The 56,643-nt window shown below is 63.8% G+C and carries 54 protein-coding genes and 1 tRNA gene (2 of these 55 only partly in view); 27 read left to right on the forward strand and 28 right to left on the reverse strand.

Annotated elements, in window-relative coordinates:
• The 7 genes from SZ63_RS09875 to msrB form a co-directional block, all read right to left on the reverse strand.
• A protein-coding gene (locus SZ63_RS09875) for a DUF2156 domain-containing protein (RefSeq protein WP_048184844.1) crosses the window boundary here: on the reverse strand, positions 1–466 show its 5' portion. 449 nt of this gene lie to the left of the window's left edge; 466 of the gene's 915 nt are visible here — the first part of the coding sequence; it begins with the start codon at positions 464–466; its stop codon lies off the left edge, out of view.
• A 2-nt stretch (positions 467–468) separates the two neighbouring features.
• Positions 469–900, reverse strand: coding sequence for a GNAT family N-acetyltransferase (locus tag SZ63_RS09880; protein WP_048184846.1), 432 nt, complete (start codon positions 898–900; stop codon positions 469–471).
• A 90-nt stretch (positions 901–990) separates the two neighbouring features.
• Complete coding sequence (gene hypE, locus SZ63_RS09885; RefSeq protein WP_048184849.1) at positions 991–1,986, reverse strand: hydrogenase expression/formation protein HypE; 996 nt, start codon at positions 1,984–1,986, stop codon at positions 991–993.
• Positions 1,983–2,324 (reverse strand): hydrogenase maturation nickel metallochaperone HypA/HybF, encoded by a 342-nt coding sequence (locus SZ63_RS09890; protein WP_048184851.1) that lies wholly within the window; start codon positions 2,322–2,324, stop codon positions 1,983–1,985. The genes hypE and SZ63_RS09890 overlap by 4 nt, the downstream gene beginning before the upstream one ends.
• Positions 2,324–2,548, reverse strand: a complete 225-nt coding sequence (locus SZ63_RS09895; RefSeq protein ID WP_011843868.1) for a HypC/HybG/HupF family hydrogenase formation chaperone — start codon at positions 2,546–2,548, stop codon at positions 2,324–2,326. Before SZ63_RS09895 ends, SZ63_RS09890 begins: the two co-directional genes overlap by 1 nt.
• A gap of 1,145 nt (positions 2,549–3,693) precedes the next feature.
• Positions 3,694–4,317 (reverse strand): class I SAM-dependent methyltransferase, encoded by a 624-nt coding sequence (locus SZ63_RS09900; protein WP_048184854.1) that lies wholly within the window; start codon positions 4,315–4,317, stop codon positions 3,694–3,696.
• A gap of 30 nt (positions 4,318–4,347) precedes the next feature.
• Positions 4,348–4,833, reverse strand: coding sequence for a peptide-methionine (R)-S-oxide reductase MsrB (gene msrB / locus SZ63_RS09905; protein ID WP_048184856.1), 486 nt, complete (start codon positions 4,831–4,833; stop codon positions 4,348–4,350).
• A 148-nt stretch (positions 4,834–4,981) separates the two neighbouring features.
• On the opposite strand from msrB, the gene SZ63_RS09910 reads away from it, so the two are divergent.
• Together SZ63_RS09910 and SZ63_RS09915 are read left to right on the forward strand one after the other, a co-directional pair.
• Complete coding sequence (locus tag SZ63_RS09910; RefSeq protein WP_048184859.1) at positions 4,982–5,449, forward strand: FxLYD domain-containing protein; 468 nt, start codon at positions 4,982–4,984, stop codon at positions 5,447–5,449.
• 52 nt (positions 5,450–5,501) lie between these two features.
• Complete coding sequence (locus SZ63_RS09915; protein WP_048184861.1) at positions 5,502–6,170, forward strand: flavodoxin family protein; 669 nt, start codon at positions 5,502–5,504, stop codon at positions 6,168–6,170.
• Here SZ63_RS09915 and SZ63_RS09920 read toward each other — a convergent pair.
• A complete protein-coding gene (locus SZ63_RS09920) occupies positions 6,167–9,547 on the reverse strand; it encodes a HEAT repeat domain-containing protein (protein WP_048184865.1) in 3,381 nt (1,126 codons plus the stop codon). The two genes, SZ63_RS09915 and SZ63_RS09920, sit on opposite strands and share 4 nt — an antisense overlap.
• Positions 9,548–9,764: 217 nt before the next feature.
• Between SZ63_RS09920 and SZ63_RS09925 the strand changes: the two genes are divergently transcribed.
• The gene (locus SZ63_RS09925; RefSeq protein WP_048184867.1) at positions 9,765–10,817 is read left to right on the forward strand and encodes a hypothetical protein; all 1,053 of its coding nucleotides are present in this window, start codon (positions 9,765–9,767) and stop codon (positions 10,815–10,817) included.
• A 6-nt stretch (positions 10,818–10,823) separates the two neighbouring features.
• Here SZ63_RS09925 and SZ63_RS09930 read toward each other — a convergent pair whose 3' ends face one another.
• From SZ63_RS09930 to SZ63_RS13000, 4 genes are all read right to left on the reverse strand, one after another.
• Positions 10,824–11,978: a glycosyltransferase family 4 protein gene (locus SZ63_RS09930; RefSeq protein ID WP_048184870.1), complete on the reverse strand. Its 1,155-nt coding sequence runs from the start codon at positions 11,976–11,978 to the stop codon at positions 10,824–10,826.
• A 182-nt stretch (positions 11,979–12,160) separates the two neighbouring features.
• Entirely contained in the window at positions 12,161–12,652 is a 492-nt protein-coding gene (locus SZ63_RS09935; RefSeq protein WP_082122747.1) for a Mut7-C RNAse domain-containing protein, read from the reverse strand.
• Positions 12,633–13,646, reverse strand: coding sequence for an AmmeMemoRadiSam system radical SAM enzyme (gene amrS / locus SZ63_RS09940; RefSeq protein ID WP_048184874.1), 1,014 nt, complete (start codon positions 13,644–13,646; stop codon positions 12,633–12,635). The genes SZ63_RS09935 and amrS overlap by 20 nt, the downstream gene beginning before the upstream one ends.
• A gap of 44 nt (positions 13,647–13,690) precedes the next feature.
• Positions 13,691–13,849 carry a hypothetical protein gene (locus SZ63_RS13000; RefSeq protein ID WP_156168469.1) on the reverse strand — a complete coding sequence of 53 codons (159 nt, stop codon included), beginning with the start codon at positions 13,847–13,849 and terminating at the stop codon, positions 13,691–13,693.
• A gap of 40 nt (positions 13,850–13,889) precedes the next feature.
• On the opposite strand from SZ63_RS13000, the gene pyrH reads away from it, so the two are divergent.
• The 3 genes from pyrH (at position 13,890) to nth (ending at position 15,387) form a co-directional block, all read left to right on the forward strand.
• Entirely contained in the window at positions 13,890–14,594 is a 705-nt protein-coding gene (gene pyrH / locus SZ63_RS09945) for a UMP kinase (protein ID WP_048184876.1), read from the forward strand.
• 55 nt (positions 14,595–14,649) lie between these two features.
• Positions 14,650–14,724, forward strand: a tRNA-Pro gene (locus SZ63_RS09950).
• 6 nt (positions 14,725–14,730) lie between these two features.
• Positions 14,731–15,387, forward strand: a complete 657-nt coding sequence (gene nth / locus SZ63_RS09955; RefSeq protein ID WP_048184878.1) for an endonuclease III — start codon at positions 14,731–14,733, stop codon at positions 15,385–15,387.
• Positions 15,388–16,117: 730 nt separating this feature from the next.
• Here nth and SZ63_RS09960 read toward each other — a convergent pair.
• The 3 genes from SZ63_RS09960 to SZ63_RS09970 form a co-directional block, all read right to left on the reverse strand.
• On the reverse strand, positions 16,118–17,302 hold the full coding sequence (locus tag SZ63_RS09960; RefSeq protein ID WP_048184880.1) for an inorganic phosphate transporter: 1,185 nt from the start codon (positions 17,300–17,302) through the stop codon (positions 16,118–16,120).
• A 5-nt stretch (positions 17,303–17,307) separates the two neighbouring features.
• On the reverse strand, positions 17,308–17,937 hold the full coding sequence (locus tag SZ63_RS09965) for a DUF47 domain-containing protein (protein WP_048184998.1): 630 nt from the start codon (positions 17,935–17,937) through the stop codon (positions 17,308–17,310).
• A gap of 157 nt (positions 17,938–18,094) precedes the next feature.
• Positions 18,095–18,403, reverse strand: coding sequence for a DUF1894 domain-containing protein (locus SZ63_RS09970; RefSeq protein ID WP_048184882.1), 309 nt, complete (start codon positions 18,401–18,403; stop codon positions 18,095–18,097).
• Between the two features lie 86 nt (positions 18,404–18,489).
• On the opposite strand from SZ63_RS09970, the gene SZ63_RS09975 reads away from it, so the two are divergent.
• The 3 genes from SZ63_RS09975 to SZ63_RS09985 all read left to right on the forward strand — a co-directional run bounded on the left by SZ63_RS09975 (position 18,490) and on the right by SZ63_RS09985 (position 22,358).
• On the forward strand, positions 18,490–19,032 hold the full coding sequence (locus SZ63_RS09975) for a nitroreductase family protein (RefSeq protein ID WP_082122748.1): 543 nt from the start codon (positions 18,490–18,492) through the stop codon (positions 19,030–19,032).
• A 75-nt stretch (positions 19,033–19,107) separates the two neighbouring features.
• Complete coding sequence (locus SZ63_RS09980) at positions 19,108–19,662, forward strand: hypothetical protein (protein WP_156168471.1); 555 nt, start codon at positions 19,108–19,110, stop codon at positions 19,660–19,662.
• A 56-nt stretch (positions 19,663–19,718) separates the two neighbouring features.
• A complete protein-coding gene (locus tag SZ63_RS09985; RefSeq protein WP_048184889.1) occupies positions 19,719–22,358 on the forward strand; it encodes an aminotransferase class V-fold PLP-dependent enzyme in 2,640 nt (879 codons plus the stop codon).
• Between the two features lie 566 nt (positions 22,359–22,924).
• On the opposite strand, the gene fdhD is transcribed toward SZ63_RS09985, so the two are convergent.
• From fdhD to fdhF, 4 genes are all read right to left on the reverse strand, one after another.
• Positions 22,925–23,656 (reverse strand): formate dehydrogenase accessory sulfurtransferase FdhD, encoded by a 732-nt coding sequence (fdhD, locus tag SZ63_RS09990; protein ID WP_048184891.1) that lies wholly within the window; start codon positions 23,654–23,656, stop codon positions 22,925–22,927.
• 123 nt (positions 23,657–23,779) lie between these two features.
• Positions 23,780–24,250, reverse strand: coding sequence for a glyoxalase/bleomycin resistance/dioxygenase family protein (locus tag SZ63_RS09995; RefSeq protein WP_241481315.1), 471 nt, complete (start codon positions 24,248–24,250; stop codon positions 23,780–23,782).
• 404 nt (positions 24,251–24,654) lie between these two features.
• Positions 24,655–25,893 carry a Coenzyme F420 hydrogenase/dehydrogenase, beta subunit C-terminal domain gene (locus SZ63_RS10000; RefSeq protein ID WP_048184893.1) on the reverse strand — a complete coding sequence of 413 codons (1,239 nt, stop codon included), beginning with the start codon at positions 25,891–25,893 and terminating at the stop codon, positions 24,655–24,657.
• Positions 25,894–27,960 carry a formate dehydrogenase subunit alpha gene (gene fdhF / locus SZ63_RS10005; protein WP_048184895.1) on the reverse strand — a complete coding sequence of 689 codons (2,067 nt, stop codon included), beginning with the start codon at positions 27,958–27,960 and terminating at the stop codon, positions 25,894–25,896.
• 323 nt (positions 27,961–28,283) lie between these two features.
• Here fdhF and SZ63_RS10010 point away from each other — a divergent pair, with 323 nt between their 5' ends.
• Genes SZ63_RS10010 through SZ63_RS10025 form a run of 4 tightly spaced genes read left to right on the forward strand, consistent with a single transcriptional unit; the run spans position 28,284 to position 32,086 of the window.
• A complete protein-coding gene (locus SZ63_RS10010; protein WP_048185002.1) occupies positions 28,284–28,925 on the forward strand; it encodes an FmdE family protein in 642 nt (213 codons plus the stop codon).
• Between the two features lie 57 nt (positions 28,926–28,982).
• Positions 28,983–29,801, forward strand: coding sequence for a tRNA (N6-threonylcarbamoyladenosine(37)-N6)-methyltransferase TrmO (tsaA, locus tag SZ63_RS10015; RefSeq protein WP_048184897.1), 819 nt, complete (start codon positions 28,983–28,985; stop codon positions 29,799–29,801).
• Between the two features lie 16 nt (positions 29,802–29,817).
• The gene (locus SZ63_RS10020) at positions 29,818–31,617 is read left to right on the forward strand and encodes a molybdopterin-binding protein (RefSeq protein WP_048184899.1); all 1,800 of its coding nucleotides are present in this window, start codon (positions 29,818–29,820) and stop codon (positions 31,615–31,617) included.
• A 52-nt stretch (positions 31,618–31,669) separates the two neighbouring features.
• Positions 31,670–32,086, forward strand: coding sequence for a nuclear transport factor 2 family protein (locus tag SZ63_RS10025; RefSeq protein WP_048184901.1), 417 nt, complete (start codon positions 31,670–31,672; stop codon positions 32,084–32,086).
• A 42-nt stretch (positions 32,087–32,128) separates the two neighbouring features.
• Here SZ63_RS10025 and SZ63_RS10030 read toward each other — a convergent pair whose 3' ends face one another.
• Both SZ63_RS10030 and SZ63_RS10035 read right to left on the reverse strand, forming a co-directional pair.
• Positions 32,129–32,980 (reverse strand): META domain-containing protein, encoded by an 852-nt coding sequence (locus tag SZ63_RS10030; RefSeq protein WP_048184906.1) that lies wholly within the window; start codon positions 32,978–32,980, stop codon positions 32,129–32,131.
• Between the two features lie 216 nt (positions 32,981–33,196).
• Positions 33,197–34,774 (reverse strand): META domain-containing protein, encoded by a 1,578-nt coding sequence (locus SZ63_RS10035; RefSeq protein WP_048184910.1) that lies wholly within the window; start codon positions 34,772–34,774, stop codon positions 33,197–33,199.
• Between the two features lie 250 nt (positions 34,775–35,024).
• On the opposite strand from SZ63_RS10035, the gene gpmA reads away from it, so the two are divergent.
• A complete protein-coding gene (gene gpmA, locus SZ63_RS10040; protein WP_241481317.1) occupies positions 35,025–35,774 on the forward strand; it encodes a 2,3-diphosphoglycerate-dependent phosphoglycerate mutase in 750 nt (249 codons plus the stop codon).
• 161 nt (positions 35,775–35,935) lie between these two features.
• Entirely contained in the window at positions 35,936–36,133 is a 198-nt protein-coding gene (locus SZ63_RS10045; protein WP_048184917.1) for a hypothetical protein, read from the forward strand.
• On the opposite strand, the gene malQ is transcribed toward SZ63_RS10045, so the two are convergent.
• Positions 36,134–37,633 (reverse strand): 4-alpha-glucanotransferase, encoded by a 1,500-nt coding sequence (gene malQ / locus SZ63_RS10050; RefSeq protein ID WP_082122749.1) that lies wholly within the window; start codon positions 37,631–37,633, stop codon positions 36,134–36,136.
• A gap of 115 nt (positions 37,634–37,748) precedes the next feature.
• Between malQ and SZ63_RS10055 the strand changes: the two genes are divergently transcribed.
• A complete protein-coding gene (locus tag SZ63_RS10055) occupies positions 37,749–37,967 on the forward strand; it encodes a DUF2795 domain-containing protein (RefSeq protein ID WP_052959129.1) in 219 nt (72 codons plus the stop codon).
• A 29-nt stretch (positions 37,968–37,996) separates the two neighbouring features.
• On the opposite strand, the gene SZ63_RS10060 is transcribed toward SZ63_RS10055, so the two are convergent.
• Positions 37,997–38,770 carry a TIGR04255 family protein gene (locus SZ63_RS10060; protein WP_048184919.1) on the reverse strand — a complete coding sequence of 258 codons (774 nt, stop codon included), beginning with the start codon at positions 38,768–38,770 and terminating at the stop codon, positions 37,997–37,999.
• A gap of 115 nt (positions 38,771–38,885) precedes the next feature.
• Here SZ63_RS10060 and SZ63_RS10065 point away from each other — a divergent pair, with 115 nt between their 5' ends.
• The gene (locus SZ63_RS10065) at positions 38,886–39,452 is read left to right on the forward strand and encodes a diacylglycerol/polyprenol kinase family protein (protein ID WP_048184923.1); all 567 of its coding nucleotides are present in this window, start codon (positions 38,886–38,888) and stop codon (positions 39,450–39,452) included.
• Between the two features lie 618 nt (positions 39,453–40,070).
• Here SZ63_RS10065 and SZ63_RS10070 read toward each other — a convergent pair.
• From SZ63_RS10070 to SZ63_RS10090, 5 genes are all read right to left on the reverse strand, one after another.
• Positions 40,071–40,439, reverse strand: coding sequence for a hypothetical protein (locus tag SZ63_RS10070; protein WP_048184926.1), 369 nt, complete (start codon positions 40,437–40,439; stop codon positions 40,071–40,073).
• 266 nt (positions 40,440–40,705) lie between these two features.
• Positions 40,706–41,659 carry a methyltransferase domain-containing protein gene (locus tag SZ63_RS10075; protein WP_048184927.1) on the reverse strand — a complete coding sequence of 318 codons (954 nt, stop codon included), beginning with the start codon at positions 41,657–41,659 and terminating at the stop codon, positions 40,706–40,708.
• 555 nt (positions 41,660–42,214) lie between these two features.
• A complete protein-coding gene (dnaJ, locus tag SZ63_RS10080) occupies positions 42,215–43,360 on the reverse strand; it encodes a molecular chaperone DnaJ (RefSeq protein WP_048184929.1) in 1,146 nt (381 codons plus the stop codon).
• A 5-nt stretch (positions 43,361–43,365) separates the two neighbouring features.
• On the reverse strand, positions 43,366–45,195 hold the full coding sequence (gene dnaK, locus SZ63_RS10085; protein ID WP_048184931.1) for a molecular chaperone DnaK: 1,830 nt from the start codon (positions 45,193–45,195) through the stop codon (positions 43,366–43,368).
• 4 nt (positions 45,196–45,199) lie between these two features.
• Positions 45,200–45,709, reverse strand: a complete 510-nt coding sequence (locus tag SZ63_RS10090; RefSeq protein WP_048184934.1) for a nucleotide exchange factor GrpE — start codon at positions 45,707–45,709, stop codon at positions 45,200–45,202.
• A gap of 301 nt (positions 45,710–46,010) precedes the next feature.
• Between SZ63_RS10090 and purH the strand changes: the two genes are divergently transcribed.
• From purH to SZ63_RS10140, 10 genes are all read left to right on the forward strand, one after another.
• A complete protein-coding gene (gene purH, locus SZ63_RS10095) occupies positions 46,011–47,495 on the forward strand; it encodes a bifunctional phosphoribosylaminoimidazolecarboxamide formyltransferase/IMP cyclohydrolase (protein ID WP_048184937.1) in 1,485 nt (494 codons plus the stop codon).
• A 34-nt stretch (positions 47,496–47,529) separates the two neighbouring features.
• Positions 47,530–47,973 carry a GNAT family N-acetyltransferase gene (locus tag SZ63_RS10100; RefSeq protein ID WP_048184940.1) on the forward strand — a complete coding sequence of 148 codons (444 nt, stop codon included), beginning with the start codon at positions 47,530–47,532 and terminating at the stop codon, positions 47,971–47,973.
• A gap of 89 nt (positions 47,974–48,062) precedes the next feature.
• The gene (locus SZ63_RS10105; RefSeq protein ID WP_048184943.1) at positions 48,063–48,755 is read left to right on the forward strand and encodes a DUF4013 domain-containing protein; all 693 of its coding nucleotides are present in this window, start codon (positions 48,063–48,065) and stop codon (positions 48,753–48,755) included.
• 745 nt (positions 48,756–49,500) lie between these two features.
• Complete coding sequence (locus tag SZ63_RS10110) at positions 49,501–50,166, forward strand: DUF4013 domain-containing protein (RefSeq protein WP_241481318.1); 666 nt, start codon at positions 49,501–49,503, stop codon at positions 50,164–50,166.
• A gap of 260 nt (positions 50,167–50,426) precedes the next feature.
• Entirely contained in the window at positions 50,427–51,110 is a 684-nt protein-coding gene (locus tag SZ63_RS10115) for a DUF4013 domain-containing protein (protein WP_048184949.1), read from the forward strand.
• Positions 51,111–51,294: 184 nt separating this feature from the next.
• Positions 51,295–51,972, forward strand: a complete 678-nt coding sequence (locus SZ63_RS10120; protein WP_048184952.1) for a DUF4013 domain-containing protein — start codon at positions 51,295–51,297, stop codon at positions 51,970–51,972.
• A gap of 242 nt (positions 51,973–52,214) precedes the next feature.
• A complete protein-coding gene (locus SZ63_RS10125) occupies positions 52,215–53,726 on the forward strand; it encodes a 2-isopropylmalate synthase (protein WP_048184956.1) in 1,512 nt (503 codons plus the stop codon).
• Positions 53,698–55,374 carry a biosynthetic-type acetolactate synthase large subunit gene (gene ilvB, locus SZ63_RS10130; RefSeq protein WP_048184958.1) on the forward strand — a complete coding sequence of 559 codons (1,677 nt, stop codon included), beginning with the start codon at positions 53,698–53,700 and terminating at the stop codon, positions 55,372–55,374. Before SZ63_RS10125 ends, ilvB begins: the two co-directional genes overlap by 29 nt.
• A complete protein-coding gene (gene ilvN / locus SZ63_RS10135; protein ID WP_048184960.1) occupies positions 55,371–55,874 on the forward strand; it encodes an acetolactate synthase small subunit in 504 nt (167 codons plus the stop codon). Before ilvB ends, ilvN begins: the two co-directional genes overlap by 4 nt.
• Positions 55,875–56,080: 206 nt before the next feature.
• Positions 56,081–56,643: the 5' portion of a sodium:solute symporter family protein gene (locus tag SZ63_RS10140; RefSeq protein ID WP_048184962.1), read on the forward strand. Its footprint extends 1,024 nt past the window's final position; 563 of the gene's 1,587 nt are visible here — the first part of the coding sequence; it begins with the start codon at positions 56,081–56,083; the stop codon falls past the right edge of the window.

Genomic DNA, 56,643 nt, shown 5'->3' on the forward strand with positions numbered 1-56,643 from the left:
TATACTGGTATTCCCGCCCGAACCGGTTGACCTGGCGGCGGATGGTGGCGTAGCCCTTCCCGGCGAGTTCGGCGAGGCCTTCGGTCCGGTAGATGTAGTCGAAGAAGTCCCGGTTCTCGTGCAGCGGGAGGTCGGGGTAGCGCTCCCGGAGCCAGGCTTCGTTTTCCGGGTCGAGGACCCGCAACGGTATGTCACTGCCCTCCCGGAGCGCAAGATCGATGACGTCGTCGAGGAGATCCGGGTTTCTCGGGCCGATCGGCATGCGAAACGCCGTTACGCCGTCGATGGTGCTCGAGAGGACGATCGAGTCTTCGATCTCTACGAACCGGTAGTCGGCGTAATGGTTCCAGCAGACCATGTTCGCGAACGTGTTGTCGCTGTGCACCTGGGGAAACTGCCGGTAATGCCTGGAGAAGAGGTCGCGATCGTCCAGGCTCACGGGCTTGAAGTCGGTCAGTTTCAGCATGCTTACCTCCTATCCGGGTACCATCGCATGGGTGTGTGCCCTTCCATCCTCCGAAAACCGAGTGCGGTGTAGAACGGCTCGGTCCCGGGTTCGGCGACGAGGGCGACCCAGGCGACTCCTGCAGACGTACAGTAATCGAGCAGCGCAGATAAGATCATCGTTCCGATGCCCCGGCCGCGGTAGCGCGGCAGGACGACCAGATCCTGGACGTAGCCGTCCGAGATCCCGTCCGAGATCACCCTGCCCATGCCGACCGCTTCGCCGGTCGCCCGGTCGACGGCGACGGCGAAGGCGAAACTTCCCGCGATGAGGGCGGCGAGATCGGCAGGGTCCCATCTCTCGTTCCACCAGCCGCCCGCCCGGTAGAGGTCGGCGATCGTCTCGACGTCCCAGACGTTCACCAGACGCACCTCGATGCCCGCCTCCTCCGTCATCGGTTCATGCCTCTCCATAAGGGTGCTCACGGCGTTTATCGTATATGACAGGCGCGGGTCCGGGCGATGCAAAAAAGTGTTGTCGTCCTTTCAGCAGACACGCGGGACCGGGTCGCCGACCGGCGGTTCGATGAACCGCTCTCCGCCGATGGCGGTGCGCATGACCACGTGCGAGCCTTCGACGACTTCGCCGACGATCGCGGCGTCACGCCCGTAGGGGTGCGAGCGGAGCGCCGCGAGGACGGTCTCTGCATCATGGGGCGCGACGCCCATGACGACCTTGCCTTCGTTCGCCACCTCGAGGGGGTCGAGGCCGAGCATGCCGGCGGCGCTCCGGACGCTTGCCCGGAAGGGGAGGTCCGCTTCCTCGATGACGATGCCGACGCCGCTCTTCCTCGCCATCTCGTTGATGGCGTTCGCAAACCCGCCTCTCGTCGGGTCTTTCATGGCGTGGATGTCTCCGGCGGCGAGCGCCTTCTCGACGAGCGGCCAGAGGGGGGCGACGTCGGACCTGATCTGGCCGCCGAAGTCGAACCCCTCGCGGTGGGCCATGATGGCGATACCGTGGTCGCCGATGGTGCCGCTGACGATGATTTTATCCCCGACGGAAAGGCCGTTGTCCCGCACCACCCGCTCGGCGACGCCGATGCCGGCGGTGTTGACGACGATGGTATCGAGCGCGCTCCGCTCGAGCACCTTGGTGTCGCCCGTGACGAGGTTTGCCCCGCACTCCCCGAGTGCTGCGTCCATCGATGCCACGATCCGCTCGAGGTCGGCGACCTCGAAGCCTTCGGGGATGACCATGCCGCACGAGAGCGCGATCGGCCGCCCGCCCATCATCGCGAGGTCGTTGATGGTCCCGCAGACAGCGATGCGCCCGATATCCCCGCCGGGGAAGAAGATCGGCGAGACTACGTGGTTGTCGGTCGTGAAAACGATGTTCTGGCCGTTTAAGGGGATGACTGCGCCGTCGTCCAGCGATTCGAGCCCGATCCCACCGGCGTTGTTGTGCTCGAGGTTGGTGATGACGCGCAGGAGCTCGCCCATCACCTCGCCGCCGGCACCGTGCATGAGGTTGACTTTCATTCTTCGTCCACTTCTATCTCGATGTTGGTGACTACGATTTCCATTCCTGCAACGATCTCCGGGAGTTTCCCGCACCGGGGACAGACGAACCGCTCGTCCCCCTCATACCCGCAGGAGCAGCGGGTGCGGGCCTCGACCTTCCTGCACGAGAGTTGTGCTCCCGAAAAGAGCGGGTCGTCCTCGATGATGACGTTGAAGAGGAACTCCACCTGTTCGGGGTTCACCATCGCCAGTTTGCCGACGTCCACACTGACGCACTTCACCTCTTTTGCGTCGTTCTCGATCGCAGCCCGGCGGGCGGTCGTGTAGATGTCGTAGGCGATGCTGTACTCGTGCATTACTCCTCCATCGCGGCGTAGACCTGCCTGAAGACCTCGCGGGTCTCGAGCCCCTCCTCTCTGCTGAGGCGCTGGATGGCGAATCCGACGTGGACGAGCACGAACTCTCCGACCTTCACGTCGACGAGATCGAGCCTGACCTCCTGCTGCAGGTCGCCGAAGTCGACGACGCCGATGTTGCCCTCTTTTATCTCGAGTACCTCAGCGGGCATTGCAATACACATGACCTCTCTTCCTCTTCTGTTATTTTGTTCCGTTGTCAAAAAAGGTTGACCATACTGCACAGAGGAACCCGGGTGCAGCCGTTGTGGCCGGCGCTGCTCCCGTCCCCTCCGTATTCAGGTACCTATAGATCGGTTTGGGGGGTAAAAAAGATATGTCTGTCTCCAGTTCCGGCCCCTGGAGGGGTGGAGGACTGGGCCGACCGTGATGCGCCGGCCCCGGTGCCGCCGACCCGCGGGCGTTGCGGTGTTTGTGCCCGGGAGCGTAATGTTATGGGAGTACTGTATCTGCTTATTCCCGCCTGTCCCCGTGCAGTGGACCGTGGTGGCCTGCGCACCGCCGGTGCTAGATCCTGAATCGAAACTTTTCGGTTTTCCTCAAGTTCCGGCCCTTCGGCCAGCCGCCAGTCCAAGACCTTCGGCCTTCTTCTGCTCCTGCCCTTCGGCCAGCCGCCAGTCCAAGACCTTCGGCCTTCTTCTGCTCCTGCCCTTCGGCCAGTCGCCAGTCCAAGACCTTCGGCCTTCTTCTGCTCCTGCCCTTCGGCCAGTCGCCAGTCCAAGACCTTCGGCCTTCTTCTGCTCCTGCCCTTCGGCCAATCGCACCTCGCACCTAGCGGTGCTTGAGCTTCGTTCCTACTGGAACGTCGCTTATCGCCACGCACTGCCCCCGCCCCCCCGGGGCGGGGTGCGACGGGCCATGGGGCCGGAGCATGAGCACCGAAGAACGATGTTCCATCAGGAACGGAGTTCGAGCACCGCAGGTGCGAAGGTGCGAATGAGGAGGCCGGAGGCCGGGCGGGGTGGGGGTTACAGATCTTTTGGATGGGTAGAGACAGGGGAGGGGGGATGCCCCCTCGCACCTGTCGGTGCTCAAGCTCGCTACGCTCGCACTTCCCACCTGACGGTGGTCGAGCTCCGGGCGTTCGCACCTAACGGTGCTCACGCTCCTGCCCTCCGGCCAGTCGCGTTCCGCCCATCGCACTCCCCGTCAGCCCCTCCCCCCGAGGCGATATCCCCACGGTCCAGTGCATCGGGGCAGGAGGGAAAAATGGATCTTGTCTATCTCAACCGCTTACTGAAGACTTGCAGATGTAATGTATGCCAACCTGTCAGACTGGGATTCGGCCGTCCAGAGCGCAGAACCTTCTCTACCCCTCCCGGCGAAACACCCCCTCCACCTCCGCCCGGGGGAGATCCCTGCCCCTGACCCGCATCCGCCAGCGGTGCGTCCGGACCGAGACCGCCGCGAGCGGTGCGAAGAGGTCCGCCGTCTCGGCCTCGGTGAAGTAGTGGGTGATGATCCCGTCGCCTCGCCGGAACGTCCACGGCTCCGTCTCCGTCCCCTTCCCGGCGCGCATGTCCTCGACGGAGAAACCCCTGAAGAAGAGCGTTCCGCCGGGCCCGAGCACCCGGACGGCCTCGGAGGCTATGGTTGTCCTGCCCTGTGCGGGGAGGTGGCCGGCGACGTGAACCAGGATGACCGCGTCGAACGCCCCGGACTGGAACGGCAGATGCCGGGCGTCGGCGACGGCGAGACCGGTCTCCGCCATCCCCGGGCGCCGCCGGGCAAGGGCGACGGCCTCGCGAGAGATGTCGACCGCGGTCACGCGCGAGGATCGCCGGGCGAGGGCCGCAAGGGTCTTGCCGTTCCCGCAGCCGACCTCGAGGACGGCGGCATCGGCGGGAAGGTCCGGGAGCGGCGCGGCGGCTCCGCCCCAGAGGTTTCCCCGCCTCCGGTAGTCCTCGTCCCAGGGGGATGGATGGACAGTCACTGATCAGAGGTCGGCGCCGCCGGGGAATAATCATTCGCGCCGGCCGAGATCCTCCCTGCGCACGAACCGGAGCGACGCCGAGTTCATGCAGTAGCGCTGGTGGGTCGGCGGCGGCCCGTCGTCGAAGACGTGGCCCAGGTGGGCGTCGCATCGCCGACAGAGCACCTCCGTCCGGCTCATGAAGAACCGGGTATCGAGATCGGTTCCGACGTTCAATTCCGAGACGGGTTTCCAGAAACTCGGCCAGCCCGTGCCCGACTCGAACTTCGTCTCCGAGGAGAAGAGGTGGTTGCCGCAGCAGACGCAGACGTACAGCCCGTCCTCCTTGCAGTCCCAGTACTTCCCGGTGAACGCCGGTTCCGTCCCCTCCTTCCGGGCAACGGAGAACTGCTCCGGCGTCAACTGGCGCCGCCACTCCTCGTCGGACTTGACGACCTTCTCGACCTCTTCGACCTCTCCGGTCACGGCGTTGCAGACGTTCACCGTTTCGACGGTTTCTACGGCTTCCCTGCTCATCGGTCACCCTCCGGTTCCTCCCGGCCCTTGACCGGAGAGCAGATAAATCGTTCCCCGCCGCTGCCCGGGTGACGGTCCGCAGCCGGCGGACACATCGTCCCGGATGCGTTTTCGCATCCGTTATATATCCGCCGGTCGATGAACCATCATGGAGAAACACTCTCTTCCTGGAAGGATCTTTGCAACCCTTATCCTCCTCGGCTGCCTCTTCGGCGCTGCCGTCACGGCAGGCTGCATGGGGACTTCCGCGGAGCCGGAACCACAGGTTCCGACATCGGAGGCGACACTTGGCGCTCACACCATTTACTCGCCCGCCGGGCCGAAGCCATCGTTCTCGGCCAGCGTCACCACGCCCGAGAGGCATATGCGCACCGACGGTTCCTGTTACTGGATCGTGACCGGGAAGGTGACCAACGACGGTGACGGACCCGCGAGAAACGCCGTCATCCGGTTCATGCTCGTCGACGACGAAAGCAATATGATTCGGGCGACCGAGACCATTCTCGCCCCCCGGTTCCAGGCGGGCGAGACGAAGATATTCACCATCGACGCGTTCCCCGGCGACTGTGACCGGCAGTACCACGCCGAGATCGACGTCACGCACGATATCCCGTAAGGCCGGGGACGAACGTTGTCCGGATACGGGTTCAGAGACGAGAGGAGAAGAGATGAAGATACTTGGGATCAATGGAAGCCCCCGCGCCTCAAGGAGCCAGACGCTCCGGCTCGTTCAGGCCGTCCTCGACGGGGCGGAGAGCGCCGGGGCCGATGTGGAGCTCGTGGACGTCTGCAAGCTCCGGATCGAGTACTGCAACGGATGTCTGGTCTGCTGCGAGCGGGGTGAATGCGTCAAGAAAGACGATTTCGCCGAGTTATACCTGAAGATGCTTGATTCCGACGGGATTATCCTCGGGTCGCCCAACTACATCGACTCGGTCACCGCCCAGATAAAGACCCTGCTCGACCGGATGGCGGACGCCATCCACTGCCAGATGTTCCTCGGGAAGTACGGATGCGCCGTATCCACGGCGGGCGGGTCAGGAGCGGACGAGGTCGTGGCGTACCTGAATCGGGTTCTGCAGACCCTGGGCGCGAACACCGTGGGCGGTATCGGCGTGGTTCTCGGCGGAGACCCGGAGACGATCGTGCCTGCGGAGGGGAGAGCCTACGAACTCGGCAGGAAACTCGCAAAAGCCATCGAGAAGAAGGAGACCTATCCCGATCAGGAGGAACTCCACGCCGCGATGCTCGAGCGGATGCGTCTTCTGGTCACGGCAAACAAAGATCGCTGGCACCACGAGTACGACTACTGGAAGGAAGCCGGGCGGATACCCTAGGTTTCCCCCGTCTCCTTCACGCGGATCTCCGCGATGATCCGCTGCAGTCCTTCCCGGGCCTCCGACTGCGCCTCCTCCCCGATTGCCAGATCGAGAGCCGGGATAATCGCCCCGCCCATGCGGATCAGGCCCCATTCGGCCCGCTTTCTGACCACAAGCGCGTCGTCCTTGAGTGCCCGGACGAGCGGGGCGACGGCGTCCTCTCCCCCGATCCGGTTGATGGCCCGGACGGCGTTTGCCCGCACTTCGATCAGCGGATCGGCGAGCGTTTCCGCCAGTACCGGCAGCGCGCCGGCGCCGACCCGTTCCACCTCGGCCCACCTCCCCTGTGCCATGAGGTAGAGTGTAAGCTCCGCGCGGTTCTCCGGGTTCCAGCCGCCCGCTTCCAGCGCTTCGGCGACCCCCGCCCGGAACGTCTCGTCCCCCGAGCGGAGTGCGCCGACCAGGTGGCGGCGTATCGTATCGCCGGGATCTTTGAGGGCCTCGAGTGCGGCGTACCTGACCCGGTCGTCCACGTCGTTCAAGGCCTGGATGAGCGGTTCGAGGGCGCGAAGGTCCCCGATGTAGCCGAGCGAGCGGGCGGCGGCAACCTTGACCGCCTCGTCCCTGTCCTGCAGCGCCAGCGTCAGCGGTTCTATCGCCTGTTTGCTCCCCATGTACCCGAGCGCCTCCGCTACGGCTGCCCGGACCACACTGTCGCGTTCGCTCTTCAGGGCTCCGCTCAGGGCTTCGATGGCCCGTGTGTCTCCGATATTGCCCAGGTTCCGGGCAGCAACCAGCCGGACAAACCGGTCGGTGTCGTTCAGGGCGTCCATGAGCGGTCCGAGTGCCGCTTCCCGCATCTCCCCGAGAACCCCGGCGGCGGCGACCTGCAGCTCCCGGTCTTCGTCCTTGAGTGCCATGAGCAACCCTTCGGCGGCGGGAAGTCCCATCCTGATCAGCCGGGTGGCGGCGGACGCCTGCACCTCCAGGGATCCGTCCTTGAGGGCGGCGATGAGTGCACCAATCTCCTCCTGTCCGGCGGAACTCCCCTCCGCGGGGCCATTCTTTGCGCGCCTTCTCAGGAGCGCGCCAGCCGCTCTTTCCCTGACCTCCTTCTCCTCGTCGCGCAGGGCGTATTCCAGGGCTCCGTTCGCACTCTCCGCTTCGATCCTTCCGAGCGCGTCGATTGCTGCAAGGCGTCCGTCTTTTCCTCCTTCGCGCAGCACCTTCGAGAGCGGTTCGACCGCGGAATGCCCGAACTCCCCGAGAACCCGGGCGACAACCGCGGCGACCTCGCGGGCAGGGTCCTCAAGGTGCCCGACGAGGAGCGGTATCGACCGGGGGTTTCCGATGATCCCGATCGATCTCGCCGCCGTAGACCGGACCGCCGGCACGGGGCTGTCAAGCGCTGCTTCCAGCGGTTCAAGCGCATCAGGGTCGAACGCTGCAACGGCTTCGGCTGCAACGGACCTGACTCCGGGGTAGTCGTCGCCGAAGAGGCGTATGAGCGCTTCGAGCGCACGCGTGTCCCCGATCTGTCCGAGCGCGGCGGCAGCGGCACTGCGGACATCCTGCCCGGCGTCGCCGGTGAGCAGGATCAGCGCGTCGACGCCGTTCTCGTCGCCGATATTGCCGAGCCCCTCCGCGGCGGCGATCCGGACAGCGTCGTGCGGGTCAGAGAGCGCGGCGATGAGGAACTCGACCGCCGCCGCCCCCAGACTCCGCAGCGCCGCAATCGCCGCAGCCCGGATCTCTGCGTCGTCGCTCTGCAGGGCGCTGAGGTACCGTTCGAGCGATGTCTTCCCCTGTGCCTCCTCCGGCGGTTCCGGTGGTGCTACGGGGGTTTCCGGCAGCACCACCCGGGCCGGCTTCGCGGGAGCAGGACTCTCCTCTTTTGTGCGCTCCTCCTCATCGGTCTCCTGCTCGACGCCTGCGGCCGGGACGATCTCGTCCAGTGAAACCGGTTTCCTCGGTTTCGGCCGGATCTTTTCTCCGGTCCGCGCCTCTTCGGCCTCCGGCCTCTCCTCCAGGAGTTTCTCGACCTCTTCAGCATCCTCCGGTTTCCGGGCGACGGTTTTCTCCTCCCCGCCGGTGACCGGCTGCACCGCTTCCGCCCGTGCCGCCGGGGGAGGCCCGCGACGAGCCGGCCGGTCGGGTGGCCGGGACGTCGGCCCGAAGTGATCTTCGATCCGCTTCCTGGCGGCAAGCCCCTCTCTGAGTTCCCGGTCGTAATCGGAAGACACCGTCTCTACCGGCCTTGCCCGGAAGTTCTCCTCGTTGTGCGACCTGATGTAATCCAGCGCGGCGGCTGCCTGCTCGCGGATCTCGGGGCTGTCGGAATTCATCGCCGCGTGCAGGGCGTCGAGCGCGGGTTGTCCCAGTTGCCGCAGCGTCTCGCTCGCGCCGGTGCGGACACCCGAGTATTCGACACCCAGCGCCCGGATGAGCGGCGGGATGGCCGCCCTCCCCATCCGGACGAGTTCGTTCCACTGCTCCTTTGCGATCAGGTATCCTGCTCGTTCGGGATCGCTCCCCGGAATCCAGCCCAGCCGGTCCAGCGCCCAGGCCGCCTCCATCCGCACCGGGTGGCAGGGATCGTCGAGGGCTCCGACCAGGGCGGGTTTCCCCCGGTCGCTGCCTATCTCCCCGAGCGCCTCGGCAGCACGTACGCGGATGTCCACCTGCGGGTCTTCCATCGCCCTGACGAGTGCCGGGACTGCCCGGGAGTCACGGGTCTTCCCGAGCGTTCGTGCCGATTCGCTCCGTATCCGGGGCTCCTTGCTGCCGAGGCCCTTGACGAGGATCGGGATGGCTGCCGCCTGGAGTTTTGCGAGTTCCGCCCAGTCTTCCAGGAGGAAGTAATACCACACCTTCTCGGAGAGGTCTTCGGGCACCCATCGCAGTGCGGCAAGCCCGACGGCGGCCTCTCTCCGGACCGAGTGGTTTGTGTCGCGGAATGCTTCGGCGAGCGGTGGAATTGCCTTTTTGCCCGTTCCCCGGATGGCTATCACGGCTGCACGCCTGACCGCCGGCTGTTTGTGATGCAGCGCGAACTGCAGCGTCTCGGAGAGCGAATCGCCCTCCTCCGCGACTGCACGGGTGATGGCTGCCTGCAGGCCCGGGCTTGCCCGGAGGATCAGGGCGAGGAGCAGGGGAATGCAAGGAGCGCCGGCCGAAGCCAGCGCCCCGAGCATGCGTGCCCGCGAGACCCGGTTGGCATTCTCGAGCCTCTCGAGAAGGTCGGGGACGGCGGAGAGCCCGAGGGCAGAGAGAGCTCGCGCTGCATCGGCGCGGTTTCCGGATTCTTCACCGTCCAGAACCGCAATCAGACCGGGACAATCCTTCGTCTGCCGTAACCCCTCGATATTCGTCCGGAATTTATCAAAGAATGCCATGTCCTCGTATCGGTGGAGTGCGCGTCCGGGGTGCCGCCTGGCCGGATCTCCGTATATTTAGATTATATTCGTTATCTGTTACCAATAAATGTTCCATTTCGTTTCCTGCGGTGGATCGCGATTTCAAACGGGTTTGATTCATCATATTCCGGCTTTTTTGTCTCCTGCCCGGCCGATGCGAATCTTTATCGGTGCATGACCGGTATACGGGGACCTTATGGTTCAGCTGGATATCACCAGACTGCCGGGCATCGTGCAGGAACTCGCGCCGGATATGGAGGAACTCGCAGGCCGGATCTACTCCTGGTACGTCGAACCCGGACACCTGGTCTTCCCCGACGCGATACGCGAGTGGGTGCGGGAGAAGTACGGCGATATCGAGACGCAGCAGATCGTGAGGGTGACCAATAACCAGACCGGCGAGAGCACGCTTTTCAACTCCGTCCGGGCACGCCGCCCGGTGCTGACGCCCCGTGCCGAGGAGACGCGGGATCTCCGGGCTCTCTCGGGGGAGGGTCCGTTCGCAAACCCCCTCGAGGAGACGCCGGCCGATACGTTCGGGAGGATCGACGGCGATCACTGGGTTACGGCGAGCAATATCGCCAAGTACGATTACCTCCACGCCGTCATCATCGCGAAAGAGGACGACCCCTACGTCACCGGCGAACCGCAGGTCGCCGATATGATCAGCGTGGCCGTCCGCTGGTGCCAGGATGCGCACCGCGCGGACCCACGGGCCATCTACCCCTTCATCCTCTGGAACTTCCTCTGGCGTGCCGGGGCGAGCATCGTGCACAACCATGCCCAGGTGCTGCTCACTCACCTTCCGTATGCCGCTCCGGCACGGCTTGAGCGGGTCCGGGAGGAGTACCGGTGCCGCTACGGGAGCGAGTACTACGACGACCTCTTCACTGTCCATACCGCCGTCGGCCTCGGGCTCGTCTACAAAAACGCCCGCGTCATGGCGCACCTCACCCCGAGAAAGGAGCACGAGGTCGCGATCGTCACGGAGTCGCCGCACGATCTCGCGGGGGCGCTCGCAAAGGTGCTCGAGTGTTACCGCAATATCGGGGTGCAGAGTTACAACGCGGCGGTGTACATGCCCCCGCTCGGGGAGGAGGGGCATTACGTCGCGTGGGTAGTGGACCGGGGAGATCTCCATTCCCGGACGTCGGACATCGGGGGGATGGAGGTCTATGCCGGGACGCCAATCGTCTCGTCCGACCCGTTCCGCCTGATGGAGCACCTTACGGCCGCCATGCTGCCGTGACCGGGGTCAGCAGGGGATCGTGTCGTGCTTCGCGAGTTTCCTGTAGACGCCTTCCATCCGCCCGGCGACACGGCTCCACGGGAACTCTTTCTTCACTTTGTCGAGTCCTTCCCGGCCCATGGCGAGCGCTTTTTCGGGTGAATCGGCCACCCGGGAGAGTCCGCGGGCGATCGAGTCCGGGTGCGGCCGCACCTTGACCCCGTCGGTCCCGTGCTCGATGTTCTCCGAGAGCCCGCCGACGTCGGAGGCGACGACGCACCGGCCGGCGCTCCATGCTTCGAGGAGCACAAGCCCGAACGGCTCGTTCCTGCTCGGGATGGCGACGATGTCGCTTGCGTTGAGGAGCGATACGTAGTCAGCATCGGCCAGCCGCCCGAGGAATCTGACGGGGAGCGACCGGGCCCGGATCTCGAGCCCCCGGCGCATCTGCCCGTCGCCGACGAACGCAAACTGGCCGTCGGCGTGCTCCCGGAGGAGTGCGGGGGCTGCGTCCACCAGCATGTCGGGCCCTTTCTGCCATGCAAGCCGCCCGACGAAGAGGATCAACGGGGAGTCCGGGTCGAATCCGTAATTTCGTTTCACCGCTTCCGGATCGACGTCTGCCCGGTAGTGATCCGGGACGATGCCGTTATGGACGACGTCGATCTTCCAGTCCGGGATCTCGTAGAGGCTCATGGCCTCCTGCCGGAGGGTCGAGGAGACCGCGGTGATATGCTTTGCAATCGATGCGCCGCAGCGTTCGATCCCGGATATCTCCGTGAACGGCCACCCGCTGCTGAACGTATTCCCGTTCCGGCCGAACTCCGTCGAGTGGTAGGTGAAGACGGTCTCCCTGTCCCGGAGGCGCTCGAGCGCGTCGACCACGTGCCAGTCGTGGAAGTGCAGGAGGTCGAACGAGGGTGCGTCGAACTCGTGGAATCGATCGAGCATCTTTCTGCTCATATCGGAGCAGTACCGGACGATGTTCTCTCCCGACGGCCGGCAGTAGTGATACCGCACTCCGTTGATCTCGGTGTCCTTCCCTTCTCCCCGGGTGAAAAAATGCACCTCGTGGTTGTGTGCCAGCGTCTCGGCAAGGTTTGTCGCCGCGCTCGCGAGCCCGCCGACCCGTTCCGCATACAGCGACTCCCAGCAGAAAAATGCGATCTTCAGACTCTCCATGATATTCCTCGTATCGGGCAAATCGTTTCCGCCGGCCTTCGGGTCCGCTTCCGATACGCCAGGATCCGTATCGGGCCGGCCGGCCTGCCGCCTGCGCGCTTCATACCGTCTCTGAGATGATATATCTTTGGATTCTCTAAAACGGCCCGAAACGAGATGTTTTCGGGTTCCGGTGCGCCCGGTCAGGAAGAGAAAGATTCTTTCAGGCGCCGCTCGAGGCTGGTGCCGTGCGAACCCATCCAGTAGAGTTTCCGGCACATGGGGCACCACGAAAACTCCTTCCCCCGGGTCGACCGCGGGGCGTAGCGTGCCTCCCTGATCTCCCGCAGGGTGGCCGGCCGGAGGCGGGTGTTGCAGAGCGAACAGCGGCTCATCCGGATCTCGGGCTCGATCAGCCCGAGGTCGGCGATCTGCCGTATCTGGGCCATAACCTCTTCGGACGCGATGTAGACCGCCTGCTCCCCGCCCCGCCGTGCGAGTTCGCGGTCGCGGGTCAGGAGGAGCCGGTCGTCCCGGACGGCGATCTCGAGGAGGAGGGTGTCTTCCCGGGAACTCCCCCGGGAGAGGCTGTTCGCGCTCATGGTGTCGTAGCCCATGAACCGGAGGTAGCGGGTGAGCGTCCCGAGCATCCGGTCGGTCAGGAATCTCCGGCGTTCACCTGATCTGTGAGACATATTCGATGTGCCCGCCGCATTCGGTGCAGTTATGCCCCTCGAGCCCCCGTATCCGGACGGCGTAGCCCGACCGCTCGATGACGACGCTGCCGCAGGAGGGGCAGTAGGTGTTCTCGTAGGGGTGGCCGCCGACGTTGCCGAGATACGGGTAGTGAATCCCGAGTTCTTTCGCACGCTCGTAGATCTTCTCAAGCGTTCTGATCTCGGTCGGCCTCGCGTCCAGCATCCTGTAGTCGGGGTGGAACCGGGTGAAGTGCATCGGGGTATCGGGGCCGAGGTTCTCGAGCACCCACCGGATAAGCGTCTCCATCTCTTCCATCGAGTCGTTCTGCCCGGGGATGACCAGCGTGACCGTCTCGACGTGCATCCCGAGCTCCTTTGCATGCGCCGTCGCGTCGAGGACCGGCTGCAGCCGCCCCCCGCAGACTTTCCGGTAGAAGGTGTCGGAGAACGATTTGATGTCGACGCGGAAGGCGTTGAGCATTCCCGCGAGCTCGTTGAGCCCCTCTTCGGTGATGTATCCGTTCGTGACGTAGACCGTCCCGAGCCTCTCTTTTCGCGCGAGCGTTCCCATCGCGAGCGGGTACTCGTGCCAGATGGCGGGCTCGTTGTATGTCCAGGCGATGCTCGCACAGCCCGACCGGATCGCCCGTTCCACGCCCTGCTCCGGGCTGATATCCCTGAGCGATTCCATCTCCAGCGTCTGCTGGGAGATTTGCCAGTTCTGGCAGTGCGCGCAGTGGAAGTTGCACCCGATGGTCCCGAGCGAGTAGGAGAGGGTTCCGGGCAGGAAGTGGAAGAGCGGCTTCTTCTCGATGGGGTCGACCGCTTCGGCGATGACCTTGCCGAAGGTGGCGGCATAGAGCGTGCCGCCGCGGTTGATCCGGACGCCGCAGACCCCCTGTCTCCCTTCCTTGATGGTGCACCGGTGTGCGCAGAGGGAGCAGCGGACGGTGTCGTCCTCCAGTTTCTGGTAGAGTCGCGCCTCGTGCATACGATCACCGCGGGAGGGGAACCATGATAGTTATTGCGGGCGGGCTACCGGCTGCCCCGCTCCTCGTCTTCTTCATCATCGTACTCGACGACCAGCGCCCCACGATAGCCGCAACGCTTGCACCGGTAGATACAGCCGGTATATCCCCCGGTAACCGCCCAGACATCCGTAGAGTTGCACGCAGGGCAGTGCAGCATCTTCACAACAGGTATATGAGGATATTGAGGATAATAATAGGGTGGGATGAAGAAGATCGTAATTTCTCTGGGCGGCTCGGTTCTGGTTCCTTCGCTTGAATCGAACAACATCGATCGATATGTTTCTGTTCTGAAGAAGATCTCCGGAAAGTGCCGGATTTTCGTCGTCGTCGGCGGCGGCGGGGAGGCACGCCGGTACATCGGGGTCGCCCGCAGTCTCGGCGCCGGGGAGGCGGCGGCGGACGAGCTCGGCATCATGGTGACCCGGCTGAATGCGCGTCTTCTCATCGCCGGACTCGGAGATGCGGCCTACCCGCGCGTTGCGGAGAACTATACGGAGGCGCAGGAGTTCGCAGAGGCCGGCAAGATCGTCGTCATGGGCGGCATCACCCCGGCGCAGACGACCGATGCGGTCTCCGCGGTTCTCGCCGAGAGCGTCGGTGCCGACCTCCTCATCAACGCCACGTCGGTCAACGGAATCTACAGCGCCGACCCGAAGAAGGATGCCGGTGCGGTGAGGCACGAGCGTCTCACGCCGCTGGAGCTCCTGGAGATCATCACCGGGAGCCGGATGGATGCGGGTGCGAACACGGTGCTCGACATCGTGGCCGGAAAAGTGATCGAGCGGTCCGGCATCCCGCTCCTGGTGCTCGACGGCCGCGACCCGGAGAATCTCTACCGGGCGATCGTGGAGGGTGCGTTCGTCGGCACCGTCGTCTGCGAAGAGGGTTCGACCCCTCTGCCGTCCTGAATATCTTCTTCATCGGCAACTATTTTTGCCTGGATTCCCAACGTATGCAGGTACAGGGGCAGTAGGGTAGCCTGGTCCATCCTAGAGCGTTTGGGACGCTTTGACGGCAGTTCGAATCTGCCCTGCCCCATCAGTCATGAACCGCAAGGCCGCCTGTGAGGTCTACCGCCGTCTTCTTCTACAGTATCCCATCGTCGACGGCAGGCGCCATTTTCTCGAGTTCCATAACTCATTCGAGACGCTGATCCTCACGATCCTCTCGGCGCAGACGACCGACCGCGCCGTGAACGCCGTTCGCGACGACCTCTTCTCCCGCTACCCGACGCCGGAGGCGCTCGCCCGCGCGGAGCCGGAGGAGGTGGAGCCGCTCATCCGGACGATCGGGTTCCACCGCACGAAGGCGCGCCATATCGTGGGGGCGGCAAGGAAGCTCGTCGCCGAGTTCGGCGGCGAGGTCCCGCGGACGATGGAGGAACTGCGGACGCTGCCCGGCGTCGGGAGGAAGACGGCAAACATCGTCCTCTCCCACGCGTTCGACATCAACGTCGGCATCGCGGTCGACACCCACGTCCGCCGGGTCTCGAAGAGGCTGGGGTTCACCGGGAGCACGAACCCCGATATCATCGAGCGCGATCTCGTGGCCCTCTTCCCCGAGGAGGTCTGGCGGGACATCAACTACCTCCTGATCCGCCACGGGCGCGCCGTCTGTACGGCAAAGAACCCGAAGCACGAGGAGTGCGTCGTCGCGGACCTCTGCCGGTATTACCGGGAACTGCGGGGTGGGGAGGAATAGGGCGGACGGGGCTGGCTCGCGGTTGTGCGGGACGCAACTGGTTGCAGGGTCGATCTGTGGCGCTTTGAACTGTTATTTTCCGGGACTCCCGCAAATCTCATCTACGGATTTCAGGTGGGGCTGTGAAGCTCGGATCTGACATGCCTCCGCTCTAGCTCTAATGTAACATCGCAACTCGAAGCCGGATGCTACCTCTATTTTCGAAAATGCGTCATAATTACGAGGAGGCCGGTACACAGGACCATGGGGATATCGCCATTGGGGGAGGGGCTGACGGGGAGGGGGGTGCAGCCCCCCTCCCCTGTCTCTACCTTGTACGTGGACATCTGTGACCCCACCCCACCCCGCCCGGCCTTCGGCCTCCTCACCCGCACCTTCGGTGCCTCAACTCCACTCCTCGCACCTAACGGTGCTCACGCACACTGCGTTCGCGCCTCGAAGCCTGATGGCTTCTCAAACTCCCGTCTCGCACCTTCGGTGCTCACGCTCCAGTTCTAGCGAACTGTCGCGTCCTGCGGACGGTCGTTCCTAGCGGAGTGTCGTTCCCCGCCCCACGGGGCGGGGGCAGTGCGTGGTGATATCCCTTAAAAAGCCGTGCATGGGGACGGGCTCCTTATGATGCGTTTTCGAAGGTTGAACCTGAAATCCGTAGATGGGCTTATGCGATCGTCAACTATCACAAAGTTCGATTAAAAGGAAGTGCGGGTGGCCGGGCAGAGAACCGATTTATTCAAAAACCCCCGCCGACCAGCGCCCGCGCGGCAAGATAACACCCGCCGGCCACGATCGCCGCAGCCGGGATCGTCAGGATCCACGCGACGAGGATCTCCCGGACGACCCCCCACTTGACCGCCGAGTAGCCGCGGGTCGCGCCGACGCCCATGATCGCGCCGGTCGCCGCGTGGGTCGTCGAGACCGGGACGCCGAACGCGGTCATCAGCGAGAGGACGCTCCCGGCTGCGGTCGATGCGGCAAATCCCTGGTAGGGCCGGATCCGCGTGATCCGGTTGGCCATCTTGTCGATGACGCGCCATCCGCCGAGGAGGGTTCCGAGCGATATGGCGAGCGAAGATGTGAGGATGACCCAGAGCGGGACGGAGAACTCGGCGATCAGGCCGCCGGCAAGGAGCATCGCGGTGATGATGCCCATCGCGTTCTGGGCGTCGTTGCTGCCGTGGCCGATGGCCTGCAGCGAGCCCGAAAAGATCTGGAGGTTTTTGAAGACGCGCGATAAGCGCCGGGGAGGATGGTTGCGGAAGATCCAGGTGACGAGGGTGCCGAGGGCGAACGCGGAGAGGAATCCGAGCGTGGGGGAGATGACGATGAAGATCACGACCGCGAGGATGCCGCCGATCTTCAAAAAGCCGGTTGCGATGGCGAGCGGAATTGCCACCGTCACCCCGATGAGCCCGCCGAGGAGGAGGTTCCACGGCTTGAAGTCGCCTCTCCGGTGCGCAACAACGCCCGTGACGACCGCGCCGAAGAATGCGCCCACGAGCCCGTAGTAGACGGTCTGCTCGATGAGCACGAGCGGCGGCCAGAGGATCGCCCCCGTTCCCGCGGCCGCAATCCCGGCACCGAGCAGCCCCCCGATCAGGGCATGGCTGCTCGAGACCGGGATCCCGAAGAACGAGGTCGCGAGAACCCAGAGCACCGCGCCGGCCATGCCCATGAGGATCAGCGTCGGCGTGAGGGATACGGGATCGACGATCCCCCTGCCGATGGTCGCCGCAATCGCCGTGGTGAAGAGGAGGGGGCCGAGGAGGTTGAAGACCCCGGCAAGGAGCACCGCCTGCAGGGGCGTTAAGGCCTTGGTCGCGACGATGGTGGCGATCGAGTTTGCGGCATCGTTCAAACCGTTTGCAAAATTAAAGAGTAAGGCCAGAAGAATGCCGAGAACGATGATCGGGTCCATAGCGGTCAGGAGTGTCTGATGGCTATGTCGCTCAAGACATTCGCGACGTCTTCGCACTTGTCGGTCGCCATCTCAAGGTTCTCGTAGATATCCTTGAGTTTGATGATGGTGATGGCATCCTTCGTTTTGAAGAGATCCATGATGGCGTGGCCGAGGACGTTGTCCGCGACGTTCTCCAGACGATTCACCTCGATGCACCGCTCCTCGATCAGCCCCGGATTCTTGATCGTCCGGATACCGGTCACGGCCTTCTCGATCTCGATGACACTCAGCCGGATCAGTTTTGCAAGTTCGATCATCGAGTCGTCGGTCTCGGTGATGCCGTAACTGTACATCTGTTGTGCGGTGCCGTCGATGTAGTCGAGGATGTCGTCGAGCGCCGATGCAAGGCGGGAGATCTCTTCCGGCTCGAGCGGCGTGATGAACGTCCGGTTCAGCTGCTCGTAGATCTCATGCGAGATCTCGTCTCCCTGATGCTCGATCCGCTTCATCCGGTGGCATTGCTCTTTCACGTTCTCGAAGTTTTCAACGAGTTCGACGAGCAGATCGGCTGCGGAGACGACCGTCTGGGCCATCCTGTCGAAAAGATCAAAAAAAACCTTATCCTGGGGGATTACCCATTCCTTAATGCCCACAATGATCATTATAGCGTTTTTCAGTCAGGGACTATATAGCGATCGGTCAGGCTCTGCGGGTACGATACATTGGAACCGATGTAAATGCAAAGCCCCGTAGCGGGCGCATCCGTCGTCCCTGCGGGATGCCCCGGTGCATTGCGGGTCGGAGTCGCCCTTACCCGGAGACCCTGGGGAGACTGCTTCGGATGAAGTCGAGGTCGCCCTCCTTTGCCGGGACCTCGTAGAGCATGGTTCCGGGACCGGTGCAGCGTTTCGTGAACGGCAACAGGATCCTTCCCTTCTTGACCTGGAGCCCGACAAGCATCGGAGACTTCAGGAGCACCCGGGTATCCCTGAAGACGAAGTCCGGCGGCATCTCATAGTATTCTTTGCAGTGCTTTCGCACGTAATCGTTCACGTCGTCGGGCGTTGCGTCCAGGAGGAGGACTTTTCCACCGAGGTTGTTGACGCAGCAGGATGGCATCACTGGTTGTTCGTAGTTATACGAATAAATACCTTGCGCCGCCCTCAAGGACAACCATATATAGAGGTCGGTACGATGCGGGCACCATGGCCACCACAGGACTCTCCATGAAAGGCTTCGATGGTTTCCTTGCTCTCGCGCGGAATCGTTACAGCGTCCAATCGTTCAAGAAAGATCCCGTCGAGGACGAAAAACTCGGTGCGGTGCTCGATGCCGTCCGCCTGGCGCCGACGGCGGCCAACCGACAGCCTTTCCGGTTCATCGTCATTCACACCGCCGGAAAGGAGGACGAACTCGGCCGCATCTATGGGATACCGTTCTTCCGGGAGGCGCCGATTCTCATCTGCGCCTGCACGGTGCCGTCGGAGGCGTGGACACGCTCCGACGGGAAGAATTATAGCGATGTGGACGTGGCAATCGCCATCGACCACCTGACGCTCGCGGCCGCGAGCCTTGGCCTCGGAACCCACTGGGTCGCCGCCTTCGATACCGGCGCGGCGCGCGAGGCGCTGGGGATTCCCGGGGACGCCGAGCCCGTTGCGTTCACCCCGCTCGGCTACCCCGCCGACCGGCCGCAGGAAAAGCAGCGCAAGGGGGTATCGGAACTGGTGCATTACGAGCACTGGTGACCGGAAGTAGCCGATCCCGGCCTCTACCGTGCCGGGGAGGGGCAAGGTTATCGTCCAGCATGCGTATACTCCGGTATGAAGCCGTGCGGGATGCCGGGCCGTGCGCCCGGGGTTCGCCTTCTCCTCCTGGCGGCTCTGTCCGCGCTCCTCATCATGCCCTGTGCCGTCTCGGGCTCGACGCCCCCGCTGCTCCCCGATCTTACCGTCTCGGTCTCGAACGATACCCTCTCCCCGGACGTAGATCTCGTGATCTCCGCTGTCTGGAGCCGGGATGCGAGTTTCTACCGGCCGCCGGAGAGCGTTGGCATCCGGATTTACAGCATCGATTCCGGCTCGCTCGTTGCAGGGTCTACCCTTCCTGTGGACGGACGCCCGGCCCACGACGGCAGCACCCGGCACTACCGGGGAGCGATCGCAGCCTCGGAACTCCCGGCGGGGAGGCTCCTGCTTGTCGTGACCGACCCGGTATCAGGTGCCGAGGCCCGCGTCCCGGTCGATGTCGTCGAACCAGGTCCGGAGTATCCCGGCGTTCAGATGCAGCGGTATGCCGGGACCGTCTTCCTCGCGGTTGCAGCGGTCCTGCTGGTCGTCCTCGGCGCCGCTTTCGCCCTGATGTTGAGGCGGCCGTAGGGCGGGGGCACCCCGGCCGGTTCACTTAATGCCTGCAGCCGCCAACCATTCTTAAAGTGAAGCGCGAACCGGCAGTGAAGAAAGTCCTCTACTGGTGCGACCGGTGCAACGTCCCCCTTATCGGGCGCACCTGCGCCTGCGGAGCGAGAGTCAGGGAGATACCGCTCCTGCAGCCGCACGACGTCCGGCCCGCCCTCGCGGCGGACATGGCCCTCATCCGGCGTCTTCTGACCGAACGGTTCGGCGACGTCCCGTTGCCCCGCGTCGTGCTCCTGAACAAGACCGGCGGCGTCGACCGGGCGGATCTCGTGATCGTCCATGGCGACCGGCTCGGCTGGCTCACGTTCGACCCGATCGCACGGAAGTTCAGCCTCGATATCGCTCCCGAAGCGCTCCCGCACATCCTGCCGCACGTGACGCGCGGCATCGTCGACCTGGAGGCCGAGCCCGCGGTGAGCGCCCATAAGGGCCGCATCGGCGGGAAACAGTTCCCGCTCGCGGCTCCCGTGCCGGACGGGACGGTCATCGTCTCCTACAAGAACCGGTTCGGCACGGGCGTCGTCAGGGACGGGCAGGTCCGGGTGAAGGAACTCGTCTCTGTCGAGCCTCGCAGCCGGCCCGACCCGGGGTGGGACGAGGTGATCGAGAAGAACCGTTACCACTTAAAAAACCTCGAACGGAACGCCGTCCGGACCATCAAGAAACACATGAACGACCGGCCGTGCGTGAACGTCTCGTTCTCCGGCGGCAAGGACAGCACCGCCGTCCTCCATCTCGCGCGGAAGGCGGGGGTGGAGAATGCGTTCTTCATCGATACCGGGCTCGAACTCCCGGAGACGGTGGAGTTCGCGGCGTCGCAGGGCGTCGAGATCATCAGAAAAGGCGGCGACTTCTTCCAGGCGGTCGAGAAGGCGGGGCCGCCGGGGAAGGATCATCGCTGGTGCTGCAAACTCCTGAAACTCCAGCCCTTGAAGATCTATCTCGCCGGGCTCGGCCCCTGCGTCACCATCCAGGGAAACCGGTGGTATGAGTCCTGGAACCGTGCCGATCTCGATGAGACGAGCCAGAACCCGGCAAACCCCCTGCAGTTGAACGTCTCGCCGATCCGGAACTGGCGGGCGCTTGAGGTCTTCCTCTACCTCTGGTGGCGCGAGGTTCCGATGAACCCGCTCTACGAGATGGGGCTCGAGCGGGTGGGCTGCTACCTCTGCCCGGCGGTGCTCGAGAGCGAGTACGAAGGGCTCCGGGAGATGCACCCGGACCTGACGGATCGCTGGGACGAATTCCTTATCCGTTGGGCGGAGAAGAACGGGTTGCCGGACGCCTACCACCGGTGGGGACTCTGGCGGTGGCGGGCGCTGCCCCCGAAGATGCGCGAGGTCTGCAGGGACCGGGGGATCGCCGTCAACGACGACTTCACCCTCTGCGAAGCCCCGGTCAGGAAGGTGGAGAAGGTGACAACCATGAAGAGTACGGGTACGCCCGAGCCGGCACCGCCGGCAGAGACCGAGTCCGTCGCGGACGGGATCCGCAAGGACTTCCCGATCCTCGGCGATATCGTCTATCTCGACAACGCGGCGACGACCTTCTCGCCGGAGCCGGTGGTGGAGGCGCTCGTCGAGTTCGAGCACCGCTACCGGGCGAACGTCGGCCGGGGCGTCCACCGGCTGACCCGGATCGCGACGCAGCGCTACTGGCACGCCCACGAGAAGGTGGCCCGGTTCATCGGCGGCGAGGCGGGGGTGACGGTCTTTACGAGGAACGCTACCGACGCGATCAACATGGTCGCGCAGGGGCTCTCCTGGAATCCGGGCGACCGCGTGGTGACCACCATCCTCGAGCACCACTCGAACCTCCTCCCCTGGAGGGCGCTTGCACAGCAGGGGGTCGCGCTCGACGTGATCGGGATCGACGCCGATTACTCGCTCGACCTTGCCGCGCTCGAGAAGACCCTGGCCGGTGGCGGCGTCCGGCTCGTCGCCGTCACCCACGCCTCGAACGTCCTCGGCGTGACGACGCCGGTTCGCGAGATCGCGGCGCTCTGCCGGGAGCACGGCGCCCTCCTCCTGGTGGACGGGGCGCAGTCGCTGCCGCACATGCCGGTGAACGTCGCGGATCTCGGCTGCGATATCCTCTGCTTTGCGGGGCACAAGATGTTCGGCCCGACCGGGACCGGCGTCCTCTGGATGCGGGATCTCCTCATCGAGCCGCCGATGCTCGGCGGCGGCATGGTCGCGAGCGTGAGCTCCGATGGCTACGTCCCGGCGGAGGGTTACCAGCGCTACGAGGCCGGGACGCCGAACGTCGGCGGCGGGATCGCGCTCGGCGTCGCCGTGGACTACCTCTCGGGGATCGGGATGGAGAAGATCCACCGGCACGAGGAGCGCCTGACCGCCCGGTTGATCGAGGGGCTCTCCGCGATTGAGGGGGTCGCGGTCTACGCCGGCCGGAAGCCCGGATCACGGATCGGGGTCGTCTCGTTCACCATCGACGGCGTCCACCCGCAGGAGGCGGCGCAGATGCTCGATGAGGATGCGGATATCCTGGTGCGCTCGGGGCACCACTGCTGCCAGCCGCTGATGGAGCACCTGAATCTCCCGGAAGGGACGGTGCGGGCGAGCATGGCGGCCTTCACGACGGAGCAGGAGATCGACCTCCTGATTGCGGCCGTCGACGAGATCGGCCGGGGACGGTGAGGGGTTTTCTCAAACCTCTGGCCCGTCCGGATCTCGGCGTCTATTTTTGAGTCTTCATATCTCCGGTTGTTGCCGCTCGCATTGCGATGAGAATCCGGAGAAGAACGGTATACGGTTTTTCCACCGGCTTCGCACCTTCGGTGCTCACGCTCCGGTTCTTACGAACCATCGCGCTCCGAACCATCGCTTATCGCCATGACTGCCCCCGCCCCTTGGGTGGGGTGTGGGATACAGGTGTCCTTGTCCGGTAGAGACAGGGGAGGGGGAACGAGTTCCCCCTCCCCGTCAGCCCCTCCGCCAATGGCGATACTCCCACGGTCCACAGCACGGGGGAGAACCCGGAGAAGAACGGTGTACGGCTTTCCACCGACTATCGCCACGCACTGCCCCCGCCCTGAGGGGCGGGGTGCGACGGGTCGTAGAGCCGGAGCATGAGCACCACAGGTGCGGGTGAGGAGGCCGAAGGCCGGGCGGGGTGGGGGATGAAGGGGTGGAGTGCAACGGCCAGGGCTTGATAAGCCATCAGGCCCCGGGTAAAAACGTGAGCACCGGAGTTACGAGCCCCCTCACCCCTCCATCCCAGTTATCCTCTCCGGGTGCGTATACACCGCCATCTCCGGCGTTCCCGCGAACCCGACGATGCAGAGCCCGGTCTCCCCCGCAACCTCCACGGCAAGCGCGGTCGGGGCTCCGGTGGAGACGAGCACCGGGATGCCGGCGATCAGGCACTTCCTGACCATCTCGGAGGTGATCGTCCCGGTGCAGACCGCTGCCATCTCCGAGAAGTCGAGGGATTCCCGCAACCCCCGGCCGATCACCCTATCGAGGGCGTTGTGCCGGTCGAGGTCTTCTGCCCGGGCGACAGCGCGGCCTCCGCTGGCGAGGGCAACCGCTTCGAGCGGGCCGGGTGCGGTGAGGGCGGCAACGGCGGCCCCGATCTCCGGGACGGAGACCGTGAGGCCCGAGTCGATCGCGGGCAGTTTCCGGGTGTCGATGTAGGAGACGGCTCCCCCGCACCCGGAGAGGATGGTCTTCTTCACGCTGACCCGCTTGAAGACGTTCTTCGTGATGACGCTGATCCGGTTCTCCTCGATCCTGACCGACTCGATCTCGTCGGCGCTCCTGATGATCTCTTCCGTATAGAGGTAGCCGGTGATGAAGTCCTCAAATCCGCCGGGGCTCAAGGTAACGGTCGTCAGGTGCCGGCCGTTGACGAAGACCGCCACGGGCGTCTCTTCGGCGGCATCGCGGGCGAGACTTTCGCCGCCGATACGGGTACAGGTAATTCTCTTGAACATCTTCCTCACTTCACGTCGCCGCACGCTCCCGGCAACACCGGGTGCCGCCCCGTGTGGGGCCGGTCATGCCATAAGACATGCACGGGAGAGGGCTATACTATACCGGTCCGGTGGCCGCGCTCTCTACATGCACTGCCGGACGAACTCCTCGGGCATCGAGGTGCGCCGTGCGGTCTCTTCGATCGAGAACCCTCTGCCGAGGAACCTTCGTACCACGCTCTCCATGGGTTCCCCGACCTCGATGATGTGCGTATCGGGGTCGTAGAACCTGACGGCCCGCTGCCCCCAGGGCTGCTCTATCGGTCCGTGGACGTAGTTCACGGAGTCCGTGCCTTCGAGTCTTTCCATGAAGGCGTCCAGGTCGTCCTCTTCGAAGTAGAGTTCGGCGTTCTTCCCCGGAACGATATCGCTCTCGGCGACGCCGATGAGGTCCGAGAAGTGCGACCGAAGGTGGATCGCAAAACCACCCTCGAAGATCACGTTCTCGCCGAGATCGTGGAGAACCCGTTGATCCAGCACCTCTTCGTAGAACGCCCTGGAGACCTCTACGTCACGGACGACGATAAGCGGGCATACGAATCGCATATCGATCATCTCATGGGGCACTGCAGCAGTTCAGCCTTCCGATCTCCGCGTTTCCCGCTCTCCGGAACCGCTTCGCTCGATTGCTCCGGGAAACGGCATAAAAGAGGTTGTTAACGGCTGTCCGGGGGTGGGAAGAGATGACAGGGGAATCCTCCCCGCCGCCGGGTATTGCCAGACACACCTTCTGCGCCCCGGCACGGGCGCGTTCAGGTTTTTTTATGGAACTCAAGATGTTGTTGATCACGCGCCCGGTCGGGCCCGATCAGGCTCCGGGTGTTACCCCATCACCGCCTGCGGGCCATCGCACCTGATGGTGCTCATGCTCCGGACGTTCCGTCCGTCGTCCTTCGAAAACGCTTCGCGTTTTCTCGAGCTCCGTTCCTTCGAAGCCTGACGGCTTCTCGGAACATCGCTTACTTGAATACGTCGAAGATCTGGTCGCTGCCGGTTGCGGAGAGCCGCTGGCGTTCCGCCTGCTCCTCGACGAGCGCGAGCACCGGGAGCTCCATGTCCACACCCGGGGTGTGGCCGAACATCCTCTCCATGTCCGTCTGCAGGGCGTGCATGTAGAGCGAGTTCGCGATCTCCATCGGGCAGTTCTCCTCGCACTGGCCGCAGTTGACACAGGAGTCCGCAACGTGGGCGTAGCGGATCAGGTGGAACATGAACGGCACGGGGAGCACGCCCGGCGGGACCAGGTAGTCCTTCTTCGTGCTGCACTCCACGCAGTAGCAGATCGGGCAGTTCTCGATGCAGGCGTAGCACTTGATGCACCGGCTCGAGTCCTCCATCATCTTCTGGAGGCGATCCTTGCCCTCACCGAGCCCATCGAAGTAGCGTGCCCGCCACTTGTCGCCGAGCTTCAGCATCGCGTTCTCGACCTTGCCGCGGATCTCGATGCCCTTGGGGTTCGCGGGCTCCGTGGCGATCGCCCCGGCCTTCGCGGCCCTGCTCAGGAGATCCGCACCCTTCTCGGAGCAGACCTCGACGAAGGTGGCCTTGCCGGCCTTGTCGCCGATAACGCCCCAGTTGCCGCAGGCGAGATCCGCCTGGCGCGGGACTTTCATCTTGCAGCGGCGGCAGTTGCTGCGGCGGCCGAATCCTTCCTCCTCGAGTTCGTCCATCGAGATGCCCTTGTGCTGGCCGTCCTTCGTGACGATGATGAACTGGCCCTTGTCGATCTCTTCCTTGACGACGTCGTTCGGGTCGACGCCGAACTTCTGGGCGATCATCTTCCGGGCAGCCACGGGGCTGACGGATCCACCGCAGTTGACGCCGATCAGCAGAAGGTTGTCCAGGTTGACCTGGTTGCGCTTCGCGAGCTCGTAGAGGCCCATCGCGTCGCAGCCTTTCACCGTCACGGCAAGGCGCATGTTCTCGGCGCCGTCCAGGTACTTCTTGACCAGTTTCGAGAGCAGGAGCGTCCCGCAGTGGAGCGAGCCTGCCGTCTGTGCGATCTCGGCCGGGTCGGTGATGATCGTCGGGACCGCGTCGTAGAGGTCCACGCCCTTCTTCACCGCCAGCACGGCGTCGACGATCTTGTTCTCCAGGGCATACTTGAGCAGTCCGGTCACCGCACCGCCGCACTCCGCGACGCTGGCGATATCGGGGCTCGTCGTCCAGGCGTATACCATATCTCCCTTTGCTGCCATTTACTGCACCCCCGTGATCTTCTCGACTTTCACAGCACTGTGCTTCAACTCCGGCATCTTGGAGAGCGGGTCGAGAGCGGTGTTCGTCAACATGTTCGCGGCCGCATCCGCGAAGTGCATCGTCATCATCAGCACGCCGGGTGCGACCTCGTCGGTCACCCTCGCGGTGGTCTCGACCTCGCCGCGCCTGCTCGTGAGTTTGATCTTCTCACCGTTCCGGATCTTCAGGCGCGCGGCATCCTCGCTGTTGATCTGGACGTAGCCGTTGGGCACCTCGTGGTGGAGGAGCTCCGCCCGGCCGGTCTGGGTCCGGGTGTGGTAGTGGAAGAGCAGACGTCCGGTCATCAGGGTGAACGGATACTCGGCGTCGGCAACCTCCGCGGGCGGCCGGTGCTCGATGCCGAAGAAGTGCCCGAGGCCGTCGGCCGACGAGAACTTCTCGCGGTGCAGGATCGGCGTTCCGGGGTGTTCCTCGGTGGGGCAGGGCCAGTGCACGGATTCCGGCTTCTCCATCCTTGCGTAGGAAGCTCCGGCCATCGACGGGGTGACCCGCCGCATGTCGTCCCAGATATCCTCAGGCGAGTTGAAGTCGAATCCCTGGAGTCCCAGTTTGTGGGCGAGATCGACGAAGATCTGCCAGTCTTCCTTTGCGTCGCCCGGGGGCTCCACGGCCTTCCTTACCCGGTTGATGCGCCGCTCGCCGCTGGTGAACGTTCCGTCCTTCTCGGCGAAGGATGCGCCGGGCAGGATGACGTCGGCGTATTTCGCCGTCTCGGTCATGAAGAGGTCCTGCACGACCAGGAAGTCGAGTTTCTCAAGCGACCGCATGACGTGGTTCGAGTCCGGGTAGGAGACGACCGGGTTCAGCGCGAAGATGTACATCGCCTTGATCGGGTCGCCGCACTGGGTGATCTGCTCCGTCAGCGTCACGCCGTACTCGCTTGCAAGCCCGGTGACGCCCCAGAGTTCCTCCATGCGCTTCCTGGTGGCGTCGTCCTCGCACTTCTGGTAGCCGGAGAAGACGTTCGGGTATGCGCCCATGTCGCAGGCGCCCTGGACGTTGTTCTGGCCACGGAGCGGGTTGACGCCGGTTCCGGGTCTGCCCACGTTGCCGGTGAGCATCGAGAGGTTTCCGAGCGACCGGACGTTGTCCGTGCCGGTGGAGAGCTCCGTGATGCCGAGGCAGTAGATGATCACCGCGTTGTCGGCACCGGCATAGATCCGGGCGATCTCCTTGACCCGCTCGGTCGGCACGCCGGTGATCGACTCGACGTCCGCGTAGTTCTCCACGGTCTTCTTCAGGTCCTCGAATCCCGTCGTCCTCTTTTCGATGAACTCCTTGTCGTGGAGGTTCTCCTGGATGATCCAGTACATGATCGAGTTGATCAGGGCGATGTTGGTCGAGGGGTTGTAGCGGACGTACTCGTCGGCCAGGCGCGCCGTGGGCGTGTAGCGCGGGTCGCAGACGATGATCTTCTTGCCCGCTTTCTTGGCCTGGACGAGCCGGCGGCCTGCAAGCGGGTGCGCCTCAATGGTGTTCGCACCGATCATGAAGATGACGTCGGCGTTCAGGACGTCCTCGAAGGGGTTCGTCGCGGCTCCGGAGCCGAACGAAAGCGAAAGCCCCGCGACGGACGGGCCGTGGCAGATACGCGCACAGTTGTCGATGTTGTTGGTCTTGAAGGCCACCCGAGCGAGTTTCTGCATGATGTAGCACTCTTCGTTCGGAGTACGGCACGAGACCTGGAACCCGAGGGACTTGGGCCCGTACTTCTCGCTGGTCTCCTTGAACTTCGAGGCGATCAGGTCGTAAGCCTCGTCCCAGGATGCCTCGACGAACTCACCGTTCTTCTTGATGAGGGGCTTCGTCAGCCGGTCGGGGCTGTGAACGAACTCCCAGCAGGTGGCTCCCTTGGGGCAGAGTTTGCCTTCGTTTACCGGTGTTCTCTTGAGGGGCTCGACCCCCACGAGCTTACCGTCATTCACCACAAGATTGAGTCCGCACCCTACGCCGCAGTACGGGCAGGTCGTGGGAACGTAACGTAATTTGCCATTAGTGTCAGCCATGTGAATTCTCCCGATAGTTGCATTCAACGTCGGTTTTGCCAGGCATGTCCGGGTAGAACGGACATGTTAATAGTGGCTTTACTCTACTAAGTAATATATAAATTTAAACTTACCCTTTTAACATTGGCGGCTTTTTTATAGTGTATAGTTTATGTTCATCAGACTCCCTCCTCCATGCATTGGGTATCCTTCCTGAAATATAAGTGATTGTGAGATTAGGCGGCGCCTAACCGATTATCTGCCTCACCCCCCTTTTCAGGGTAAATTGAATTTAATTTACCGATCCAAAATGTTTACAACCTACCTTGACCAAATACATCTCCGTGCAACCGAGACTGAATCACACATGGGAAGACATCGAGGCCCGGCTCGAGTCAAAAGGCTCCCCACCGGGATTGATCGAGGACTTCAAACGATGCATCGATTTTCACACCTTCGCGGCTCCCGGGCTCCTGGTCGGGGTCTTCATGGTGGACCAGGCCCTGGAACTCCTGAACCCGCCTGAGGGTGAGAAGATCTACGCCGTCTGCGAGACCACCAAGTGCCTGCCCGACGCCCTGCAGGTGATCGCCCACTGCACGACCGGCAATCACCGCCTCCGGGTGATCCCGATCGGGAAGTTCGCCATCACCATGAACGGGCCGGCCGACGCCCCGTACGTGAACGGGATCCGGGTCTTCGTCGACGGCGATAAGATCGAGCGGTATCCGACGTTCGCTCTGTGGTACACGAAAGATCCGCTCTTCGACCCGAGGACCCGGGGCATCGATCTGATCGACGAGATCATCGATGCGGGGCGCGATCTCCTCTCGCACGAGCGGGTGCGGGTGAAAGTCCCCCAGAAATGGCCGTGGAAGTCTGCGATCTGTTCCATCTGCGGCGAGATGGTTCCCGACAACCTGCTCGTCGACGGTGCCTGCACCGACTGCCGATCACAGTCCTACTACGAGAAGGTAGCGTACTGAAGAGATCCCCTCCCCCACGGGGGAGGCATAAATCCTAATCGACATAGAAGGCACCGCATGGAGCTCTTTCCTATCGGACTCGTGCATTCGGGTATTCGCTCCAGGAGCGATATGCCGGTCCAGGGCGTCGACGCCGAGGTCGAGATCTTTTCCCGGTACGCCGGGGGGCTCTCCGGTATCGAGGAGAACTCGCACCTGATCCTCGTCTGCTGGATGCACGAGGCCGGCCGGGACGTCCTCACGGCGGTCGCCCGGAAGGTCTCGAACGATCTCCCGGAGAAAGGTGTCTTCTCTCTCCGCTCGCCGGTGCGGCCGAACCCCCTCTCCGTCTCGGTGGTCCGGCTCCGCGGCGTGCGGGATGAGCGGTTCTTGTCGCTCGCGAACGTCGACCTGATCGACGGAACACCGGTGATCGATATCAAGCCCTACCAGGCGGGATGGGACTGCGTCTTCTCCGCGACCGGCCACGACCGGACGGAGAAGATCCGGAAGATGAGCCCCGGCGAGTACCGGGCCGGCCTCATCCGCGAGGCCGTGAACTACCACGGGGAGCTCTGCCCCGGCGTTGCGGTCGCGGTGCGGGTCGCGGAGGCGGCGACGCGGATCCTCGAGCGCGACCTGCGCCACCCGCAGATGTCGGTCGCGGCCGGCGCCGACCCCTGCATCGCCGACGCACTGATCGGGATCACCGGCGCGAGCCCCGGGAACCGCCGGCTGGGGTGTTCGGGAGGAGACCGGTACGTTCTCTTCTGCCCCGGAAAAGAGGCGGTCTTTTCCCTCCGGGACGTCCCGGAGAGCGTCGATGCGATCCTTGCGGCCGGCGAGGCGTCGCTCTTCGACTGCGCCGTTCGCTTCCGGCCGCAGCAGAAACGATGATCCAGGAGTCACGAATATGCCACGCAGGTACCTGAACCTTACCCCGCTCTCCGAGGCGCTCGCGATCATGCGGCGGGAGTTCCCTTCGCCGGGCCGCGCCGAGAGCGTGCCGCTCCGCGAGGCTGTCGGCAGGGTGACGGCCGAGCCCCTGTATGCGGGGTATTCCGTTCCCATTGCCGATATCGCGAAGTTCGACGGCTATGCGGTGAAGAGCGGCGAGACCCGTGGAGCACAGGACCAGCGGCCGCTGCCTCTCGCCGGGTATGCCCGCGTCAACACCGGCGAGGTGATTCCCCCGTCGTTCGACGCCGTCGTCATGATCGAGGATACCTGGGACGAGGGCGGCATACCCCGGATCCGCAAATCGGCCGCGTTCGGGCAGCACGTCCGCCGGGCCGGCGAGGATGTCAGGGCGGGGGAACTCGTCCTCCCGAAGGGCCACCGGATCAGGCCGTTCGATATCGGTGCGCTCGCGACCTACGGGATAGGTCAGGTCCGGGTGCGGTCGGTCCGGGTCGGCATCGTCCCGACGGGGAGCGACCTGGTACCGCTCGGCACGGCGCCCGGGCCAGGCCAGACGATCGAGACGAACACCCTGATGGCGGAGGCGTACCTCACCGGGATCGGGGCAACCTGCCGCCGTTACGGGATCGTCCCCGACGAACCCGATCTGATCCGGGAGGCGGTGGGGACGGCGGTCGCCGAGAACGATCTCGTCATCCTCTCGGCGGGTTCGTCGGCCGGCACCCGCGACTTCTCCCGGGACGTCGTCGAGGAACTCGGGGAGATCGTCTTTCACGGCATCGCGGTCAGGCCGGGGAAGCCGGTGCTGCTCGCGAACATCGGCGGCAGGCCGGTTCTCGGGATGCCGGGGTATCCCGTCGCCGCCCAGACCATTCTCCGCGAGGTTGCCGGGGACCTCCTCTCGTGGTGGGGGCTCTCGCCGCTCCCGTGCGGGGAGCTGGACGTCCGGCTGGCGCGGAGGCTGGCATCCGATCTCGGGTTCGATGAGTTCGTCCCGGTCTCGATCGGACGGGTCGACGGCACCTGCTGGGCGACACCCCATCCCCGGGGCGGCGGCATCCAGATGGCGGTCGTCCGGGCGAACGGCTACCTCCACATCCCCGCCGCCCGCGAAGGGATCGAGGCGGGGGAGGAGGTGCGTGTCCGGCTCACCGTCCCGCCCGCCTCCATCTCCCGGACGCTCGTCTGCGTCGGGAGGCGGGATCCCGTCCTCGGCGAACTCGGAAACCGTCTTGCGGAGACCGGCTACCAGTTCCACTGCTGCAACGCTTCGACGGTCGGAGCGGTGCTCGCCCTGCGGGCGAACACCTGCCACGCGGCAACGGTTGCTCTTCCTGATATTGCATCGGCATGGAGCGATCAGGTGCTCCGGTACCTGCCGGACGTCGACCTCTTCCGGGTGCCGGTTGCCCGGACGGAGGTGGGGGTCGCGTCGGCCGATCCTCCCGATGCCGGGAGCCTTGCGTCGCTCCGGGTTGCCAACCGGCCGAAGAGCGCGGCGGCGCAGTTCCTCCTCGACTCGTGGCTCGACCGGGAAGGGATCGATGCCTCCCCGTCGGGCGTTCCCGCGGACGTCCGGGTCTGTTCGGCCCTTGAAGCGCGGGAGGCGGGGCTCCGGTTCACTCCGATCGGCCATGAGTCGTGCGATCTGGTGGTACGAGAAGAGGCTGCCGCGGACGAGGGCGTCGCCGCCCTCATCGGGGCCGTACGCTCGCCGGAGTTCCGCGCGTACCTCCGGGCGATCGGGAGAGACCCGGGGGACGAAGATGCGTCCGGCGTCTTTTCGGCCTGAACCGCCGCACCTGCTCGAAACGCATATCTCTTTTTTGGCATGACCACTCCTCATGCGAGTCAGCGAGCAGACACGGGAGCAGATCATGGCGGTGCTCCGGCGGACGACGGAGGCAACGAGGAAAAAAGATCTCGACAGCATCATGGCGCTCACCGATCCCGATTTCCGGGGTATTTTCACCGCCGCCGACGGGAAGGTGATCGGGAGGAATGCCTGCCGCCGGCGTCTCGAGCGTGGCTTTGCGCAGGTAGAAACCATCGCGCTCGATCTCTCCGACGTCCGTATCGCCGCCGAGGGGACGGTCGCCTGGGTGATGGCCGATATGACCTGCCACTTTGTCGTCGACGGTATCCCGCAGACCCTGGACGGGCGGATGACGGCGGTGCTCCGGGGAACCGGCCATGCGTGGATCTTCGCCCAGGTGCACTGCTCGATTTCGGCAGAAGGCCGGTCGTATCCAACGGACTGATTCTTTTGAGCCCGCAAAAAAGGGTTTCCCGCCGGGCTCTTCTCAGCCTTGCGTCGTATAAAAGAGAATCGCCCTGCCGTTGCCGTCGATGACCGCAAGGTTGTCCCCGACGATCCGGTAGCCCGCCGACGACCGGAGGAGGTCGAGGTAGGCGCGCTCCTGCTCCATGACGCCGGCGGGCTCGGCGCAGGAGGCTTTCGTCGCGATGATCCGCTCCACACCAATCCCCGTCTCATTGACCCGGTAGGGAGCCGAGTAGGCGTTGCACCCGGCCGACCCCGAGAGCGTGCCGTCGTCGTCGAAGACCAGAGTGATATCGGTGCCGGGCACCGGCGATGCGACGGTGCTGCCGCTGCCGTTGGTGTAGCGGGTGAGGTGCCATTCGGTCGCAAGCAGCGGCACGCTCTCGGGCTGCTCTGCCCGCGCGAACGTGAGCATCTCCCGTCCGGATGGCCCGGAGATCGTCAGCCGGTCGTCCTCGACCCGGTAGGAAGCGGCCGCCACGAGGAGCTTCCGGTAACGGTTCTCCTGCTGCACGAGTTCCTGCTCATCCACAGGGTAGGCCGCGGTGGCGACGACCGGTTCCACCGCGATGGTGGAGCCGTTGATCCGGTAAGAGGCGGAGTAGAGGTTGCACCCGGCCGACCCCGTGAGCGTCCCGCTCTCGCCGAAGACGATGAGCGGTGCCGTCCCGTGCAGGGGCGCGACGACGGAACCGTTGTCGGCGCGGAACGCGACCAGGTTCCATGCCGTCCCGCTGAGCGGTTCGGTGACCCGTCCCGTCCCGTCGGGAGGCGTGTCCGGACCCCCGGTCCAGGCGACCGAGACGATGCACGCTGCCACGATGATCAGGAATGCCGTCTTCGCGAGTATGTTCTGTCCCTCTCTTCCCATCTCTCTCGTGTAGGGGTTGGAGGTGGGAGAAGAAATAGTAACTCATTTCCATCGAGATTTCCTCTCTTCTCCTCTTCTCCGGAGCCGGATGGATCGTGCGCCGATCCGGGGTTTCCGGTCGGAAAGCGCCCCTAAGAGAGATGGCCGCACCGCGGGGGCAAAAGGGCAAAATCGGGCAGGGGCCGATCGGCCCCTGTGCCGGAAGCGGGGGACGGATCAGGGCCGGCCCGCGCTGTAAGAGAGCAGGGCCTTTCCTGCATCATCGAGGAGATCGAGCCGATTCCCGTCGATATGATAGCCTGCAACCGAGGTGAGGAGGTTGAGGTAGCGGTTCTCCTGCTCCATGACGCCTTCCGGCTTGTTGCAGTTCATCTTCGTGCTGATGGGCGGTTCGATGGTGAGGTTCGTGCCGTCGAGCCGGTAGCCGGCCCCGTAGGAGTTGCATCCGGCGCTGCCGGTGACGTTCCCGTCGGGGTCGAAGACCGCTGTGATCGTGGTTCCGACGATCACCGAGGAGACCGTCTCCCCGCCGGGGCTGCTGAAGGACTCAAGCGTCCACTCTGTCCCGGTGAGCGGTGCCGGCGTGACCTCCGGTGCCTGCACGAAGAAGAGGAGATCGGTGCCTGCCGCGTCCGTGAGGATCAGGCGGTCGCCTTCCGTCCGGTAGGAGGAGACGTTCGCGAGGTGGCCCATGAACGCCGCTTCCTGGTCCATGACCCCCGGCGTCTCGCAGTACATCAGGGTGCTGTAGAGCGAGGAGACCGAGAGAGACGTGCCGTCGAGCCGGTAGTCGCCGCCGTAGTGGTTGCATCCGGCGTTCCCGGCGACCTTGCCGTCGGCCGCGAACTTCGCGGAGATGGTCGTGCCGGCAATCACCGAGGAAACTGCGTCTCCACCGGTGCTGTGTGCCTCAAGCACCCAGTCCGTCCCGACGAACGGGAGGTCGGGCGTCCGGACGACCTCTTCAAAGACCAGGATGTCGGCACCTTCGCCGTCCATGAGGGTCAGCAGGCCGCCCTCCATCCGGTAGGAAGCGACCTCGGTGAGAAGCGCGAGGTAGCGGTCCTCCTGGTCCATGATGCCGGGCGGTTCGCTGCAGTACATCTCGGTCCTGACGGCGGAGCCGATGGTGAGCGCTGCGCCGTCCACGGTGTAGTCCGCGCTGTAGTGGTTGCACCCGGCCGATCCGCCGAGGCTGCCCTCTGCGCTGAAGGTCGCCGTCACGGCCGTGCCGTCAAGGACCGGTGTCAGGGTGCCGTTCTCCCCGGCGAGGCTCGCGAGCGTCCACCAGGTGTTTCCCGCGAGTCCCGGGGACACGTCCCCCTTCACGAAGAAGAGGACGTCGATGCCTTCCGCGTCGGTGATGACGAGCCGGTCGTTCTCAACCCGGCAGCCCGCCGCCGAGCCGAGGAGATCGATGAACCGCGCCTCCTGCTCCATGATGCCTTCGGGCTCCGTGCAGAGTTTCAGTGTCTGGGCAATCGAGGAGATCGAGAGAGTCGTTCCGTCAAGCCGGTAGTCGCCGCCGTAGCCGTTGCATCCGGCCGAGCCGGTGACCTTGCCGTCGTCGTCGAACCGGGCGGTGACCTCCGTTCCCGGCAGAACCTCGACGAGCGTGCCGTTCTCGTCGAGGTACGAATCGAGCGTCCAGGACGTTCCGGTAAGTCCGACGGCCGTTCCCGGCGTCGACATGCCTCCCGTACATCCCGCGACGACGATGCACGCCACGACGATAACAAGCAGCGATGCCGTCGTGAGGATGAAGTTCCTGTTCCTTCTTCTGTTCGGTGCCATACAACTGCATATGGGCGGGAATGAGTGATAAATGAATGGTAAGCTACGAAAAAAATCGAACTTATGCATGGTCGGTTTGCCGAATCCGGCGATTATACGGTTTATATGGATCCTGTTATTTTATGCCGCCGGAAGGTGAAGGACGGGCTGTCCCTCCGTATCTGGGCGTTCCGGCACCGCTCGCCGGCCGCCTCCCTGTGCATGCAGGGGTTTTATCCCGCCGGGAGTACATACCGGTGCGGGAATGAGTGTGACGGCAACGTTGATCCTGCTACGGCACGGCGAGAGCACCTGGAACAGGGAGAACCGGTTCACGGGCTGGACCGATGTGGATCTCTCGCCGCAGGGTATAAAAGAGGCGCACCGGGCGGCGGAACTTCTTGGGAACGGCGGATACACGTTCAGCGTCGCCTACACCTCCGTCCTGAAGCGGGCGATCCGGACGCTCTGGATCGTGATGGACGACCTCGATCTCATGTATGTTCCCGTGCACCGGTCATGGCGGCTGAACGAGAAGAGTTACGGCGCCCTGCAGGGCCTGAACAAGCAGGAGACCGCGGATAAGTACGGCGCGGATCAGGTGCACCTCTGGCGCCGGGCATACGACGTGCGGCCGCCGCCGCTCGCGCGGGACGATCCGAGGCACCCGCGGTTCGATCCCCGCTACGCGGATCTCGACCCGGAGACCCTCCCTGCGACCGAGTCCCTGCACGACACGCTCGAGCGCGTGCTCCCCTACTGGGAGAGCCATATCGCCGGGGATCTTGCGGCAGGCAAATCTGTCCTGGTCTCCGCTCACGGCAACAGCCTCCGCGCCCTGGTCAAGCATCTGGACGATGTTCCGGACGACGAGATCGCGGGCCTGAACATCCCCACCGGCTATCCCCTGGTCTATGAACTGGACGGGGACCTGAAGGCGGTCAGGCATTACTATCTCGGCGACCCGGAGGAGGTCGCGGCGGCCGCCCGGGGCGTGGCCCGGCAGGCGGGAGCGCGATAGCCGGGGATGTCCTCCCGGCCTTTTATCGACAATTCTTCCTGTTTTACCTCCTGTAACACAATTGTAACGCCAATCCTGCCGGTGTTACAGATCTGTAACATCTTTTGCCCGCCTGTAACAAAACTGTAACAATTAAGTCCCCGCCCGGAAAACACCATTCTATGTCCAGGGTCGTCCGGGTTGACGAGGAGGCGCTGGAGGTCGCCCTGCAGTACGGGAAGAACCTCTCCCTCGGGATCATGAAGATGGAAGAGATGCTCAAAAAGCAGGAGAAGGCCAGGCGCGATTATACCAATATCGAGGAGATGGTCCGCCGGGCGGTCAGGGAAGAACTCGAGATGCTGACGGCAAGATACTGATCACCCCCGCCCGGTGAGTTCCGCGAGCTCGCGGAGCCACTCGAACGGCGCACCGGCGAACTCCTCCGGCGTCATCCGCCACTCCCAGTTCCCCGTGACGGTCGAGGGGTAGTTCATCCGTGCCGCGGCGCCGAGGCCGAGGACGTCCTGCATCGGAACGATGCACGCCCGGGCGACCGAGGTCATCGCCAGCCGGACGAGTTCCCGGTGAACCCCGTCCGCCGCGACCTTCCGTCCGGCGTAGGCGAAGAACCGCTGCTTATCCTCGTCGGACGCCTCCTCCTCGAACCATCCCCGTGCCGTGTTGTTGTCGTGCGTCCCCGTGTAGCAGATGAGGTTTGGGCAGTAGTTGTGCGGGATGTGCGGGGTCTTCCCGATCCCCTCGCCGAACGCGAAGAGGAGGATCTTCATCCCCGGGAAGTCGAACCGGTCGAGGAGGGCCTGGACAGCGGGGGTGTTCGCCCCCAGGTCCTCGGCGACGATGGCAAAGCAGGGATGCTTTCTGGCGAGCGCCTCGAAGAAGTCTGCCCCCGGGCCGTTGACCCAGGTGCCGCGCTCCGCCGTCGCATCGCCCGCCGGAACCTCGTAGTAGTCGGCAAAGGCCCGGAAGTGGTCGATCCGGAAGAGATCGTAGAGTTCGCCGGACCGGGCGATCCGGCCCGCCCACCAGTCGTAACCGCGCTTTCGGAGTGCGGCCCAGTCGTAGACCGGGTTCCCCCAGAGCTGCCCGGTCCTGCTGAAGATGTCGGGCGGCACCCCCGCCACCACGGTCGGGCGGAGGTCTTCGTCCAGTTTGAAGATCCCGGGGTTCGCCCAGACGTCGACGCTGTCGTAGGCGACGTAGATCGGGATGTCGCCGATGATCTGGATGCCCCGGTCGGTGCAGTAGCGGCGGAGGGCCGACCACTGCCGGGCGGCGATGTACTGGAGGAATTTTTCTTTTAGTATCCGGTCGTCGAGCAGTTCGCGCATCTCTTTGAGGGCCTCCGGCTCCCGGGCCCGGATCTCCTCCGGCCACCGGTTCCAGGCCTGCCCGCGGAAGTGATCTTTGAGCGCGACGAAGAGCGCGTGGTCGTCGAGCCACCATTCCGCGCCGTCGCAGAACGTTTCAAACCTGCGATCCGGCCCGGAGTGCCGGAACCGCTCATGCGCAACCGCAAACAGCCGTTCGCGGTACCATGCGGCCGCCTCGTATGCCGCCCGCCCGTCCGGGAACCCGGGTGCCGGCTCCAGTTCGCTCTTCCTGATGTAGCCTTCCCGGACGAGCATCTCGGGGCTGATGAGGAGGGTGTTCATGGCAAATGCCGACGGGCTCGAGTAGGGGGAGTGGGCGTATGCGGTCTCCGTCGAATTGAGCGGCAGCATCTGCCAGTAGTGCTGCCGGGCCCGCTCAAGCGCATCGACGAACCGGTATGCCGCCGGGCCGAAATCGCCGACGCCGTACGGCGACGGCAGGGACGTGATATGCAGGAGTATGCCGCTTCCCCGTGTCTGAATCATGCGCTGTCTCCCCCGACCGGATGATTCGCCTTTCTGGGGCGGTCTCCACTTATAGTCTTATCCCGGCCGGGTGGTGAGTACGGTCAAATAGATCCCGCTCCATAACAGGGCCGGAATGGAGGTGATCGAGACGGCGTTACCGACCGGCATGACCAAGTCCCGTATTCAGGAATACCTCCGCGAAGCCCCCTACCCGGCGACCCGGCAGGGCCTGGTCGACCATGCCCGCGAGGCAGGTGCATCTGGAGATATCGTGCGGGCCCTCGAACGGCTGCCCGAGAGAAGGTATGCGAATCCGGACGCCGTGATCGAGACCATCGGGATGCTGGTGTGAGGAGATGGGCAGCGGCGCCCGGCCGGATATCACCGTGCCGCTGCAGTCGCCGTCGCCTCCTCCCGGACGGTGAAGAGGTCGCGGAGAGTGTCTTTGATGCAGGCCTCGAAGATATCCCGCACGTGGGTGTGGGCGATCTCGAGCCAGTCAGCCACCCCGTCCGGTGGGATGCTCTTCCCCTCCGCCAGGTAGTAGTCGATATTGAGGAGGAACGCGTTGTGTTCCGTCGATTCGGGGACGGCGTCGGTGAGTTCCACCCGGCAGTTGTCGCGGTCGTCGTGGAACGAGAACTCGCACCCGGTGATGAACCCCGCCGGCACCCGCGGGAGTTCCGGCGGGAGGGTGGGGTAGAAGGCGAAGTAGTCCGAGAGCGTCACCTCCTGCTCCGGGACCTCGATGAAGTTGACGTACCGGAGGTTCATGGTGCCGATGGCGTCGGTGCCGATGACCTCCCGGAACCGGTCGAACGCCCCGTGGATCCGCTCCGAGAAGGCTTCCCAGTGGACGTAGGGTTTCTGGCAGCTCACCGAGAGCAGGCGTGGCCCGACCTGGACAGCGCAGCCTTCGTCCTCGGCGAGAAAGATCGACCGTTCGGCGACCAGGAGTTCTTCGCGGAGCCCCTCCGGGCCGAGGAGCATCACCACCTCGCGGACGTAGCGCTGGTCGCGTTTCGGGTAGGTGTCCTTTAAGTGACTGTAGAGTATGCCGGGGTAGGTCAGGTCCCAGGGGGTGTCCTCGGGGAACCGGAACTCGCATATCACTTCGGCGGCGGGCGGGTTGACGTACTTTCTTACCTCTGCCATATTCTTCTCCCTCAGGGGTGCTGGATGGAAGGAGACTACTTTAAGGTGACTGCTGCCCGGCAAATACCGGGCACCATCACGATGCTTTATCTCTCGCGGCCGCTATCCGGGTGTGATGGGCGAGACGTTCCGCCAGACGGTTCATCTGGTCATGGGAGTCCTCGGCGCGGCGGTGATCCTCCGCCTGGACGACCGGTGGGCGTTCGTCTTCGTGAGCGCCTTACTCGTCGCCCAGTTCCTCCTCTGCGACGCCTTCACCCGCGGCTACGACGTCCCGGTTCTCTCGCGGGTGATGGACGAGTCGGAGCGCACCGGGAAGGTGCCGCTGAAGGGCGGGATCGCCTACGCTGCCGGCGCACTCTTCTGCCTCGCGGTCTTCGGCCGCGAGTATACCGCAATCGGCCTCGTCACGGTCGGCGTGCTCGACAGTGTCGCGACCCTCGTGGGGTTGCGGTTCGGGCGGCACACCCTCGTCGGCAGCAAATCGCTTGAGGGGACGATTGCCGGGGCGGCCGCGGCCGCGCTCGCGCTGGCATTCCTGATCCCCTGGTGGGCTGCCGCGGTCGTGGCGGCCGTTGCGGGCGTCATCGAGGCCTGCTTCCCGCTCGACGACAACGTGGCGATTCAGGTGGGGGTGTGCGTGGTGCTGGCGGCGGTGGGGGTCGGGGTGGGGTTTGTTTGAGGAAGGGTCTTTAATGCACGGGTTGTGCGGGAACCCAGCCTGGGAAGAGCGATGTTGTCCGACTGCGGCTGACAGGATAGGCCGGGACGATAAAAAAGCCTGGTACAGTGGACCGTGGGAGACTCGCACCTTTGGTGCTCGAACTCCGCCTGCCCTTCGGGCACGCATCGTTTATCGCCATGGGGGAGAGCGACTGGCCGGAGGGCAGGAGCTCGAGAAGAACGAAGTTCTTCGAGGGGACAAAGGGGAGTGCGAGCGCAGCGAGCATGAGAAACTCGAAGAGTTTCGAGGGGGGCGCGCCCCCCTCCCCACCTGACGGTGGTCGAGCTCCGGGCGTTCGCACCTAACGGTGCTCACGCTCCTGCCCTCCGGCCAGTCGCGTTCCGCCCATCGCACTCCCCGTCAGCCCCTCCTCGCACCTAACGGTGCTCACGCTCACTACGTTCGCGCCTCGCACCTTCGGTGCTCGAACTCCGCTCCTGCGGAGCGTCGTTCCCCTAATGGCGATATCCACTGGAAAGCCGTTGGTGAGCAGGCGTGATGAGAAAGAAGGAGCATGGTTCCCCGAGGCCCACCGGTTGGGCCCTTACGGGGCGGGAAACCCGCCCCTCTCTCTCCTCAGTGCTTCACACCCCGCTTCTTGAGTTCCTCGGACTTCTTCTTCGAGCACTCCTCGCACCGGAACTCGGGCGCCGGGTCTTTGGATTTGTCGTAATTCTTCGCCCGGACGAGGCGGTAGCCCCGGGCGACCTTCCCGCAGTCCACGCACCGGACCTCCTCTTTGACCTCCCACTGGGCGGCGAGCGTCTCGGAGGTGAAGATGAACCGGTCGACCCAGAAGAAGATGAGGCCGCCGATGAGGTTTGCGACGACGGTGGCGGCGAGCGCCCCGAGGCCCGCGAGCCAGTAGAGCACGACGGCGAGGATGGGCGTCGAGAGCTGCCACCGGACGAGATACAGGCCGTATCGCTTAAAATTTACTTCCACGTATAAAATTCGGCGGGCGACCTCATAAAACCGGGGTCGGCATCAGTACCCCGCTAACGATCTTGAGGGAGTTCCCGCGAGGTCAAACCACCGATCTTTCTTCGCACCTCTCGGTGCTCATGCTCTTGTCGTTCCGACAGTCGCACTTCGCGTCCTTCGCGGCTTCGCGCGAGCTAACCGGAATAGGCAACAATACGGTCTCACGCGAAGAACGCGAAGTCGCGAATGCCGGTGCCCGGGTACTGCTGACTCCGCGTTTAAACTTGTCACCCGAGCACAAGGATCCGGCGGGTCAGGCTCTTGTGCACCCGCTGCTCGTGCTCCTGCAGGACGGTGAAGTGGCGGGCGGCGATCGGCGTGATGTCGCGATGCGTGACGACGACCGCGCGCCTCCCCGGCCGGAGGATGCGCCGGATCTCCGCAAGCGATCCGTCGTAGAGCCGGTCCATGCTCTCTCCGTGGATCCGGACCGACTGGCCGTAGGGGAGGTCGGTCACGACCGAATCAAGCGCCCCGTCGCAGACCGGGACCGCCGTGGCGTCGGCGATCAGCACGTCCGAATCCGGGAGGTTCTGCCGGTAGCCGTCGACCATCGCGGGGTCGAAGTCGCTCCCGAGGATCCGGACGCCGATCTCCCGGGCCTCGAGGAGGATCCCGCCGGTGCCGCAGAAGGGGTCGAAGACCGTCTCGCCGGGGCGGACGAGGGAGATGTTGACGAGCGCCCGGGCCATCCGGGGCATCATCACGCCGGGGTGGAAGAACGGCCGGCGCATGGGGTTCCGCGCCTCGAACGCCCCCCGGTCGATCTTCAGGATGACGCGGCCGAAGTAGCAGCGGTCTTCCGAGACGACGGCGCGGTACTCCTCGATCGGATCGCGGAGCGAGACCGGGCCGGCGATCAGGCTCCCGATCAGCTTTTCCAGGTCGAGCCGCTCGATATCCATCCTGCTCCCCTGGATCATCTTCCCCCGGCCGACGAACGGTTTTTCGGTCGTTATCGCAAGGTCCCGGAGGAGATGCTCAAACGCCGCCCTGGTTGCCTCGCACTCCCCGAGGTACTCCATCACCACGTGCGTCAGGGCAAGCCGCCCGGCGATCTGGGGGTCCGGGCACTCGGCGACCGCGACCTGGATCCGCCGGTCGAGCACCGTGCCCACGCACTCAAGTTCCATGGCCGGGAGGTCGGGGTGCTCGCCGGAGAGTTCGAAGAGCAGCTTCATTCCTATGGTATTGGGGGCGCGGGGCGATAAAGCGGGGGGATGGGGTGTCTTAAAACTGGTATCCGATAGATTGGTCAGGATAATTATCGCTTGTTGCTATTGTGGTCTGGTGCAGTGCAAAGGGTTCCACAGTGCATTAGTTCTGGTGCGTTTACATACCCCGGGCACGGATTTCCTGTGGATATCGCCATTAGGGGAACGACGCTCCGCAGGAGCGGAGTTCGAGCACCGAAGGTGCGAGGCGCGAACGTAGTGAGCGTGAGCACCGTTAGGTGCGAGGAGGGGCTGACGGGGAGGGGGGAGTATTCCCCCCTCGAAACTCTTCGAGTTTCTCATGCTCGCTGCGCTCGCACTCCCCTTTGTCCCCACCCCCCTCTCGGGGATAGCCACCACGGTCCACTGTATCGGGCTTTGTCCTTGCATCTGCTGTTTCCGTGGTCATTCATCACACATCCAACTGTTTTCCCAGCAAATGCGACCCACTGCCCTCTCGGATCAAGAAGTATGCCTAAAGTGGGATCTAAAAAGAGAGACAGCCGGTGAAGGAGTCTTCCCTCACTTCACCGACTCTTTCACCTTGTCGACGACGTCCTGGAAGAAGCCCTTGCCCTTCTTCGCGGAGGGCTTGTGCCCCTCGATCTCGAGCAGCCGTGCATAGAGTTCGCGCTCCTCCTCCGTCAGGCGGTCGGGCACGACGATGTGCACCCGCACCAGCATGTCGCCGGGCCTCGTCTGCCACCGCACGCCCTCGCCCGGGATCTTCAGCCCGGTGTTGTGCTGCACGCCGGCGGGGATGTCGAGGACGACCGTGCGCCCGTCGATCGTCCGCACCTCGACCTCGGAGCCCAGCGCCGCCTGGGCCGGGGTGACATCGACCGTCGTCTCCAGATCGTCGCCCCGCCGGGTGAACGACCGGTGCGGCGCGACGCTGATCTCGATGTAGAGGTCTCCCGGCGGCGCACCGTAATCCCCGGCGTCGCCGTAGCCCTCCATCCGGAGGCGCATGCCCGTATCCACGCCCGGCGGGATCCTGACCTTCACCGTCTGCCGGGCACGCCGGTGCCCCGTTCCGCCGCAAGCCTTGCACCGGGTCTCGGGAACCCTTCCCCGGCCGCCGCAGGCGGTGCAGGGCATCATCCGGACGAAGTTCCCGAAGATGGACTGGCTCACCTGCCGCATCTGGCCGCTGCCGCCGCAGGTCGGACAGGTGGTGGTCTTCTTCGTCTCGCTCCCCGACCCGTCGCACTCCGGACAGGGCTCGACGTGGTCGACGCCGACCTCCTTTTCGGTTCCGAGCGCCGCCTCCTCGAGCGTGATGCGCATCTTCATCAGGAGGTCGGCACCGGGGCGCGGGCCGGCACGCTGCCTGCCCCCGCCGCCGCCGAAGAAGGTCTCGAAGATGTCCCCGAACCCGGAGAAGTCGGCGCTGAAGCCGCCGGAGTACCCGCCGCCGCCGGCATACGAGCCCTTTGACGCGCTGCTGTAGGCCTCGTGCCCCATATTGTCGTACTGGGCGCGTTTCTGCTCATCCGAGAGGACGCTGTAGGCCTCGTTGATCTTCTTGAACTTCTCCTCGGCCCCCGGCTCTTTGCAGACGTCGGGGTGGTATTTTCGCGCCAGGTTCCGGTAGGCTTTTTTGATCTCCGCGTCATTGGCGTCACGGGATACGCCGAGGATATCATAGTAGCTGTCCGGACCCATTTACCTCACTCTTTGACTTCGTAGTCGGCATCGACGACGTTATCGTCCTTTTTTGCGGCTCCCTCCGCCTGCTGCTGCTGGGCGGCGGCCGCCTGTGCCTGCTGGTACATCTTCGTCGTGAGTGCATATACCGCTTCGGTCAGGGCATCCATCTTCTGCTTGATCGCCTCGAGGTCGTCGCCCTCGAGCGTCTTCTTGAGGTCGGCGATCGCGCTCTCGATCTTCTCCCTGTCCGCGGCCTCGATCGACTCGCCCGCATCCTTCATCGCCCGCTCGGCGGTGAAGATCGCGGTGTCGGCGGTGTTCCTGAGTTCGATCTCCTCGCGATTCTTCTGGTCTTCCGCCTCGAACTTCTTCGCGTCGTCCATCATCCGCTGGATCTCGGCTTCGGACGGGCGGGAGTCCTGCGGCTTGATGGTGATCGACTGCTCGTTCCCCGTGCCGAGGTCCTTGGCCGAGACGTGGACGATACCGTTTGCGTCGATATCGAACGTGACCTCGATCTGCGGGATGCCACGCGGCGCCGGCGGGATGCCGGTGAGCTGGAACCGGCCGAGCGTGAAGTTGTCCTTCGCGAGCGCCCGCTCGCCCTGCATCACGTGGATCTCCACCGAGGTCTGGCCGTCGGCGGCGGTCGAGAAGATCTGGCTCTTCCTCGTCGGGATGGTGGTGTTGCGCTCGATGAGCTTCGTCGCGATGCCGCCGAGCGTCTCGATCCCGAGCGAGAGCGGGGTCACGTCGAGGAGCAGCACGTCCTTCGTCTCGCCGGTCAGCACGCCCGCCTGGATGGCGGCGCCGAGGGCGACGCACTCGTCGGGGTTGATCCCTTTGTCGGGCTCCTTCTTGAGAACCTTCTTCACGGTCTCCTGGACGAGCGGGACACGGGTCGAACCTCCGACGAGGAGGACGTGGTCGATATCGTCGGCGCCCAGTTTTGCGTCGGAGAGCGCCTGCTTCACCGGCCCGAGGGTCGAGTCGACGAGGTCGCCGATGAGCTGCTCGAACTTCGCCCGGGTCAGATCGATGTCCAGGAACTTGGGTCCGCTCTCCGTCGTGGTGATGTAGGGAAGGTTGATGTTGGTCTTCTGGACGGTGGAGAGCTCGATCTTCGCGTTCTCGGCCGCGTCGCGCAGCCGCTGCATGGCGACCGGGTCATTCCGGAGGTTGATCCCCTCCTTCTTTCTGAACTCCTCGACCAGGTAATCGATGACCCTCGTATCGAAGTCGTCGCCGCCGAGGCGGTTGTTGCCTGCGGTCGACTTGACCTCGAAGACGCCGTCGCCGAGCTGGAGGATCGAGACATCGAACGTCCCGCCGCCGAGATCGTAGACGAGCACCGTAGAGTCGCCTTCCCTGTCGATGCCGTAGGCGAGCGCGCTCGCGGTCGGCTCGTTGATGATCCGGAGCACCTCGAGGCCGGCGATCGTCCCTGCGTCCTTCGTCGCCTGCCGCTGGGCGTCGTTGAAGTAGGCGGGCACCGTGATGACGGCTTTCGCGATCTTCTCGCCGAGATACTCCTCCGCGTCCAGTTTCATCTTCTGGAGGATCATCGCGGAGATCTCCTGCGGGGTGTAGGTCTTGTCCCCGATGGTGACCTTCTCGTTCGTGCCCATCCTGCGCTTGATCGACTGGATGGTGCGGTTCGGGTTGGTGATCGCCTGCCGTTTCGCGACGTTGCCGACCAGCCGCTCGCCCTCCTTGGAGAACGCTACGACCGACGGGGTGGTTCTGCCGCCTTCGGCGTTGGCGATGACCGTCGCCCGCCCGCCTTCCATGATTGCCATGCACGAGTTGGTTGTCCCAAGATCGATACCCAGAACTTTTTCCGAAACCATTCTGTTATTCCTCCATTCCTTTAGATACTACGACTTTTGCGCATCTGATGACCTTGTCCTGCATACAGTATCCGCGGACGGCCTCGTCGATCACGGTCCCCTCCCCGGCATCCGAAGGGACGTAGGCAATCGCCTCGTGCCGTTCGGGGTCGAAAGGAAGGTTCCGGCATTCGATAGGTGTGATGCCGTGCCGCTCGAGGATGGTCGTGAAGAGTTTCCTGATCTGTTCCATCCCTTCCGGGAGGCCTGCACCCTCGGCTTTCTCCGCCCGCTCGAAGTTGTCGACGACCTCGAGCAACTCCACCGCGAAGTTCTCGATGGCGAACGATGTACGGGTATCGAGCTCCCGGTCCATCCTTTTGCGGTAGTTGTCGAAATCCGCCGCAAGGCGCAGATAACGGCTGTTAAGGTCGTCATATGCTTTTTGCAGCTCTTCAAGCGCCGGAGATGCTGCATCCGCCTCGTTTGCGAGATTCTGTTGCTTCTCGTTTGGTTCGGATGTATCCTCCTTCATACGCCTAACCTGCTTCAAAACGATGTAATGGAGTTGTTCGATTATTTATTGTAATGTGGTTCTATATAATATTAACTCAAACTGCAGAAATCCGCCTCCGGTAGTGTGCCGGATTTCCGATTGGACATCCGTTCTCCGGTATTCTCCCCTTGGTATCCGAATCCGCGTGAGGTGCGGCGCCCTCCTCTCCCGTCATGCCCGCGTTCCCCATGACAGGGCCTGCTGTTTTCCTGCCGGGGAAAACGCGTCCGGTTCTGCAGGCAGCGCCAGATATATCTTTCTACCCCTCTCATGTGTACCCATGAAGTGGGCACTGCTGTCTGTCTGGGACAAGGCAGGCATCGTCGATCTCGCAAAGGTGCTTATCGAGCACGATTACGGGCTCCTGAGTTCCGGCGGCACCGGGGCGGAACTACAGCGGGCGGGGATTCCGTTCACCGACGTCTCCGCCTACACGGGCTCTCCCGAGATGATGCACGGACGGGTCAAGACCCTCCACCCGAAGATCCACGGGGGGATCCTCGGCCGCCGCGGCATCGACGACGCCGTGATGCGGGAACACGGCATCGACCCGATCGACCTCGTGGTGGTGAACCTCTACCCCTTCGAGGAGATGAGCGGCAAGGGTCTCTCCCTCGAGGAGATCATCGAGTACATCGATATCGGCGGTCCGGCGATGGTGCGGGCGGCGGCGAAGAACCATAAGTACGTCGCGGTCGTCGTCGACCCTGCCGACTATCGCATGGTCGCGGACGCCGTCCGGCGGGGAGGGTTCTCCTCCGAAGAGCGTCTCGCCCTCGCGGCAAAGGCCTTCGCACGGACGGCGGCCTACGACGCCGCGATCACGAACCACCTCACCGGCATCGACCGGCCGTTCCCCGACGTCTTCACTGTCCAGTTCAGGAACGGGAGAACGCTCCGCTACGGCGAGAACCCGCACCAGGCGGCGGCGGTCTACGGCGATGCGGGCATCGCGGGAGAAGAGCCGCTCCAGGGCAAACAGATGTCCTACAACAACTACCTCGACGTCCACGCCGCGGTCGGCCTGCTCCGGGAGTTCGAGGAATGCGCCGTGGTCATCGTCAAGCACAACAACCCCTGCGGCGTGGCGACCGGCGACGGGCTCCTCGAGACCTACGTCGCCGCCCGGGAGGTCGACCCGGTCTCGGCTTACGGGTCGATCGTCGCGATGAACCGCGAGGTGGGGGCGGACGTCGCCCGGGAACTGACGGGGACGTTCGTCGAGGTCGTGGTCGCCCCGTCCTACACGCCGGAGGCGCTCGAGATCATGAAGGCGAAGGAGAACATGCGGGTGCTCCGGCTCCCGGAGCCGGTGGCGCAGCCCGAGGTCCGGAGCATCGACGGCGGCGTCCTGGTCCAGCGCACGGAGCCGTTCCGCGAGGACTGGCGGGTCGTGAGCGAGCGGGAGCCCACCGCTCACGAGATGCGGGCGATGCAGCTCGCCTGGAAGGTCTGCCGCCACACGAAGAGCAACGCCATCATCTTCGCCGACGAGGATGCCGTCATCGGGATCGGCGCCGGACAGATGAACCGGGTCGAGTCGGCGGAGATCGCGGTCAGGAAGTCCCGGAGACCCCTCGCCGGGTCGGCGGTCGCATCGGACGCCTTCCTGCCGTTCCCCGACACGATGGAGGTCGCGGCGGCGGCAGGCGCGACGGCGCTCGTCCAGCCGGGCGGCTCGATCCGGGATGCGGAGGTCATCGAGGCGGCGAACCGGCTCAACATCGCGATGATCTTCACCGGCGTCCGGCACTTCCGGCACTGAAACCCCTTTTTTTCTGTATTCCGGCCGGGTTATCATGAAGATCGAACAGATCCGGGATCATAAAAGACGATATCTTGACCTGCTGCTCGAAGGGGACGAGCAGGAGTCCATGATCGACACCTACCTCTATCGCGGGGACATGTTTGTTCTCTGCGACGGCGACCTGAAGAGCGTCTGCGTGGTGACGTGTGAAGGTGACGGCGTCTATGAACTGAAGAACATCGCCACCTGCGAGGAGTACCGTGGGCGGGGCTACGGCAGGCGGCTTATCGAGCACATCCTCGAGCACTACAGGGACAGGTGCCGCGTCATGCTCGTCGGCACGGGCGACTGTCCCCGTATACTCCGGTTCTACGAGCGGTGCGGGTTCACCGTCTCCCACCGCGTCGAGAACTTCTTCATCGACCATTACGACCACCCGATCTTCGACTGCGGCGAACGGCTCGTCGATATGGTGTACCTGAGAAAGGAATTCTGACGGCTCCGTGGCCGCGAGGCCTCGTTTTTGCCGGGTTCCCAAACCGTTATATCCCCCGCTCTCCATCCACGGCCGAAGGTGCAATACGCATGAACTACGGCAGCCTCATCTCCGGGTCGGCCGGCTACGCGAGAGACGCCCTCTGGGGGAAGTGGGGGCGATGGGTTCTCCTGGTCCTCCTCTCGCTCGTCCAGACGTTCACTCTCTTCTTGATCCCGTTCTACAACGGCTACATCGTGCGGGTGCTCGCCGGCCGGACGCCGGCTCCCGAGGTCGACGACTGGGGCAGACTCTTTATCGACGGGTGGAAGCTGAATATCATCAATCTTATTTACCTGATCCCGGTCATCGTGGTTCTGGCCGTCTTCGGCGGGATCGCGGCCATCTCCGCCATAGCGGCACGGGGGCTCGACAACCCGGACGTATGGGCTTCGGCCGTCGCCGCCGCCGTCACCGGGATCGCGATTGCGGCCGTCGTCCGGGCCGTCATATCGTTCGTCTCCCTCATCGCGGTCGTGCGGTTCGCCCACACCGGAAGCCTCCTCCAGGCGTTCAATCTCGGGGCGATCTTCTCCCGTATCGGCCGGATCGGGTGGGGCGCCTGGATCGCCGTCGTCGTCGTCCTCCTCCTCATCGGCCTCGCGTATACGGCCGCGACCGCCCTCATTGCCTCGCTGCCCGTCCTCGGGTGGGTCGTCAACCTCTTTATCGGGGTGGTCTACGGCATCTTCCGGGCCCGCTACCTTGCCGCGGCCTACGAGAGCGTCCCGGGGACGGCGTGACGCGGGGACCCCCTTTCCTCCCGTCTGCATCGCCGTCCCCGGGATTTATGGCGGATACCTCCGGCAATGTTCAAAAACCGGCGGTCGATGCATGAGTGGCGGATCATTTTCAGGAAAATACCCGTAACCGGGTTGGATCCGTCTCTTCCGGGCTCGCCGCTCAACGAGAACAGATGTCAAACGAAAATGGTTAAATTATGATTCGCTAAACTACCCGATTATGTCCAATGGCGGAACGGATACATATAGCTATAAGGGCTGGTTAACGTCAGACAGTTTCTTAAAACGTGCATTCGCGGTATTTTGTTACAATCTCGTCGCAGGTCTGATAATCTGGGTGGGCTTATTCATTATCTTCATGCTTTTCGGAGTGGTGGCCGCATCGGTATTTGGAACGTACTAACCAATCTTCTGGGTTTCCTCGCTAACAGGTCTTGCCGACGAGGACGTGGCCATCGGGATCGGCGCTTTCCTGCTCTGTGCTACGTAATGTCTTGCATTCTCGTCTCCACACCGTTCGTTCACGCGGAGCCGTGGACCGGATTCCTTATCGGTGCCCCCTTCCCGGCCGCCTGCCGGTGCCGTATTCACAGCGTTTATATGCTGCGCCTTCCCGGTTCCGGAAAGCGCGCTATGCCAGTATTGCCCGATTCGTGTTGAAAAGATCGCTTTATTTCGGCAAAGGAAGGTTCCAAAAAGAGGAATTATGGCAATCCTTTTATACCATATAATCTCACAATAAATCGTGGGTGATACACCTATGGATTATGGAAACATGCTGGGCGATTCGTTCAGCTACGCAAAAGACGCTGTCTGGGGCAAATGGGTCCAGTGGATCCTGCTTGCCATCAGCACGATCATATTCCCGCTCATCATGGGGTATATGGTCCGCATTTACAGCGGTGTAAAGCCGGCCCCCGAGGTGGGGAACTGGGTTGGAATGTTCATTGACGGCCTGAAACTCTTCGTCATCGGGATCATCTATGGCATCCCGCTCTTCGTTATCATGGCCATCTTCATGGTACCGGCGTTCATGGCAGCCAACGGCGGAGACCCCATGCTCGCCCTCGGGTCGCTGGGTATCGGCCTCCTGCTCGTGCTCGTCGTCGGAATCCTCATCGCGCTGATCTCGACGATCGGTATCATCCGGTTCGCACAGAAGGACAGCATCGGCCAGGCATTCGCCTTCGGCGCCATCCTCGAGCACATCGGAAAGATCGGCTGGGGGAGCTACATCATCGCCATCATCGTCCTTATGGTTGCCGGGTTTGTCTTCGGTATTATCGGCAGCATACTGGGCATGATCCCGGTCATCGGCTGGCTGATCATGCTCTTCCTGTACCCCGTCTGGTACATCTTTGCGGCACGGTACATGACGCTGATCTACGAGAGCGCTCAGGCACCGGCCTGAACCCTACTTTCTTTTCGTAACCAAAGGCGCCGCCGGAGAGGTTCCGGGCGCCCGGGGCATGGCGTACGTGATGCCCGTTGCTGGAACCAGGCTTTATATATGGTGCGCCGCTCCGATCCGTGTCGAACTGTTCTGTGCAGGAATTAGACGATTTTTCCGGGTCAAATTACCCATTTTCTGGAAATGGATATGGTAAAGGTTGGATTTAGACCAATACGTTTATATAAAAAATTCTCAAATTTAACAAAGGTGGTACATCTATGGACTACGGTAATGTGATCTCCAACTCGTTTGAGTATACCAAAGAGGCTCTGGTCGGAAAGTGGATGCAATGGGTCATCCTGGCCGTCCTGGCACTCGTGCAGACGTTCACGCTCTCCCTGATCCCGCTGCTTTCCGGCTATGTCGTGCGGGTACTCGCCGGCAACACACCGGCCCCCGAGATCGACGGGTGGGGCAAGCTCTTCGTCGACGGATGGAAACTGAACATCATCGGACTGGTCTACATGATCCCGGCGATCCTGGTCTTCCTCGTCCTCGGCGGCCTCAGCGCCCTCGCAGGAATGGCAACGACCGACCCGACTGCGGCCGGCGCTGCAATCCTCGGCGCAATGGCAGGAGCCTTCCTCGCCTTACTCGTCGGGCTCGTCATGGCCTTCATCGCCCTGTTTGCCGTGCTGCGGTTCGCCCACACGGACAGCGTCGGTGAGGCGTTCAACTTCAGCGCCATCCTTGCACAGATCGGCGCTCTCGGGTGGGGTACCTGGATCATCGCGGTCGTCATCCTCTTCGTCGTCGCGCTCGTCTACGGCTTCGTGGTCGGCATTCTCGGTGCGATCCCCCTCCTCGGGTGGCTCATTGCACTCTTCCTCAACGCGGCGTTCGCCATCTTCTACGGCCGGTACCTTGCCCTGGTATACGCGGAAGCGCCCGCTTCCACATAAACTACCCAAACAACCACTCTTTTTCGCCGAACCTATCCTTTTGCACCTGCACTGATCCCTTCCGTCGACGGTACCGTCTTCAATCCGTCGGCAGAATCCCGGGAGTACACCGTTTTTTCCCGAACAAAAACAGCGTGTTTATCCCTATACCGGGCAATTCTTAACCGAACATGCGGTGATACACATGGATGTCGTCCGATTAATCAGCGAGTCCTTCGGTTACGCGAAGGACGCTATCTGGGGCAGGTGGGTCCGCTGGCTCCTCCTGCTCGTCAGTTCGATCATATTTCCGTTCATGTACGGCTACACGGTGCGGGTCATGAGCGGCACGAAGCCCGCCCCGGAACTCGAAGGCTGGATCGGGCTTTTCATTGACGGTATCAAACTGATCGTCATCACGATCGTCTACTCGATCCCGCTCATGGTTCTCACGGTCCTTCCCTTCCTGATGTACTTCATCCCGGTCTCATCGACGGTGACCCCGGCGGGATCAGGCCCCGAACCGCTCATCAGCCCGGACCTGGCCATCTTCGTGGCTCTCGCCATCTTCGTCATCTTCATCCTCGCCGCCATCATCATCGGGATCCTCTCGACGTTTGCGGCGGTCAGGTTCGCCCGGACGGGGAAGATGCGCGAGGCCTTCAGGATCCGCACTCTCCTCACCCACATCGGCACGATCGGGTGGATCCGCTGCTTCATCGCCCTCCTCGTCATGGGCATCGTGATCGCGATCGCGCAGTTCGTCCTCATGCTCATCCCGGTTCTCGGCTGGCTCCTCGCGGTCCTCCTCACGCCGGCGTTCATCATCTTCTCCGCCCGCTACGTCGCCCTCCTCTACGAGAGCGCCCCGGCGCCGGCGTAAATTCCCCCCCTCTTTTTCGGTTCGCGTCTTCGCGTGAGCTGGCAGTAGGGGATAACAATGAAGTCTCACGCGAAGAACGCGAAGGGGGAGTTTGGGTTATCACCAGTCATACGAACCCTACATCTTCGTGTCGCCCGGACGGGAGATTTTCCACGGAACATTTTGCTCCGCACCAGAATCCCCGAATGCCCAACATTTAAGTAGCGCTGTCGCCAATTCTCTGACGGTGAATTGCACTATGTGTGATTGTTTTATTTGGTGAATCGAGCCGCTTTTTTGACACAACCCTACGGGACGGCGAACAGACACCGGGTGTCTCTCTCACGCCGGCCGAGAAACTTGAGATTGCAACGCACCTCGCCGACGTCGGCGTCCACGTGATAGAAGCAGGCTCGGCAGCCGCATCCGTCGGAGAACGCGAGTCGATCCGTGCCATCGCCGCCGCCGGACTTGCCGCCGAGTGCTGCACCTACGTCCGGGCTCTACCCGGGGACATCGACCTCGCCGCCGATGCCGGTGCCGACTCTGTCCACCTCGTCGTTCCGGTGAGCGATCTCCACATCGCGAAGAAACTCCGAAAGACCCGCGGCGAGGTCTCTCAAATGGCCTGGAGCGCCGTCGAGTACGCAAAAGAGCGCGGTCTCATCGTCGAACTCTCGGGGGAAGACGCGTCCCGCGCCGACCAGGGGTTCCTCGCGGAGGTCTTCCGGGAAGGGGTGGAGCGGGGAGCCGACCGGCTCTGCTTCTGCGACACCGTCGGGCTCCTCACGCCCGAGCGGGCCGCCGCGATCATACCCCCGCTCCTCTTCGCCCCGCTCTCCATCCACTGCCACGACGACCTCGGGTTCGGGCTCGCAACCACCGTCGCCGCCCTCCGGGCGGGGGCGACCTGTGCCCACGTCACCGTCAACGGCCTCGGGGAGCGGGCGGGGAACACGTCCCTCGAGGAACTGGTGATGGCGCTCGAGGTGCTCTACGGGGTCGATACCGGGATCAGGACCGAGGAACTCTACCCCCTCTCGACCCACGTCGCCCGGCTGACCGGGGTTCCGCTCGCGACCAACAAGCCGATCGTCGGCGAGATGGCTTTCACCCACGAGAGCGGGATCCACGCCCACGGGGTGATGCGGGACGCGAGCACCTACGAGCCGCTCCGGCCGGAGCGGGTGGGCCGCAAGCGCCGCATCGTCCTCGGGAAACACTCGGGGTCGGCGGCGGTCGAGGCGGCGCTCAACGACATGGGGTATGCCCCGGACGGCCCGCAGCTCAGGGAGATCGTCGACCGGATCAAACTCCTCGGGGATGCCGGGATGCGGATAACCGACGCCGACATCATGGCGATAGCCGATACCGTCATGGAGATCGAGTTTACGCCGTGCATCGAACTCCGCCAGTTCACCATCGTCTCGGGCAGCAACGCGATGCCGACCGCCTCGGTGACGATGCTCGTCCGCGGCGAGGAGATCACCGGCGCCGCAGTCGGGACCGGGCCGGTGGACGCGGCTATTCGCGCGCTCCAGCGGTCGGTCGCGGACGTCGGGAGCGTACGGCTCGACGAATACAGCGTCGATGCCATAACCGGCGGCACGGACGCCCTCGTCGACGTATCGGTGAAGCTCAGCAGAAACGGGAAGACCGTAACCTCGCGGGGCGCGAGGACCGACATCATCATGGCAAGCGTCGAAGCAGTTATCGCGGGGATGAACAGATTACTCAGGGAAGAGCATGAAGACCGGAGCCAGGACTCTCATTGAAGCGCTGCAGCGTGAAGGGGTGGATACCATATTCGGCTACCCCGGCGGCGTGGTGTTGCCGATCTACGATGAACTCTACGATTCGTCGATCCGGCACATTCTGGTAAGGCATGAGCAGGCAGCGGCGCACGCGGCCGACGGTTACGCGCGTGCAAGCGGCCGCGTAGGCGTATGCCTTGCCACCTCCGGCCCCGGCGCGTGCAACCTGGTCACGGGGATCGCGACGGCATACATGGACTCCATCCCGATCGTGGCGCTCACCGGCCAGGTGCCGACCGCCCTTCTCGGGAACGACGCCTTCCAGGAGTCGGACATCACCGGGATCACGATGCCGGTCACGAAGCACAACTACCTGGTCAAAGATGCCGCCGATATCGACCGCGTGGTGCAGGAGGCGTTCTACGTCGCCCGGACCGGCCGGCCCGGCCCGGTGCTGGTCGATCTCCCCAAAGACGTCAGCACGGGTGTGGTGAAGGAGGGAACGCCCGTCCCCGGGACGGTCTCCCTCCGGGGCTACCAGCCCACCTACCAGGGGCACGTCCGCCAGATCGACAAGGCGCTCGACCTGATAGCGACAGCCGAGCGGCCGCTCGTCTACGCCGGCGGCGGGGTGGTTCTCTCGGGAGCGTCGGCAGAACTCCTGGAGTTCATGGAGACCGCCGCCATTCCGGTGACGACGACCCTGATGGGGCTCGGCGCCGTCCCCGGCGACCACCCGCTCTGCCTCGGCATGCTCGGGATGCACGGCACCCAGTCCGCGAACTATGCGGTGACGGAGTGCGACCTCCTGATAGCCGTCGGCGTCCGGTTCGACGACCGGGTCACCGGAAAGATCGAGACGTTCGCGCCGAACGCCACGGTCATCCACATCGATATCGACCCGGCGGAGATCGGGAAGAACAAGAAGGTCGACGTCCCGATCGTGGGCGACGTGAAGGCCGTTCTCCAGGCACTCCTCCGGCGGATGCAGAAGCGCGGCGACACGGCGAACTGGGTCGCCCGGATCGGTGCCTGGAAGGCGCAGTACCCGCTCTGTTACCGCGACGACGACCATCTTCGCCCGCAGTACGTCGTGGAGCAACTCTCCGATCTCCTGAAAGGCGATGGAATCGTCGTGAGCGAGGTCGGCCAGAACCAGATGTGGACCGCGCTCTACTACTGCTTCAAAAAACCCCGGACCTGGATCACCTCGGGCGGCCTCGGGACGATGGGTTACGGGTTCCCGGCGGCCATCGGCGCACATTACGCCCGGCCGGACCTCCCGGTCGTCGACATCGCCGGCGACGGGAGTTTCCAGATGAACATCCAGGAGCTCGGGACGGTTGCGCAGTACGACATCCCCGTCAAGGTCGTGATCTTGAACAACATGTACCTCGGGATGGTGCGGCAGTGGCAGGAACTCTTCTACGACCGCCGCTACTCCTACACGGAGCTGCCGCCGGTGGACTTCGTGAAGATCGCGAACGCCTACGGGGTCGAAGGGCTCCGGGTCGACGAGAAGGCCGGTGTGCGGGAGGCGCTCGAGACCGCCCTCGCCACGGACGGGCCGTTCGTCCTGGACTTCCGGGTCGAGCGGGAGGAGAACGTCTTCCCCATGGTCCCCGCCGGTGCCGCCATCAACGAGATGATCGGGGTGCGCCAGCAATGAAACCGCATACGTTGAGCGTTCTCGTGGAGAACCGGGCAGGCGTCCTGAGCCGGGTCGCCGGGATGTTCTCGCGGCGCGGGTTCAACATCGAGAGCCTGGCCGTCGGGACCTGCGAGGAGCCGAACATGAGCCGGATCACCATCGTGGTGAACGGCGACGACGGCGTCGTCGAGCAGGTGATGAAGCAGACCAACAAGCTCATCGACGTCATCAAGGTCTCGGACCTGACGAAGCGGGAGAGCGTGGAGCGGGAACTCGCCCTGATCAAGGTTGCCGCCGAGACCGGGCCGTCCCGCGCCGAGATCCTGCAGATCGCCGATATCTTCCGGGCACAGGTCGTGGACGTCGGGTCGAAGACGCTGGTGCTCCAGGTGACCGGGGATACGGAGAAGATCGATGCGCTGGAGAAACTCCTGCGCCAGTACGGCATCAAGGAACTCGTCCGCACGGGTAAGATTGCGCTCCTTCGGGGCGCAAAGACCGTAAAGAGTTCCAAATAACATTCTTTTCGGTGTGATACCGTCATCGCTCCATCGGGGTAAGATCACCTCCTCCCCGGCGATTGTGTTATATGCTAGCATGTCACACACTAACATAGTATGTTCTTCGGGCTACCTCTCCATACGGGAATTATCGTGGGCGGCGCCGTCGCCCTGGTCTTCGTACTGCTCGCTCTCTGGGGTCTCGGGTTCAGGGAGGCTCCGTGATGGCGGACATCCTGACGTTCGTCCTGATCGGGCTCTACTTCGTCGTGCTCATCGGCATCGGGAACTGGGCCTCGAAGAAGATCCATAACACCGAGGATTACATCCTCGCCGGGCGATCGCTCGGGTTCTGGGTCTTCACGATCCTGATCGTCTGTTCGATCTGCAGCGGGATGACCCTGCTCGGCGTCAGCGGGTTCGGCTATAACTCGGGCTGGCCCGGGATCTGGGAGCAGATCTTCGTCCCGCTCGCGGCCGCGTTCTGTATCATCTTCTTCGGCGTGAAACTCCAGGCCATCGGGAAGGAGCGGGGTTACCTGACCGTCCAGGACTACCTCGCCGACCGGTTCGAGAGTCCGCGGGCGCTCCGGGCGCTCTCGGCCGTTGCGGGCATTATCGTCTCGTTGATCTATCTGGTCGGGCAGTATGCCGCGATCAGCATCGTGCTCGTCTGGCTCTTTGCGATCCCCCACTGGCAGGCGCTCCTCATCGCCGGAATCATCATCACCGCCTACACGGTCGTCGGGGGACTCTACGCCGTCTCCTGGACGACCCTCTTCCAGGG

Source organism: Methanoculleus sediminis, assembly GCF_001017125.1.
GTDB classification, from domain to species: domain Archaea; phylum Halobacteriota; class Methanomicrobia; order Methanomicrobiales; family Methanoculleaceae; genus Methanoculleus; species Methanoculleus sediminis.

Excerpts from the sequence above, each read along its gene's own strand:
- SZ63_RS09980 (WP_156168471.1), top strand. The coding sequence starts at position 19,108 with ATGAAGCCGTGCGGGATGCCGGGCCGTGCGCCCGGGGTTCGCCTTCTC.
- SZ63_RS09925 (WP_048184867.1), top strand. The coding sequence starts at position 9,765 with ATGGTTCAGCTGGATATCACCAGACTGCCGGGCATCGTGCAGGAACTC.
- SZ63_RS10000 (WP_048184893.1), bottom strand. The coding sequence starts at position 25,893 with ATGGCAGCAAAGGGAGATATGGTATACGCCTGGACGACGAGCCCCGAT.
- SZ63_RS09975 (WP_082122748.1), top strand. The coding sequence starts at position 18,490 with ATGGCCACCACAGGACTCTCCATGAAAGGCTTCGATGGTTTCCTTGCT.
- fdhD (WP_048184891.1), bottom strand. The coding sequence starts at position 23,656 with ATGTTCAAGAGAATTACCTGTACCCGTATCGGCGGCGAAAGTCTCGCC.
- SZ63_RS09895 (WP_011843868.1), bottom strand. The coding sequence starts at position 2,548 with ATGTGTATTGCAATGCCCGCTGAGGTACTCGAGATAAAAGAGGGCAAC.
- SZ63_RS10060 (WP_048184919.1), bottom strand. The coding sequence starts at position 38,770 with ATGGCAGAGGTAAGAAAGTACGTCAACCCGCCCGCCGCCGAAGTGATA.
- SZ63_RS10075 (WP_048184927.1), bottom strand. The coding sequence starts at position 41,659 with ATGAAGCTGCTCTTCGAACTCTCCGGCGAGCACCCCGACCTCCCGGCC.
- pyrH (WP_048184876.1), top strand. The coding sequence starts at position 13,890 with ATGAAGAAGATCGTAATTTCTCTGGGCGGCTCGGTTCTGGTTCCTTCG.
- SZ63_RS09930 (WP_048184870.1), bottom strand. The coding sequence starts at position 11,978 with ATGGAGAGTCTGAAGATCGCATTTTTCTGCTGGGAGTCGCTGTATGCG.
- SZ63_RS10115 (WP_048184949.1), top strand. The coding sequence starts at position 50,427 with ATGGACTACGGTAATGTGATCTCCAACTCGTTTGAGTATACCAAAGAG.
- SZ63_RS10020 (WP_048184899.1), top strand. The coding sequence starts at position 29,818 with ATGCCACGCAGGTACCTGAACCTTACCCCGCTCTCCGAGGCGCTCGCG.
- SZ63_RS09880 (WP_048184846.1), bottom strand. The coding sequence starts at position 900 with ATGACGGAGGAGGCGGGCATCGAGGTGCGTCTGGTGAACGTCTGGGAC.
- SZ63_RS10090 (WP_048184934.1), bottom strand. The coding sequence starts at position 45,709 with ATGAAGGAGGATACATCCGAACCAAACGAGAAGCAACAGAATCTCGCA.
- amrS (WP_048184874.1), bottom strand. The coding sequence starts at position 13,646 with ATGCACGAGGCGCGACTCTACCAGAAACTGGAGGACGACACCGTCCGC.
- SZ63_RS10045 (WP_048184917.1), top strand. The coding sequence starts at position 35,936 with ATGTCCAGGGTCGTCCGGGTTGACGAGGAGGCGCTGGAGGTCGCCCTG.
- nth (WP_048184878.1), top strand. The coding sequence starts at position 14,731 with ATGAACCGCAAGGCCGCCTGTGAGGTCTACCGCCGTCTTCTTCTACAG.
- SZ63_RS10105 (WP_048184943.1), top strand. The coding sequence starts at position 48,063 with ATGAACTACGGCAGCCTCATCTCCGGGTCGGCCGGCTACGCGAGAGAC.
- SZ63_RS10025 (WP_048184901.1), top strand. The coding sequence starts at position 31,670 with ATGCGAGTCAGCGAGCAGACACGGGAGCAGATCATGGCGGTGCTCCGG.
- SZ63_RS10120 (WP_048184952.1), top strand. The coding sequence starts at position 51,295 with ATGGATGTCGTCCGATTAATCAGCGAGTCCTTCGGTTACGCGAAGGAC.
- SZ63_RS09970 (WP_048184882.1), bottom strand. The coding sequence starts at position 18,403 with ATGCCATCCTGCTGCGTCAACAACCTCGGTGGAAAAGTCCTCCTCCTG.
- SZ63_RS10030 (WP_048184906.1), bottom strand. The coding sequence starts at position 32,980 with ATGGGAAGAGAGGGACAGAACATACTCGCGAAGACGGCATTCCTGATC.
- SZ63_RS09960 (WP_048184880.1), bottom strand. The coding sequence starts at position 17,302 with ATGGACCCGATCATCGTTCTCGGCATTCTTCTGGCCTTACTCTTTAAT.
- SZ63_RS09995 (WP_241481315.1), bottom strand. The coding sequence starts at position 24,250 with ATGATCGATATGCGATTCGTATGCCCGCTTATCGTCGTCCGTGACGTA.
- ilvB (WP_048184958.1), top strand. The coding sequence starts at position 53,698 with ATGAAGACCGGAGCCAGGACTCTCATTGAAGCGCTGCAGCGTGAAGGG.
- SZ63_RS10065 (WP_048184923.1), top strand. The coding sequence starts at position 38,886 with ATGGGCGAGACGTTCCGCCAGACGGTTCATCTGGTCATGGGAGTCCTC.
- SZ63_RS10035 (WP_048184910.1), bottom strand. The coding sequence starts at position 34,774 with ATGGCACCGAACAGAAGAAGGAACAGGAACTTCATCCTCACGACGGCA.
- dnaK (WP_048184931.1), bottom strand. The coding sequence starts at position 45,195 with ATGGTTTCGGAAAAAGTTCTGGGTATCGATCTTGGGACAACCAACTCG.
- fdhF (WP_048184895.1), bottom strand. The coding sequence starts at position 27,960 with ATGGCTGACACTAATGGCAAATTACGTTACGTTCCCACGACCTGCCCG.
- hypE (WP_048184849.1), bottom strand. The coding sequence starts at position 1,986 with ATGAAAGTCAACCTCATGCACGGTGCCGGCGGCGAGGTGATGGGCGAG.
- SZ63_RS09890 (WP_048184851.1), bottom strand. The coding sequence starts at position 2,324 with ATGCACGAGTACAGCATCGCCTACGACATCTACACGACCGCCCGCCGG.
- msrB (WP_048184856.1), bottom strand. The coding sequence starts at position 4,833 with ATGAGCAGGGAAGCCGTAGAAACCGTCGAAACGGTGAACGTCTGCAAC.
- ilvN (WP_048184960.1), top strand. The coding sequence starts at position 55,371 with ATGAAACCGCATACGTTGAGCGTTCTCGTGGAGAACCGGGCAGGCGTC.
- SZ63_RS10055 (WP_052959129.1), top strand. The coding sequence starts at position 37,749 with ATGGAGGTGATCGAGACGGCGTTACCGACCGGCATGACCAAGTCCCGT.
- SZ63_RS09910 (WP_048184859.1), top strand. The coding sequence starts at position 4,982 with ATGGAGAAACACTCTCTTCCTGGAAGGATCTTTGCAACCCTTATCCTC.
- purH (WP_048184937.1), top strand. The coding sequence starts at position 46,011 with ATGAAGTGGGCACTGCTGTCTGTCTGGGACAAGGCAGGCATCGTCGAT.
- SZ63_RS10100 (WP_048184940.1), top strand. The coding sequence starts at position 47,530 with ATGAAGATCGAACAGATCCGGGATCATAAAAGACGATATCTTGACCTG.
- dnaJ (WP_048184929.1), bottom strand. The coding sequence starts at position 43,360 with ATGGGTCCGGACAGCTACTATGATATCCTCGGCGTATCCCGTGACGCC.
- tsaA (WP_048184897.1), top strand. The coding sequence starts at position 28,983 with ATGGAGCTCTTTCCTATCGGACTCGTGCATTCGGGTATTCGCTCCAGG.
- SZ63_RS09935 (WP_082122747.1), bottom strand. The coding sequence starts at position 12,652 with ATGTCTCACAGATCAGGTGAACGCCGGAGATTCCTGACCGACCGGATG.
- SZ63_RS09915 (WP_048184861.1), top strand. The coding sequence starts at position 5,502 with ATGAAGATACTTGGGATCAATGGAAGCCCCCGCGCCTCAAGGAGCCAG.
- SZ63_RS09920 (WP_048184865.1), bottom strand. The coding sequence starts at position 9,547 with ATGGCATTCTTTGATAAATTCCGGACGAATATCGAGGGGTTACGGCAG.
- malQ (WP_082122749.1), bottom strand. The coding sequence starts at position 37,633 with ATGATTCAGACACGGGGAAGCGGCATACTCCTGCATATCACGTCCCTG.